General features: G+C 64.5%; 54 protein-coding genes (1 of these 54 cut by a window edge). 20 read left to right on the forward strand and 34 right to left on the reverse strand.

Going from position 1 to position 55,870, the window contains the following annotated elements; translation table 11 throughout:
- Positions 1-93: 93 nt before the first annotated feature.
- The 3 genes from ybeY to SSO01S_RS16260 are packed head-to-tail and all read left to right on the forward strand — an operon-like array spanning position 94 to position 2,939.
- Positions 94-603, forward strand: coding sequence for an rRNA maturation RNase YbeY (gene ybeY, locus SSO01S_RS16250; protein WP_066801198.1), 510 nt, complete (start codon positions 94-96; stop codon positions 601-603).
- A 9-nt stretch (positions 604-612) separates the two neighbouring features.
- Positions 613-1,533, forward strand: coding sequence for a hemolysin family protein (locus SSO01S_RS16255; protein WP_066801200.1), 921 nt, complete (start codon positions 613-615; stop codon positions 1,531-1,533).
- Positions 1,530-2,939, forward strand: a complete 1,410-nt coding sequence (locus SSO01S_RS16260) for a PQQ-dependent sugar dehydrogenase (RefSeq protein WP_066801202.1) — start codon at positions 1,530-1,532, stop codon at positions 2,937-2,939. The genes SSO01S_RS16255 and SSO01S_RS16260 overlap by 4 nt, the downstream gene beginning before the upstream one ends.
- Before the next feature lie 37 nt (positions 2,940-2,976).
- Here the strand turns inward: SSO01S_RS16260 and SSO01S_RS16265 are convergent, their stop codons facing one another.
- Positions 2,977-3,279, reverse strand: a complete 303-nt coding sequence (locus SSO01S_RS16265; protein WP_066801208.1) for a polyhydroxyalkanoic acid system family protein — start codon at positions 3,277-3,279, stop codon at positions 2,977-2,979.
- A complete protein-coding gene (locus tag SSO01S_RS16270; RefSeq protein ID WP_066801210.1) occupies positions 3,279-3,695 on the reverse strand; it encodes a VOC family protein in 417 nt (138 codons plus the stop codon). The genes SSO01S_RS16265 and SSO01S_RS16270 overlap by 1 nt, the downstream gene beginning before the upstream one ends.
- A gap of 55 nt (positions 3,696-3,750) precedes the next feature.
- Between SSO01S_RS16270 and lnt the strand changes: the two genes are divergently transcribed.
- Together lnt and metK are read left to right on the forward strand one after the other, a co-directional pair.
- On the forward strand, positions 3,751-5,292 hold the full coding sequence (gene lnt, locus SSO01S_RS16275) for an apolipoprotein N-acyltransferase (RefSeq protein ID WP_066801212.1): 1,542 nt from the start codon (positions 3,751-3,753) through the stop codon (positions 5,290-5,292).
- A gap of 72 nt (positions 5,293-5,364) precedes the next feature.
- Positions 5,365-6,579 carry a methionine adenosyltransferase gene (gene metK, locus SSO01S_RS16280; protein WP_066801214.1) on the forward strand — a complete coding sequence of 405 codons (1,215 nt, stop codon included), beginning with the start codon at positions 5,365-5,367 and terminating at the stop codon, positions 6,577-6,579.
- Positions 6,580-6,643: 64 nt separating this feature from the next.
- Here the strand turns inward: metK and SSO01S_RS16285 are convergent, their stop codons facing one another.
- The 3 genes from SSO01S_RS16285 to gdhA form a co-directional block, all read right to left on the reverse strand.
- On the reverse strand, positions 6,644-7,231 hold the full coding sequence (locus SSO01S_RS16285) for a hypothetical protein (RefSeq protein ID WP_066801216.1): 588 nt from the start codon (positions 7,229-7,231) through the stop codon (positions 6,644-6,646).
- 4 nt (positions 7,232-7,235) lie between these two features.
- The gene (locus SSO01S_RS18015) at positions 7,236-7,367 is read right to left on the reverse strand and encodes a hypothetical protein (protein WP_281178711.1); all 132 of its coding nucleotides are present in this window, start codon (positions 7,365-7,367) and stop codon (positions 7,236-7,238) included.
- 116 nt (positions 7,368-7,483) lie between these two features.
- Positions 7,484-8,827 carry an NADP-specific glutamate dehydrogenase gene (gene gdhA, locus SSO01S_RS16290; protein WP_066801219.1) on the reverse strand — a complete coding sequence of 448 codons (1,344 nt, stop codon included), beginning with the start codon at positions 8,825-8,827 and terminating at the stop codon, positions 7,484-7,486.
- Positions 8,828-9,000: 173 nt separating this feature from the next.
- Between gdhA and trmB the strand changes: the two genes are divergently transcribed.
- Positions 9,001-9,681, forward strand: a complete 681-nt coding sequence (trmB, locus tag SSO01S_RS16295; protein WP_066801221.1) for a tRNA (guanine(46)-N(7))-methyltransferase TrmB — start codon at positions 9,001-9,003, stop codon at positions 9,679-9,681.
- Between the two features lie 14 nt (positions 9,682-9,695).
- On the opposite strand, the gene SSO01S_RS16300 is transcribed toward trmB, so the two are convergent.
- From SSO01S_RS16300 to SSO01S_RS16325, 6 genes are all read right to left on the reverse strand, one after another.
- Positions 9,696-11,174, reverse strand: a complete 1,479-nt coding sequence (locus SSO01S_RS16300) for a tryptophan halogenase family protein (protein ID WP_066801223.1) — start codon at positions 11,172-11,174, stop codon at positions 9,696-9,698.
- 11 nt (positions 11,175-11,185) lie between these two features.
- Positions 11,186-12,205, reverse strand: coding sequence for a cupin-like domain-containing protein (locus tag SSO01S_RS16305; protein WP_066801231.1), 1,020 nt, complete (start codon positions 12,203-12,205; stop codon positions 11,186-11,188).
- On the reverse strand, positions 12,202-12,909 hold the full coding sequence (locus tag SSO01S_RS16310) for a SapC family protein (protein WP_066801234.1): 708 nt from the start codon (positions 12,907-12,909) through the stop codon (positions 12,202-12,204). The genes SSO01S_RS16305 and SSO01S_RS16310 overlap by 4 nt, the downstream gene beginning before the upstream one ends.
- A gap of 122 nt (positions 12,910-13,031) precedes the next feature.
- Positions 13,032-16,154, reverse strand: coding sequence for a TonB-dependent receptor (locus tag SSO01S_RS16315; protein ID WP_066801236.1), 3,123 nt, complete (start codon positions 16,152-16,154; stop codon positions 13,032-13,034).
- Positions 16,155-16,327: 173 nt separating this feature from the next.
- A complete protein-coding gene (xth, locus tag SSO01S_RS16320; protein ID WP_066801239.1) occupies positions 16,328-17,098 on the reverse strand; it encodes an exodeoxyribonuclease III in 771 nt (256 codons plus the stop codon).
- Positions 17,099-17,131: 33 nt separating this feature from the next.
- On the reverse strand, positions 17,132-18,571 hold the full coding sequence (locus tag SSO01S_RS16325) for a S41 family peptidase (RefSeq protein WP_066801242.1): 1,440 nt from the start codon (positions 18,569-18,571) through the stop codon (positions 17,132-17,134).
- A gap of 163 nt (positions 18,572-18,734) precedes the next feature.
- Here SSO01S_RS16325 and SSO01S_RS16330 point away from each other — a divergent pair, with 163 nt between their 5' ends.
- Positions 18,735-20,300 (forward strand): TadA family conjugal transfer-associated ATPase, encoded by a 1,566-nt coding sequence (locus SSO01S_RS16330; RefSeq protein WP_174520801.1) that lies wholly within the window; start codon positions 18,735-18,737, stop codon positions 20,298-20,300.
- 86 nt (positions 20,301-20,386) lie between these two features.
- On the opposite strand, the gene SSO01S_RS16335 is transcribed toward SSO01S_RS16330, so the two are convergent.
- On the reverse strand, positions 20,387-20,779 hold the full coding sequence (locus SSO01S_RS16335) for a hypothetical protein (RefSeq protein ID WP_157073829.1): 393 nt from the start codon (positions 20,777-20,779) through the stop codon (positions 20,387-20,389).
- Between the two features lie 203 nt (positions 20,780-20,982).
- Here SSO01S_RS16335 and SSO01S_RS16340 point away from each other — a divergent pair, with 203 nt between their 5' ends.
- Complete coding sequence (locus SSO01S_RS16340) at positions 20,983-22,104, forward strand: aspartyl protease family protein (RefSeq protein WP_066801248.1); 1,122 nt, start codon at positions 20,983-20,985, stop codon at positions 22,102-22,104.
- Here the strand turns inward: SSO01S_RS16340 and SSO01S_RS16345 are convergent.
- Positions 22,101-22,289: a hypothetical protein gene (locus tag SSO01S_RS16345; protein WP_066801252.1), complete on the reverse strand. Its 189-nt coding sequence runs from the start codon at positions 22,287-22,289 to the stop codon at positions 22,101-22,103. The two genes, SSO01S_RS16340 and SSO01S_RS16345, sit on opposite strands and share 4 nt — an antisense overlap.
- Positions 22,290-22,342: 53 nt before the next feature.
- Here SSO01S_RS16345 and SSO01S_RS16350 point away from each other — a divergent pair, with 53 nt between their 5' ends.
- Together SSO01S_RS16350 and SSO01S_RS16355 are read left to right on the forward strand one after the other, a co-directional pair.
- Complete coding sequence (locus SSO01S_RS16350; protein ID WP_066801256.1) at positions 22,343-23,158, forward strand: class I SAM-dependent methyltransferase; 816 nt, start codon at positions 22,343-22,345, stop codon at positions 23,156-23,158.
- A 74-nt stretch (positions 23,159-23,232) separates the two neighbouring features.
- Positions 23,233-24,276, forward strand: coding sequence for a methyl-accepting chemotaxis protein (locus tag SSO01S_RS16355; RefSeq protein WP_281178712.1), 1,044 nt, complete (start codon positions 23,233-23,235; stop codon positions 24,274-24,276).
- A gap of 1 nt (position 24,277) precedes the next feature.
- Here SSO01S_RS16355 and phaR read toward each other — a convergent pair whose 3' ends face one another.
- Positions 24,278-24,838: a polyhydroxyalkanoate synthesis repressor PhaR gene (gene phaR, locus SSO01S_RS16360; RefSeq protein ID WP_066801259.1), complete on the reverse strand. Its 561-nt coding sequence runs from the start codon at positions 24,836-24,838 to the stop codon at positions 24,278-24,280.
- Between the two features lie 13 nt (positions 24,839-24,851).
- Here phaR and SSO01S_RS16365 point away from each other — a divergent pair, with 13 nt between their 5' ends.
- On the forward strand, positions 24,852-25,922 hold the full coding sequence (locus SSO01S_RS16365; protein WP_157073830.1) for an alpha/beta hydrolase: 1,071 nt from the start codon (positions 24,852-24,854) through the stop codon (positions 25,920-25,922).
- Positions 25,923-25,951: 29 nt separating this feature from the next.
- Positions 25,952-27,127 (forward strand): acetyl-CoA C-acetyltransferase, encoded by a 1,176-nt coding sequence (locus tag SSO01S_RS16370; RefSeq protein ID WP_066801267.1) that lies wholly within the window; start codon positions 25,952-25,954, stop codon positions 27,125-27,127.
- 89 nt (positions 27,128-27,216) lie between these two features.
- On the opposite strand, the gene alr is transcribed toward SSO01S_RS16370, so the two are convergent.
- Positions 27,217-28,242 (reverse strand): alanine racemase, encoded by a 1,026-nt coding sequence (gene alr, locus SSO01S_RS16375; RefSeq protein WP_066801270.1) that lies wholly within the window; start codon positions 28,240-28,242, stop codon positions 27,217-27,219.
- A 10-nt stretch (positions 28,243-28,252) separates the two neighbouring features.
- Positions 28,253-29,839, reverse strand: coding sequence for an MFS transporter (locus tag SSO01S_RS16380; protein WP_066801273.1), 1,587 nt, complete (start codon positions 29,837-29,839; stop codon positions 28,253-28,255).
- A 140-nt stretch (positions 29,840-29,979) separates the two neighbouring features.
- Between SSO01S_RS16380 and SSO01S_RS16385 the strand changes: the two genes are divergently transcribed.
- A complete protein-coding gene (locus tag SSO01S_RS16385) occupies positions 29,980-32,043 on the forward strand; it encodes a TonB-dependent receptor plug domain-containing protein (RefSeq protein WP_245646866.1) in 2,064 nt (687 codons plus the stop codon).
- Between the two features lie 25 nt (positions 32,044-32,068).
- Here SSO01S_RS16385 and SSO01S_RS16390 read toward each other — a convergent pair whose 3' ends face one another.
- The 3 genes from SSO01S_RS16390 to SSO01S_RS16395 are packed head-to-tail and all read right to left on the reverse strand — an operon-like array spanning position 32,069 to position 33,413.
- A complete protein-coding gene (locus SSO01S_RS16390; protein ID WP_066801276.1) occupies positions 32,069-33,013 on the reverse strand; it encodes an aldo/keto reductase in 945 nt (314 codons plus the stop codon).
- Positions 33,010-33,174, reverse strand: a complete 165-nt coding sequence (locus tag SSO01S_RS17655; RefSeq protein WP_157073831.1) for a hypothetical protein — start codon at positions 33,172-33,174, stop codon at positions 33,010-33,012. The genes SSO01S_RS16390 and SSO01S_RS17655 overlap by 4 nt, the downstream gene beginning before the upstream one ends.
- Positions 33,171-33,413 (reverse strand): hypothetical protein, encoded by a 243-nt coding sequence (locus SSO01S_RS16395; RefSeq protein WP_066801279.1) that lies wholly within the window; start codon positions 33,411-33,413, stop codon positions 33,171-33,173. Before SSO01S_RS16395 ends, SSO01S_RS17655 begins: the two co-directional genes overlap by 4 nt.
- Before the next feature lie 115 nt (positions 33,414-33,528).
- Here SSO01S_RS16395 and SSO01S_RS16400 point away from each other — a divergent pair, with 115 nt between their 5' ends.
- From SSO01S_RS16400 to metH, 4 genes are all read left to right on the forward strand, one after another.
- Complete coding sequence (locus SSO01S_RS16400; RefSeq protein ID WP_066801281.1) at positions 33,529-34,482, forward strand: ArsR/SmtB family transcription factor; 954 nt, start codon at positions 33,529-33,531, stop codon at positions 34,480-34,482.
- Positions 34,479-35,375, forward strand: a complete 897-nt coding sequence (gene metF / locus SSO01S_RS16405) for a methylenetetrahydrofolate reductase (RefSeq protein WP_066801285.1) — start codon at positions 34,479-34,481, stop codon at positions 35,373-35,375. Before SSO01S_RS16400 ends, metF begins: the two co-directional genes overlap by 4 nt.
- Before the next feature lie 103 nt (positions 35,376-35,478).
- Positions 35,479-36,525 carry a homocysteine S-methyltransferase family protein gene (locus SSO01S_RS16410; RefSeq protein WP_066801287.1) on the forward strand — a complete coding sequence of 349 codons (1,047 nt, stop codon included), beginning with the start codon at positions 35,479-35,481 and terminating at the stop codon, positions 36,523-36,525.
- A 76-nt stretch (positions 36,526-36,601) separates the two neighbouring features.
- Positions 36,602-39,220, forward strand: coding sequence for a methionine synthase (metH, locus tag SSO01S_RS16415; protein WP_066801289.1), 2,619 nt, complete (start codon positions 36,602-36,604; stop codon positions 39,218-39,220).
- 13 nt (positions 39,221-39,233) lie between these two features.
- On the opposite strand, the gene SSO01S_RS16420 is transcribed toward metH, so the two are convergent.
- Entirely contained in the window at positions 39,234-39,866 is a 633-nt protein-coding gene (locus SSO01S_RS16420) for a PilZ domain-containing protein (RefSeq protein WP_083943211.1), read from the reverse strand.
- 475 nt (positions 39,867-40,341) lie between these two features.
- Here SSO01S_RS16420 and SSO01S_RS16425 point away from each other — a divergent pair, with 475 nt between their 5' ends.
- Positions 40,342-40,986, forward strand: a complete 645-nt coding sequence (locus SSO01S_RS16425; RefSeq protein WP_066801368.1) for a response regulator — start codon at positions 40,342-40,344, stop codon at positions 40,984-40,986.
- Positions 40,987-41,012: 26 nt separating this feature from the next.
- On the opposite strand, the gene SSO01S_RS16430 is transcribed toward SSO01S_RS16425, so the two are convergent.
- The 6 genes from SSO01S_RS16430 to SSO01S_RS17775 all read right to left on the reverse strand — a co-directional run bounded on the left by SSO01S_RS16430 (position 41,013) and on the right by SSO01S_RS17775 (position 47,870).
- Positions 41,013-42,035 carry a sensor histidine kinase gene (locus SSO01S_RS16430; protein ID WP_169798375.1) on the reverse strand — a complete coding sequence of 341 codons (1,023 nt, stop codon included), beginning with the start codon at positions 42,033-42,035 and terminating at the stop codon, positions 41,013-41,015.
- Positions 42,036-42,328: 293 nt separating this feature from the next.
- Positions 42,329-43,303, reverse strand: coding sequence for a DUF4402 domain-containing protein (locus tag SSO01S_RS16435; protein ID WP_066801296.1), 975 nt, complete (start codon positions 43,301-43,303; stop codon positions 42,329-42,331).
- Positions 43,300-45,981, reverse strand: a complete 2,682-nt coding sequence (locus SSO01S_RS16440) for a hypothetical protein (protein WP_066801299.1) — start codon at positions 45,979-45,981, stop codon at positions 43,300-43,302. Before SSO01S_RS16440 ends, SSO01S_RS16435 begins: the two co-directional genes overlap by 4 nt.
- Positions 45,982-45,983: 2 nt before the next feature.
- On the reverse strand, positions 45,984-46,871 hold the full coding sequence (locus tag SSO01S_RS16445; RefSeq protein WP_157073832.1) for a fimbrial biogenesis chaperone: 888 nt from the start codon (positions 46,869-46,871) through the stop codon (positions 45,984-45,986).
- Between the two features lie 103 nt (positions 46,872-46,974).
- Complete coding sequence (locus tag SSO01S_RS16450) at positions 46,975-47,355, reverse strand: hypothetical protein (RefSeq protein ID WP_169798376.1); 381 nt, start codon at positions 47,353-47,355, stop codon at positions 46,975-46,977.
- Positions 47,352-47,870: a DUF4402 domain-containing protein gene (locus SSO01S_RS17775; RefSeq protein ID WP_169798377.1), complete on the reverse strand. Its 519-nt coding sequence runs from the start codon at positions 47,868-47,870 to the stop codon at positions 47,352-47,354. The genes SSO01S_RS16450 and SSO01S_RS17775 overlap by 4 nt, the downstream gene beginning before the upstream one ends.
- 306 nt (positions 47,871-48,176) lie before the next feature.
- On the opposite strand from SSO01S_RS17775, the gene SSO01S_RS16460 reads away from it, so the two are divergent.
- Positions 48,177-48,530, forward strand: coding sequence for a hypothetical protein (locus SSO01S_RS16460; RefSeq protein ID WP_066801312.1), 354 nt, complete (start codon positions 48,177-48,179; stop codon positions 48,528-48,530).
- Between the two features lie 14 nt (positions 48,531-48,544).
- Here the strand turns inward: SSO01S_RS16460 and SSO01S_RS16465 are convergent, their stop codons facing one another.
- From SSO01S_RS16465 to SSO01S_RS16480, 4 genes are all read right to left on the reverse strand, one after another.
- Positions 48,545-48,910, reverse strand: a complete 366-nt coding sequence (locus tag SSO01S_RS16465; protein ID WP_066801370.1) for a response regulator transcription factor — start codon at positions 48,908-48,910, stop codon at positions 48,545-48,547.
- Between the two features lie 86 nt (positions 48,911-48,996).
- The gene (locus tag SSO01S_RS16470; RefSeq protein WP_066801315.1) at positions 48,997-49,635 is read right to left on the reverse strand and encodes a response regulator transcription factor; all 639 of its coding nucleotides are present in this window, start codon (positions 49,633-49,635) and stop codon (positions 48,997-48,999) included.
- On the reverse strand, positions 49,632-51,146 hold the full coding sequence (locus SSO01S_RS16475) for a sensor histidine kinase (RefSeq protein WP_169798378.1): 1,515 nt from the start codon (positions 51,144-51,146) through the stop codon (positions 49,632-49,634). The genes SSO01S_RS16470 and SSO01S_RS16475 overlap by 4 nt, the downstream gene beginning before the upstream one ends.
- A gap of 112 nt (positions 51,147-51,258) precedes the next feature.
- The gene (locus SSO01S_RS16480; RefSeq protein ID WP_169798379.1) at positions 51,259-51,927 is read right to left on the reverse strand and encodes a sensor histidine kinase; all 669 of its coding nucleotides are present in this window, start codon (positions 51,925-51,927) and stop codon (positions 51,259-51,261) included.
- Positions 51,928-52,124: 197 nt separating this feature from the next.
- Between SSO01S_RS16480 and SSO01S_RS16485 the strand changes: the two genes are divergently transcribed.
- Positions 52,125-52,961 (forward strand): alpha/beta fold hydrolase, encoded by an 837-nt coding sequence (locus SSO01S_RS16485; RefSeq protein WP_066801373.1) that lies wholly within the window; start codon positions 52,125-52,127, stop codon positions 52,959-52,961.
- A 48-nt stretch (positions 52,962-53,009) separates the two neighbouring features.
- Here the strand turns inward: SSO01S_RS16485 and SSO01S_RS16490 are convergent, their stop codons facing one another.
- The 4 genes from SSO01S_RS16490 to SSO01S_RS16505 all read right to left on the reverse strand — a co-directional run.
- Complete coding sequence (locus tag SSO01S_RS16490; RefSeq protein WP_066801324.1) at positions 53,010-53,192, reverse strand: hypothetical protein; 183 nt, start codon at positions 53,190-53,192, stop codon at positions 53,010-53,012.
- Between the two features lie 46 nt (positions 53,193-53,238).
- The gene (locus SSO01S_RS16495; protein WP_066801327.1) at positions 53,239-54,405 is read right to left on the reverse strand and encodes a ligand-binding sensor domain-containing protein; all 1,167 of its coding nucleotides are present in this window, start codon (positions 54,403-54,405) and stop codon (positions 53,239-53,241) included.
- 138 nt (positions 54,406-54,543) lie between these two features.
- Entirely contained in the window at positions 54,544-55,449 is a 906-nt protein-coding gene (locus SSO01S_RS16500) for an amidohydrolase family protein (RefSeq protein ID WP_066801330.1), read from the reverse strand.
- Positions 55,446-55,870: the 3' portion of a 4-oxalomesaconate tautomerase gene (locus SSO01S_RS16505; protein WP_066801333.1), read on the reverse strand. Its footprint extends 631 nt past the window's final position; 425 of the gene's 1,056 nt are visible here — the last part of the coding sequence; its start codon lies off the right edge, out of view — the gene reads right to left on this strand; the stop codon is at positions 55,446-55,448. Before SSO01S_RS16505 ends, SSO01S_RS16500 begins: the two co-directional genes overlap by 4 nt.

A 55,870-nucleotide genomic window follows, 5' to 3' on the forward strand; every position in this document is an offset into this window, starting at 1 on the left:
GGGGGGCCCAGCCCCAGACGGTATCGCTGGAGGCAAGCCCCCTCCGTCAGCCTGCGGCTGCCACCTCCCCCTCCGGGGGAGGATTGTAGTCGCATGCTTGACGTCGCCGCTCTTCCCGAGGCTCCCTGGCCCGATCATGACTGGGAAGACCTTGCCATCCGCGCCGCCGAGGCCGCGGTGCGCGAGACGCCCTATGCCGAGTGGATCGATCACGACGCGACGATCGAGATCGCGGTCCGCCTGACCAGCGACGCGGAAGTCCATACGCTCAACAACCAGTATCGCCACAAGGACAAGCCGACCAACGTGCTGTCCTTCCCGATGATCCAGCCCGATCTGATGGAAGCGGTCACCGCGAACAGCGACGATGGCGAGGTGCTGCTGGGCGATATCGTGCTCGCCCACGGCGTCTGCGTGGCCGAGGCGGCGGAGCGCGGGATCAGCGTGGAGGACCATGCGACACACCTGATTGTCCATGGCGTGCTGCATTTGCTAGGCTATGACCATCTGGGCGACATGGAAGCCGAAGCGATGGAGGATATGGAGCGCGCCGCGCTCGCCTCGCTGGGGCTTCATGACCCCTATTTGATACGCGAGGACTGAACGAAACCCATGCCCGAGGGCCAGAGTAGCACCGCCGACGCCGAGACCAGCGAAGGCTCCAGTAGCGGCGGGATATGGCGATCTCTTCGCGCCCTGTTGTTCGGGGAAGAACAGGGCGAAACGCTGCGCGACAGGCTCGAGGACGCGATCGACGAGCATGAGGAGGATGGCGGCAAGGCGCCCGCGGGCGATCTCGCCCCGATCGAGCGCCAGATGCTGCGCAACCTGCTCCATTTCGGGGAGCGCGACGCCGGCGATGTCGGGGTGCCGCGCGCGGATATCATCGCGGTCGACGAGACGACTCCCTTTGCCGAGCTGCTCCAGATCTTCGCCGAGGCCGGGCATAGCCGCCTGCCGGTTTACAAGGACGCGCTCGATACCGTCACGGGCATGATCCACGTCAAGGACGTGTTCGCGATCCTCGCCAAGGGCGCGCCGCACCCGGAGACGCTGGCCGGGCTGATCCGCCAGCCGCTCTACGTTCCGCAATCGATGGGCGCGCTTGATCTGCTCGCGCAGATGCGCTCGACCCGCACCCATCTCGCCGTCGTGCTCGATGAATATTCGGGCACCGAAGGCCTGATCACCATCGAAGACCTGATCGAGGAAATCGTCGGCGAGATCGAGGACGAGCATGACGAGGCGCCGGCCGCGCTGCTGGTGCCAATCGATGGCGGCGGCTGGGAGGCCGATGCCCGCGCCGAACTCGAGGATGTTGGCGAAACCGTCGACGCACGGCTGGCGGAAGTCGATGAAGACGTCGAGACCATCGGTGGACTCGCCTTCGTGCTGGCGGGGCATGTGCCTCAGAAGGGCGAATGCCTGACGCATGACAGCGGCTGGAAACTCGAGATCCTCGACGCGGATTCGCGCCGTGTCACGCGTTTGCGGCTGCATCCCCCCGAGCAACTGGCGGAAGTCGAAGAATGAAGACCTGGCACAAGATCACCCTGGCATCTCTTGGCGTCGTCGCGGTTGCCGGTGGCGGCGTCGCCTACTGGATGACCCGGCCCGACGTGGCACGCATAGCGGAACTCGATACCACCGGGCGCGCGCCGGTAATGACCGAGACGCGCACCCAGAATTTCCCCACTGTCAACATCGCGCAGGCAACCGGCTGGCCCGCGGGTGCCAAGCCGCAGGCCGCCACCGGCCTTCAGGTCGTTGCCTTTGCCGACAAGCTCGATCATCCGCGCTCGCTCTATCGTCTGCCCAACGGCGATGTGCTGGTGGCGGAGGCCAATTCGCCGCCGCGCGAAGGTGGCGGAATCACCGGCTGGGTGATGGGCAAAATGATGAAGAAGGCCGGTGCGGGCGTGCCGTCGGCAAACCGCATCACCCTGCTGCGCGATACCAATGGCGATGGTGTGGCCGATCAGCGTTCCGTGCTGCTCGATGCCGCTACCGGCCTCAATTCGCCCACCGGAATCGCACTGGTCGGCAACTGGCTTTATGTCGCCAATACCGACGCGCTGGTTCGCTACCCCTTTAAGCCGGGCGAGACGAAGATCAGTGCCAAGCCGGAGAAAATCTTCGCGCTGGCCGGCGGCGGCAATCACTGGGCACGCAACCTCGTCGCCTCGGAAGACGGAAAGAGCCTGTTCGTCGCGGTCGGATCATCGTCCAACATCGCCGAGAACGGACTGGAGGCGGAAGGCGCGATCTACGCCACCAAGGGCAGGCCGTCGCAGATGGCAAGGCTTGGCGACGCGACCAAGGGCGCACGCGCGGCGATCCTGGAGATCAACCCCGAGACCAGGACCGGGCGCGTCTTCGCATGGGGCCTGCGAAACCCCAACGCCATGGCCTTCGAGCCCAAATCGGGCGCGCTGTGGACGGTGGTCAACGAGCGCGACATGCTGGGGTCGGACATGCCTCCGGACTATCTGACTCAGGTGGATATGGGGACATTCTACGGCTGGCCGTGGAATTACTGGGGCGGATATGTCGACAAGCGCGTGACGCCCGAGCGGCCCGATCTGCGCCAATATACCCGCCGGCCCGATTTCGGGCTGGGTGCGCATACGGCACCGCTCGGCCTCGCCTTCGCCGCCGACGCGAAGCTTGGCGGCGCTTACGCCAATGGCGCATTCATCAGCCTCCACGGATCATGGAATCGCGAGCCGGTGACGGGCTACAAGGTCGTCTTCGTGCCCTTCGGCGACAACGGCTTTCCTGCCAAGGATGCCAAGCCGATCGATCTGCTCACCGGATTTCTCGGCAAGGACAACAAGACCGCGATGGGGCGGCCCGTGGGCGTGATCACGGATGCGACCGGCGCGCTGCTGATCGCGGACGATGTCGGCAACACGATCTGGCGGGTGAGCACGAAATAGTCGGTCATCCCGGCAAAAACCGGGATGACGCGTATCGCTATTTCAGCAGCTTGGTGGCCCCGCCCAGCAGCTTTTCGCGGATCTTGCCCGCGAACAGCGCCAGCATCGGCGGCAGATCGACTTCGGCATGGACCTTGTCGTCGAACACCTCGAGCCGGCAGCCCAGCTTCTGCCCCATCACCGCGATGGCGAAATGCAGCGTATCGCCATCCCAGCGCTGGTCCACCGTGGCGGCGCCGGGGATAACCTCGGCGATCTTTCCGATCCCGCCGTCAAGACGCGCGCGCGCCGCCTCGCGGCCCAGCTTGTGCGGGATATCGACCTTGACCGGATCAGCCATCAGCTTGCGAACAACATTGCATCATCGGCAAACGCCTTGAACTCCAGTGCGTTGCCGCTCGGATCGCGGAAGAACATCGTCGCCTGCTCGCCAATCTGCCCTTTGAACCGCACATGCGGCGCGATGCCGAACGGCACGCCCGCCGCTTCTATCCGCGCGGCCAGCGCGTGCCAATCGTCCATCGTCAGCACCACGCCGAAATGCGGGACCGGCACGTCATGCCCGTCCACCGCATTGCTCGTCTCCACCGGCTTCGCGGCGGGATCGAGATGCGCGACGATCTGGTGGCCGAACAGGTCGAAATCGATCCACTGATCGGACGAGCGCCCCTCCGGGCATCCCATGATCCCGCCATAGAATGCCCGCGCGGCGGAAAGATCGTGGACGGGGAATGCGAGGTGGAAGGGGCGGAGCATTGTTGCCGTGTAACTTATCCTCCCCCGGAGGAGGAGGATATTGTAGGCACGCCGCATGCTCGCACGCATTTCCCGCTATCCCCGCACCATCGCCTTCGCTGCCGGACTGGTTTCCGCCACGGGTTTCGCCCCGCTGAGCCTGTGGCCGCTCGCGTTGATCTGCTTCGCGGTGTTGCTCTGGCTTGTCCATCAGGCGCCCAGCCTGAAGGCCGCGCTGCTGCGCGGCTGGCTGTTCGGCGTCGGCCATTTCACGCTGGGCAATAACTGGATCCAGCACGCCTTCGATTATCAGGACAAGATGCCGCCTGCGCTCGGTTACGTCGCGGTGGTGCTGCTCGCGCTGTACCTCGCGGTCTATCCGGCAATGGCCGCGGGCCTCGCGTGGCGGTTCCGCCGCGAGACGCCCGACCTCGCTTATGTCCTCGCCGCCGCCGCCGCATGGATCGCCACCGAATATCTGCGCGGCACGATGTTCACCGGCTATCCGTGGAGCCCGCTCGGCGTCCTCTGGCTGCCGGTGCCCGGCATCGCCCAGCTAGCCGCGTGGCTCGGCACCTATGCGCTGTCGGGCATCACCCTTCTCGTCGCCGGCACGCTCCTGCTCGCCGCGCGCCGCAGCTTCGCCCCCGCCGTAATGGTCACCGCCACCTTCGCTGCCGCCGCGCTGTTCCTTCATCCCGGCGTGCCCGCGTCCGATCCCGGCCGCCCGCTGGTCCGCGTCGTCCAGCCCAATATCGATCAGCAGGTCTGGTCGCAGCCCGATGCCACGCAAAAGGTGCTCGCCAGCCTGATCTCGCTCAGCGGCGTGCCCGGCGCCGTCCCCCGTCTGGTCGTCTGGCCCGAGGGGATGGTGAATTACTATATCGAGGACGGTTATCCCGACCGCCGCTTTTACTATCAGGGCGATCCGCGCTGGGTGCGGGGGCGCATCGCCGCGATGTTGGGCCCCAAGGACATGGCGCTGATCGGCGGCAACGCGCTGTTCTTCGACCAGCAGGGTGAGTTGAGCGGCGCGGGCAATTCGGTCTGGCCGGTCGATCCCTCGGGCATGCTCGGCACGCGCTACGACAAGGCGCATCTGGTGCCGTATGGCGAATATCTGCCGATGCGCACCCTGCTCGGCCCGCTCGGCCTTGCCCGCCTCGTCATGGGCGATGTCGATTACGTCCCTGGCCCCGGCCCCGCCGCGATCCCCGTCCCCGGCTTCGGCAATGTCGGCGTGGCGATCTGCTACGAGATCATCTTTTCCGGATCGATCGTCGATCGCGCAAACCGCCCCGATCTGATCTTCAACCCCTCCAACGATGCGTGGTTCGGCAGATGGGGGCCGCCCCAGCATCTGGCGCAGGCGCGGCTGCGCGCGATCGAGGAGGGGCTGCCGATCCTGCGCGCCACCCCCACCGGCATCTCGGCGGTGATCGACGGCAAGGGCCGTCTGCTCGCCAGCGTGGCCGCCGGCCAGCAGGGCGCCGCCGAAGTGCCGCTGCCCGCTCCGCTCGCGCCCACGCTCTTCGCGCGGCTCGGCAATCTCCTCGCGCTCGCCGCCGCGCTGGTGTTCGTCGTTTCCGCGATTGCACTGCGCCGTCGCACTCGCTAGGGAGCACATATAAGGAAAGCTTTATATGGCATGGCAACGGCCGGCTTTCCTCCCATCCGCTAGAGGAAGATCATGCGTTCCAACTATCTCTTCACGTCCGAATCGGTTTCGGAAGGCCATCCCGACAAGGTTTCCGACCAGATTTCCGACGCCATCGTCGATCTGTTCCTGAGCAAGGACCCCGAGGCGCGCATCGCCTGCGAGACGCTCACCACCACCCAGCTCGTCGTCCTCGCCGGTGAAATCCGCGGGCGCGGCATCATGGACGAGGCCGGCAACTGGGCGCCCGGCGTCAAGGAAGAGGTCGAGAAGACCGTCCGCGATACCGTGAAGCGAATCGGCTATGAGCAGGACGGTTTCCACTGGGAGAGCCTCCGCTTCGAGAACAATCTACATCCCCAGTCCGCGCACATCGCCCAGGGCGTCGACGCGGGCGAGAACAAGGACGAAGGCGCCGGCGACCAGGGCATAATGTTCGGTTTCGCCTGCGACGAGACCCCGGATCTGATGCCGGCGACGCTCGATTACAGCCACAAGATCCTCGAGCAGATGGCGGCGGACCGCCATTCGGGCGCAGCCCCGTTCCTCGAGCCCGACACCAAAAGCCAGGTCACCCTGCGTTTCGAGAATGGCAAGCCGGTCGCCGCGACCGCCATCGTCGTCTCGACCCAGCACGCGCCGGGCTATGACCAGGGCGAGAAGGAAGCCGAGCTCCACGCTTATGTGAAGGGCGTGATCGCCAAGGTCCTCCCGGCCGAGCTGCTTGGTAACGAGACCGTCTATCACATCAACCCGACCGGCAGCTTCGAGATCGGTGGCCCGGACGGCGACGCCGGCCTCACCGGCCGCAAGATCATCGTCGACACCTATGGCGGTGCAGCCCCGCACGGCGGCGGCGCCTTCTCGGGCAAGGACCCGACCAAGGTCGACCGTTCGGCGGCATACATCACCCGCTACCTCGCCAAGAACATCGTCGCCGCCGGCCTCGCCAAGCGCTGCACGATCCAACTCGCCTATGCGATCGGCGTCGCCAAGCCGCTGTCGCTCTATGTCGACACCCACGGCACCGGCACCGTCGGCGACGACAAGATCGAGGAAGCGATCGGGAAGATCGAGAAGCTCGGCGGCATGACCCCGCGCGGCATCCGCACGCATCTCGGCCTGAACAAGCCGATCTATGCGAAGACCGCGGCCTATGGTCACTTCGGCCGCAAGGCAGAGGGCGACTTCTTCCCGTGGGAGCGCACCGATCTGGTCGACGATCTCAAGGCCGCACTCGGCCTCTGACCTGATCGTCAGCGAACACGATAAAGGGCCGGGGAAGCGACTTCCCGGCCCTTTTCGCTGCCCGCTACACCGCCAGCGCCATGATTCCGGGCGCGATCGCGCGCCAGCCTTCGCTCGATATCAGAAAGGGCGTCGCAACGTGGATCGGGACAAGCAAAGCCGCCACCCACCAGGTCGCTGGATGAACGCGCCCCAGCGTGCGCCGGTCGTGCAACAGCAGCGCGATCAGGAATAGGTCCGCACCCAGGTTGGGCAGCAGATCGGTCCACGGCACGGCGGAGGGCAGCACGATCAGCCATCGCGACAGCGCAGGCCCGACAAGGCACAAAGCAGCGCCAAAGGTGAAGCGCCGGTGCCAGTCGGGATGCCGCGTCACCGCCGCGATGCTGGCGGTCATCAGGATCGCGAACGTCGCGATATCGACAATATTGAACAACGTGGAATCAAACGGATGCGCGTCCCCGCGCGCCATCCGCCCGCGCACCGCCGCGATCGAAATCGCCAGGCCCAGCGGCACCATCAGCGCCGACAGCGCAATCCCCGCCAACCCCCATTCGCGATGCCGCGCCGCCCGCCCCAGCGCCACCAGCCGGGTCTGCCACGCATAAAGCAGCATCCATCCGAAATAGGCGGCGGCATGCAGATGCAACATCAGGCTAAAGCTGCGCCCCCGTGGGAGCGGGCTGAAATAGGTAAAAAAAGAAACTCGCCAGCACCAACGCGAGCATCAGCAACGCGCTATTGGCAAAAAATCGCGTCCGCACGCGCAGCGTGCTTTCGTCGCCCATCGCTTCCCCCGGCGCAACAGGTCTCACGCCTGCTACGCAGTTCAGGGTATCGCCATCCTGCGCGCCGGTCGATGCCCAACGCCGGCGCCGGGTCAACCCGAAGCCGGCGCCTTGGCTCAGATCACGCCCTGCGCCAGCATCGCATCGGCGACCTTCACAAAGCCCGCGATGTTCGCACCGTTGACATAACTGATGCTGCCATCAGGCCGCTCGCCGTGGGCCAGGCAGCTATTGTGGATGCCGCGCATGATTTCGAGCAGGCGCGCATCGACCTCCTCGCGGGGCCAGGACAGGCGCATCGCATTCTGGCTCATTTCCAGCCCCGATGTCGCCACGCCACCCGCGTTGCTGGCCTTGCCCGGCCCGAACAGCACGCGCGCGGCCTCGAACGCTTCGACCGCTTCGGTGGTGGAGGGCATATTGGCACCTTCGGCCACGCAGACGGCTCCGTTTCCGATCAACACCTTGGCCGCATCGCCATCCAGTTCATTCTGCGTCGCGCAGGGCAAGGCCACGTCGCACGGCACGACCCAGGGCTTGATCCCGGCTTCGAAGCGCGAGCCAGTGCGCTCGGCATAATCGCTGACGCGCCCATAGAAATTATTCTTCACGTCCTGGAGCACCGCCAGCTTGTCGGGCGTAAAGCCGTCCGGCTCGATGATCGTACCGCTCGAATCAGACGCAGTAACGACAATTGCGCCCAGTTCCATCGCCTTTTCGATCGCATATTGCGCAACGTTGCCCGAGCCCGAGACCGCGACACGCAGCCCTTCCAGCGAGCGGCCCGAATGCAGCAGCATCTCCTGCGCGAAATATACGGTGCCATAGCCGGTCGCCTCCGGCCGGATCAGCGAGCCGCCAAAGCTGAGGCCCTTGCCGGTGAACACGCAGTCCGAGCGATTGGTGAGCTTCTTGATCATGCCGGCCATGAAGCCGACTTCGCGCGCCCCCACGCCGATATCGCCCGCGGGCACATCCGTATCCGATCCGACATGGCGGAAAAGTTCACTGGCAAATGCCTGGCAGAAGCGCATCACTTCGCCCGGGCTCTTGCCCTTGGGATCGAAATCGCTGCCGCCCTTGCCTCCGCCCATTGGCAGCGTGGTGAGCGCGTTCTTGAAGGTCTGCTCAAAGGCCAGGAACTTGAGCACCGAGAGATCGACCGTCGGATGGAAGCGTATCCCGCCCTTGTATGGCCCGATCGCCGAACTGTGCTGGACCCGGTAGCCGCGATTGACATGCGTATCGCCGCGATCATCCACCCAGGAGACGCGGAAGATGATCACACGCTCAGGCTCCACCAGTCGATCGAGCAGCGCATGCTCGGCATAACGCGGATTGCGCTGCACATAGGGCCAGATGCTGTGAAGGACTTCGGTCACGGCCTGCATGAATTCGGCCTGCCCCGGATTGCGGGCAGCGATCGCCTCGAGGTGATCGTTCAAATTGGTATTGGGCAACCGCGTCTCCGTTCCTATTTTTCGCATGCCCCTAGAATGTGAGCAGGCCATCAAGCCAGATAATTTCATTATCGGGCGCGAACGGGATACTTTCCCACTGCGAAGCTCGGGATAAATCGCCCGCAGCCGCCCCCCGCTTGCGCTTCGCGCGGCGAACGCTACGGACCGCGACGATGAACGATCCGACCACCATCCGCCGGCTTTATGGCCGCAGCACGGGACGCAAGCTCCGCATCGGCCAGGCTGCGCTGGTCGAGGAATTGTTGCCCGAAGTCAGCGTGCCCGATGACGGACCGATCGACGCGCAGAGCCTGTTCGGCGACGATCGCCCGCTCGAATTCGAGATCGGCTTTGGCGCCGGCGAGCACCTAGCCGGCCAGGCGGCGGCGCGGCCGGACCATGGCTTTATCGGCTGCGAGCCGTTCCTCAATGGCGTGGTAGGCGCGCTGATGCATATTCGCGACGAGGAACTGGACAATGTTCGCCTGCATATGGGCGACGCGCTGACCGTGCTCGAGCGACTGCCCGACCAGAGCCTCGACCGGCTCTATTTGCTCCACCCGGACCCATGGCGAAAGGCGCGGCACGCCAAGCGGCGCATGGTCAATCACGGCCCGCTCGACATGATCCACGCCAAATTGAAGCCCGGCGCGGAGTTCCGGCTCGGCACCGACGATCCGACCTATTGCCACTGGTCGATGATGGTGATGAGCCAGCGCCGCGACTTTGAATGGCAGGCCCGGACCGCCAATGACTTCCTGACCCGCCCCATCGACTGGCCCGAAACGCGCTATGAGCGCAAGGCGCGCAAGGCGGGCCGCGAAGTCTGGTATTTCAGGTACACCCGGATCTGACGCCCCCCGGGGACTCAGGCCATATAGCGATCGAGGAAATCCTGGTGGGCGGGCATTCCGTCCACTGCGCGGCGGATATTGCCCTTGAGATCGGCCAGCGCCCCACGAAGCTGGGCATCGCCGAGCAATTGACCCATCTGGTGCCACGCCTTGGGCTCGAGCCGCTGGCCAAGCATTACCTGCACCCAGCTGTCGATCCGGAACAGATCGTCGGGGGTCTGCCAGGCATGGGCATTCTCGCGGAACATCTCGATCCGCTCGGCCAGCGAGTCGGGGATCGGCATGTCGCGGCAATGGCGCCAGAAGCTGCTGTCGTCGCGCTCGGTGAGCTTGTAGTGGAGCACGATGAAATCGCGGATGCGCTCCAGCTCGCCGCGCGCCAGTTCGTTGTAGCGGTCGATCAGCGGCTGGTTTAGCCCCGCGAACGGGAAGAGCTGGATCAGCCGCGTCACGCCGATCATGAACAGATGGATGCTTGTCGATTCGAGCGGCTCGACGAAACCACTCGACAGGCCGAACGCGACGCAATTCTTGTCCCAGACCTTGCGGCGCATCCCGGCCTTGAAGCGGATCGGGCGGGGCTGAACGAGGATTTCGCCCTCGATGCTCGCGTGGAGCGTCTGCTGCGCCTCGTCGTCCGACATGAACGCGCTGCACCAGACCAGCCCGTTGCCGACGCGGTGCTGGAGCGGGATGCGCCATTGCCAGCCGGCGGTGTGCGCCATCGCCCGCGTATAGGGTAGCGCGGGGCCGACCGCTGCGGTCTGGATCGGCAATGCGCTGTCCGTGGGAAGCCAGTTGCTCCAATCCTCATGCCCGGCCTTTAACGTCTGCTCGATCAGCAGGCCGCGAAAGCCGGTACAGTCGATGAACAGATCGCCCTCGACGCGCGCGCCGCTCTCCAGCACGATCGCATCGATATGGCCGCTCTCGGCATGTTGCTCGGCCGTGGTGATCTTGCCCTCGATCCGCCGCACGCCGAGCTTCTCGGAAAAACCGCGCAGGAAGCGGGCGTAGCGGCCGGCGTCCAGGTGATAGGCATAGTTGATCTGGGCGTTCTCGCCGGTCGCGAACTTCTCGCCGAGCGCGGCCTGTAGCTCGAAGCAATAATCGCCGAGATCGCCGGCATAGCCCTGTTCGCGGGCGTGGAGCCAAAAATGCTGGAAGTCGCCCATCCAGGTGCCCTTCCCCACCTGGCCGAAGCTGTGGATGTAGCGATCGCCGATCCGCGCCCAGCCCTCGAACGAGATGCCCAGCTTGAAGCTGGAACCCGTCTCGCGCACGAACTCGCGCTCATCGATACCAAGAAACGCGTGGAAGGTCCGTGCGGTGGGGATGGTCGACTCCCCCACCCCGACTGTGCCGATCTCCTCGGATTCGACCAGCACCACATCGAGCAGCGGCCCCAGATGGCGGACGAGCGCGGCGGCGACGACCCAGCCTGCCGTGCCGCCCCCGGCGATCACGACGCGCTTGACGAGTTGTTCGGGCACCGCGCTTCTCCTCAGCGATTCAGTCGGTTGAGCAGGTTGGCGCGCAGCCGTCGCGCCCTGGTTTCGTCGAGCGGCGCCAGATTGCCCTGCGCCGCCTCAGGCAGATGCGCGGCCGGGCGATCTGCGGGGCCGAAGACATAATAGTCGAACAGCGCGCGCCACGCGGCCTTTTCGGGGTCGGGCCGGTCGCGCAGGCTCAGCATCGCGTGGAGCACGGTGTTCTGCGGATTGTCCATGAAGGCGGGACTTGTGTTCCACCAGTAATTGACAAGCACGTTGAACGGCGCAAGCGCCTCGACATGGTGCCACCAGAGCGCGGGATAGAAGAGCAGATCGCCGGGCTCCAGCTCGGCTACCTGCGCCGTCTCCAGCGCGTCGCGAAAGCGCGGATAGCGAGCGAAATCGGGGTCGCGGAAATCTACCATGCTGACCACCTGCCCGCCGGGCGTCGGTTCCAGCGGCCCGGGATAGAGGTTCGCGACCTGATCGGGCGGGAACAGTGTGAAGCGCCGCCGGCCCGCCACGCAGCAAGCCATGTTGTGCGACATGTCGTAATGCGCGCTGGCGATGGTGCGGTTGCCGATCCAGATGCTCACGATCGGCGGGTTGGCGGCGAACATCGGGTCATTCAGCGCGAGATCGTTCTCCCCGCGCAGGCCGGGGAGGAAGAGATTGAGGTCGGTCGATCCCATGTAGAAGCTGGGTCCGGCTTCATCGGCGGCCGCCAGACGATCAAGGAACGCGCCCAGCGGCTCGCGGCTGGCGGCATAGTTCATGCCGGTCACGTCATCATTGTAGAAGAAGCGCCCGCCAATCTCCGGCGCGCCGGCATAGACAGTAACCGGGCGTTCGCCCTCGAAGCGCTTGAGATAGGATATCGCCGCGTCTGGGGATTCCAGGCCTGCCCTTACAAGCGGCCAATCGCGGGCAATGCCGCGCAGGATCACCGGCTGCTGCCGTTCCAGCATTCCGGCATAGGGGATCGCATCCGCCGCGATCCCCTCGATCACCGCGACAGGCGCGAGGCTCATACCCGCCGCCGCTTGCGATCGACGAGCCGGGCTACGTTGCCCAGCGACGCGGCGGCAAACATGGCAAGCCGCAGATAGCCGGCGCGATTGAGCTGTTCGAGCGTTGCGCCATCGAGCGCCGCAAGCCGCCCGGCATCGATCATCCAATAATCGGCGAAGCGATATTTGCGCTCGTCGCTGATTCCGATTTCCAGGTCGATCGGCCGGAGCAGCTTCGCCGTTTCAAACGCCGCGAACATCGGCCCCGCAGCCTCATGCCCTTCATAGAGCGTCCGCAGCGTCTGGGTGACATGCGTCAGATAGGGGGTGTTCCCCCCATGCGGCAGGAACAAGGGCTCCCCCGTCGCTCCTACGCGCGGATCATCGAGATCGATGTGGACCTTCACCTCGGGCTCTTCGCCCTCGCGACGTTGCAACCCGATGGAGAAGGGGCCGCGCCGCTGGATCGCGGGGACGTAGAACGCATCCCACCCCTCTCCATCGAGGAACAGATTTTCGTCTCGCTCAAACCCCAGCAGCACGACCGCCTGGAAAGCGCCGGCGTCGTCGCGATTGAACAGGATCGGATATTCGCGCTGCGCTTCCTCGAACTCGGTGGGGAAGATCAGCATCTGATTGACGCTGTCGCCATGCTCGGCGGCATGGCGCACCGCCACGCGCAAGTGCTGATGGTCCACATTATCGAGCAATACGCGATTGGTCATGCAATTCGGCCCGTCAGCGATGGCGGCATCTTGGGACAAGCTGCGCACCGGCTCAACCTGTTCTAAGGAAAAAGGCCGCTGCGAACAGCGGCCTTCCTCCCCTTTTCCTTTCAGCCTGCGGCTCAGAACTTGAACCGTGCCCCCAGCAGGAACCGGCGATCCAGCTCCTGCGCGTACCACAATTGGGATTCGCTGCGAGCATAGGTGCGCACATTTTCCTTGGTGAGGTTGATGCCTTCCAGCGTCACCGTGATGTTCGGCGTGATGTCATAACCGATGGAAGCATCGACCTGGCCGAACGCCGCAGTGAATTCCGGATTGCGCGAGCCCTGGCGGTTGATGCCCGAAAGGAACTTGTCCCGCCAGTTATACGCCACACGCGCCGACAATCCGTTCTTTTCATAGATTGCCGTCACGCTGAACGTATCGCTGAGGCCCAGCAAGGCGAACTGATCCTGTGCCGGGTTGGAGCCGATATTGAACCCGACATCGCCGCGCACCAGCGTATAGGCCGCCGCGACGCCGAAGCCGGTGTTGCCGAGGAAGTACTGCCCGGCCAGCTCGACGCCGTAAATCTCAGCATCCTTGTTGTTGATCGGCTGCGCCACCAGGAACTGGTAAAGCGGATCCTGCGCATTTGCAGTGACGTCGCGCGTGTTGTTGATCGTCTGGATATAGGCGGGATCCAGACGGCGGTTCACCGGATCATAATTCGCGTTGAACTGCGCAACTGCTGCGGCAACCGAACCGGTTGCATCGATCAGCGCCGTCATCACGAACAGATTCTCGTCGCTGGTATCCACGCCTAGACCGGTAAGCGCAGTCCGCGCCGATCCCGAACGCGAGCCAGCCTGTCCCGAGCTCGGATCACGCAGGCCGAACAGGCTCTGCGTGGTCTGCCCGCGACCGATGAAGTTCTTCACGCGCTTGTCGAAGAACGCGATCGAGAGATAGCTGTCCGGCTTGAAATACCATTCCAGCGACACATCGAAATTGTCCGAAATCAGCGGCTTGAGGCGGGCGTTACCCGAATTTCCGCTGGGCACGCCGCCATTATAGGTCGGCCGCGGCGGACCGCCCACCGTGGTTGCGGTAAACAGATCGCCATAGTTCGGCCGGGCGATCGTCTTGCTGTACGAGACGCGCGCGACAAGGTTCTTGGCCGGCTCGAAACGGAAATCGAACGACGGCAGGATATTGTCGTACCGGCCGACATCGTCGAGCGTCACCAGATTGGTGCCGTTCACACCATAGACGGTGAAGTCATTGTCCGAAACCCAGCGGATGCCAGCTGGCGTATCGTTGACCGAAGTCGAGCGCGACTTGGTCTTCTCGTAGCGTACACCCGCGACCACCTGGGCAGGGATGCTGCCGATATCGCCGTTCCACGTCACCTGGCCATAGACCGACCAGATATCCTCGCGGACCCGGTTGTTCTGGTTGTTGGTGTTGCCAACGGCATTGCCGAGCCCGGCATAATAAGGCGACAGCACCGAATAGATCTTGCTGGCGTTGCCCCGGAAGGCGGTTTTCGAATCCGGATCATTGCCCGGATTGAAATCCTGGAACTTGCACTCGAGACAGAAGGTGGTGAGCGCACCGGGCACGCGCTGATTCACGTCACCCGGAGCAGCGATGCCCCAGTCGCCCAGCGTCTGCTGGGTGGCCGTGAAGGTCTGGCGCATATCGGTCTTGCGATAGTTGGTGCCGAAATCGAACCGGCTGCCGCCCCCGACGTCCCAACCGAAATCGGCCCGCAATTCCTTCACCGTCTGGTCCTGCCGGGAGGTGTAGGTGCGACCCACCTGCGAGCCGACGTCGTTGACCGTCAGCGTGCGGCCCGCCGGCAGGGTGATGTCCTGCTGCGGAATGAGGCCGCTATAATCGACCGAGTGCGAAGCCACGACATTGGCACCCATGCCGACCAGCGTCGAGCTGGCGCCATTGGGGTTGTCCGGACGGCTCGATGCCTTGCTGTAATGGCCGTCGATCTTCGCGGTGAAGGAATCGGTGACTTCCCACTCCATGTTCAGGCCATAGTCCTGAAGCCGGCCGCGCTGCGCGCGCGACTGGGCTTCGAAACCTTCGTCCTTGGTGCCGCCCAACGTCTCATGGAGATAGGTCGCGGTAGCGACCGTCGGGTTCTTGTCGAACCGGACTTCATCGAACGGACGGCTGAACCAGTTGGAAAGATCCGAACGCTCTTCGCTCTGCGAGTTCTGTGCGAACAGCGCATCGGCGGTGAACGTAAGCCCATCCATCGGCCTGAACTGCACCACCGCCTGGCCGTTGATGCGCTCACGCGTACCTTCGGCATAATGGTAGCGGCTGTCGTTCGGGATCGCGACCAGCGTGTTGGGGCTGCTCGGCGCGTTGACGACGACCGTGCAAGTGGGAAGCGCCGCGCCCGCGCAGGCACCGCCCGAACGCGCGAAGCCGCCGGTCAGGAAGGTGCTGTACGGGATGATGTTCCAATCGTTCGACGTTGCCGCGATCGACGTGAAATTGCGCTTCTGATAGCTGCCGAACAGCGAGACGCCGAAGGTTTCCGAAGGATCGGACCAACTGACCACGCCGGAGAATTCGGGCGTGACCTTCGAGCCGCAATCAAGGCACCCTTTGACGCTGGTGTCATAGACCGCCTTGGCGCCGACGCTGCCGGTGAAGCCGGCCTGCCCATCGAGCGGACGCCTCGTGACGACGTTGATCGTGGCGCCGATACCACCCGAGGGGATCGCCGCACGACCGGTCTTATAGACTTCAAGCGTGCGCACACCTTCCGAAGCGAGGTTGGAGAAGTCGAACGAACGGCTGGTTCCCTGCGCCCCGTCCGAATTCTGGTCGCCGCCGACGACGGCGACGTTCGAAGTGGCAAGCTGACGACCGTTCAGCGTGACGAGGTTATAGGTCGGCCCGAAGCCGCGAACCGTGACCAGCGAACCTTCGCCATTGGTGCGGTTGATCGACACACCCGGGATGCGCTGGAGCGACTCGGCCAGATTGGTATCGGGAAACTTGCCGATATCCTCTGCAGAGATCGCATCGACCACGCCGTTCGAACTGCGCTTGATATCGATCTGGCGGCCAAGGCTGGCGCGGAGACCGGTGACGACGATTTCCTGCCCGTCATCGGGCGGCGGCGTCTGATCCTGGGCATAAGCGGCGGCCGGCGCGAGGAAACATGCAGCGAGCGCGATTCCGGATGCCGAACGAACGAGCGATGGCACAACCCGATTGCTTTTCATTACCCTCTCCTCCCGGCGAAAAGACACCGCCAGATCTGCTTATCAGAGCCGCATTCTGTGGCGGCTCGGTGACAACGCTATCATTGCCTGACAACGTTATCAATTATAAATCTTCACGTACTTGCACCAATGCGGTCGTAATATTGTTGCGCGTGTGGCGGCGCGGAACGCCGCTATTTAATCTGGACCCAAACCGGCGCGTGGTCGCTGGCCTTCTCCCAGCCACGCACGAAGCGGTCGACCTCTGCTGCTTTCAGTCGTTTTGCGGCGGCCGGGTTGAGAAGCAAATGGTCAATACGCAGCCCGGCATCGCGGGCGAAGGCGTTCCGGAAATAATCCCAGAAGGTGTAGATCGTCTCGCCGGGGTGCAGGTGGCGGAGCGCGTCGGTCCAGCCCTGATCCACCAGGCGGAAATAGGCTGCCCGTACCTCGGGCGCGAACAGGGCGTCGTCTAGCCAGCGCTCCGGCTTGTACACGTCCAGATCGGTGGGCATCACGTTATAGTCGCCCGCCAGCACCACCGGCGCATCCATCGTCGCCAGCCCGGCGGCATGATCGATCAGCCGCTCCATCCAGCGCAGCTTGTAGTCGAATTTGGGTCCGGGCCTGGGATTGCCATTGGGGAGGTACAGCCCGGCGACGAGCACACCGCCTATCGCTGCCTCGATATAGCGGCTCTGCACATCCTCGGGGTCTCCCGGCAGCCCGCGCCGCGTTTCCACGGGATTGCAACCCCGCGCGAGGATCGCGACGCCGTTCCAGCTCTTCTGCCCCTGCCATATGGCACCATAGCCGGAGTCGCGTATGGCAGCCTCGGGAAACTTTTCGTCCGGGGCCTTGAGTTCCTGCAGGCACACCACATCCGGCTGCGTCTGGGCGAGCCAGCGCAGCAGGACGGGCAGCCTTCCGTTGATTCCATTCACATTATAGGTCACTATGCGCATCTTGCTTGATGCGCATAGCTTGCGATCGGTTCCCTAGAGGCCAGCGATCCACCGGCGTATCGCCTCCGTATCGCCCATATCGCCCGTCCAACGATGCGTCGGCTGGACGGGCTCGTTCGATCCGCGCTTGCGATCGCGATACACCTTCATCGGGATCCAGACCCGCGCGCCGCTAGGCTGGGCCTGTCCGCGTATCTCCATATAGAGCGTGTCTGCCGAGGTCTCCTGGCCGACCTGAACCGCGCCCAGCGCCGTGAGCAGATCAACGGCGTCGAGACATGCGGAGGCGCAGCCGAAATCGGTTAACACGAACGCCTTTGCCGTAACCTTCGGATCCAAAGGATTGGCGGGTGGAGGAACGTCCGCGGCTTGACGCCACAGCTTATCGCCGCGCTCGCGCGCGCTACGAAGCCCGGCTTCGATCGCGACCACCCATTGATAGGCTTGCTCGTTAGACGCGCGCGTGCGGGTGAAGCGCTCCACATAGCCGGTCACCGTATTGTAATTGGCGTCGGACGTCCGCCAGTCCACCGCCGTATCCGGTACCGCGCGATCAGCGGTTGCGGCACCCCATAGCGAGCTCGCCATCGCGTTGGTCCAGGTCGAGGAGCCGCCGCCATTTCCGCGCAGATCGAACACCATCCGCGGCGCGCTGCGGATCTCGGGCGCCCAGCGGTCGACCTCCTTGGTCATCGCCGCCAGAGCGCGGCCCTGTTCGGTTTCGACATTGCCATCAAAGCTCCCCGCGTTGATCCAGACAGTACCGTCGCCAAGCCGCTCGATCCCTATGCCGGTGGTGAAACGGGTGCCGGTTGCCGCGGCCAGCAACTCACTCCGCCGCTCCGCCGTGAGCGGGCGCCAGTTGAGCTTCACCGTGCGCCGCGCGCCTTTCACGGCGAAGCTGCACGTGCGGATCGTGGGCAGCCAAGGATTGTCGGCCGGCAGCAGAAGCGCACCACTGTTCGCCTCGCGCCGGCTTCGCAGCACCCAGCGGCCGGAGAAGCGCCCGATCCGATCGGCTGCAAGCGAATCCGCCGCCTGCCCGTCGCACCGCTCCAGTACTGCGCCTGCGGGCACCGCTGCTTCCTCGCTCGAGACGACGACATGCGCATCGCCGCGCAGCGCAGTGACGATCCCGGCCCAGCGATAGCGCCACGGATAGCTGTTCACCTCCGCTTGCGCGGCCTCGACGCCGACATGGCCGTCATCGAACGCGGCAGTCAGCTCCCGCAGCGCCCACACATAATGCGGAAAAGCGGCGGCAGTGCGCGCGCGATCGAGGGCGCGGGCATAAGCGCGATCGAGCCGAGCAGTGAAACCGGGGTCCTCCGCATTGACCGGCCCGGGATGCGAATCCATCACCGCGTCGCGAAAGGCCGTCGCGTCCTCGCGCAACCGCGCGGCCCAATCGGCGGGCGGCGGCGATACTCCCGGCGCGGATTGAAGCAACAGCAAAGCAGCGAGCAACGACATTCAGTTCCCTCCCTGAAGCTGATGCCGCATATTTGGCCTGCGCCATACCCGCCAGCCCTCTGCGCGCAAGATTCGTCGAAACGGGCGGGTTCGCGATTGGTTAGTCAATTCTCAATCCTCCCCGGCTAACCCTATCCGCCAATAGGGTCATGCAGGGTTTGACGTGAGCGCATTCGGACGACGCAGCGGTTTGGGGGGCGGTACGGGCGGGCGGCCGGCCTTCGGCGTGGCGCGCCCGATGCAGGGCGGCAGCGCGCCTCGCCCCGCGGATCCCCTTCCCATAGGCGGTGAGCAATTCCCGCCGATCAACGTGCCGCTTCCCGGCGCGGGTGCGGCCCCACCGCCCCCGGAATCTGCGCCCGAACGCGATACAGGCGGCAACAGCCTCGCTAATTCCGATGCGCTTCAGCGCCTTGCCGAGCGTCAGGCAGCCTCGGGCGATGCAGGCAACAGCCGCGTCGAAGGCTTTGAAGCATCGATCCACCGGATCAAGGAACAGGTGCTCCCGCGCCTGCTCGAACGCGTCGACCCCGAAGCTGCCGCCACGCTCACCAAAGACGAGCTGGCCGAAGAATTTCGCCCGATCATCGGCGAAGTGCTCGCTGAGCTGAAGCTGACGCTCAACCGCCGCGAGCAATTTGCGCTCGAAAAGGTGCTGGTCGACGAACTTCTTGGGCTGGGGCCGCTCGAAGAACTGCTCGCCGATCCCGCCATTTCGGACATCATGGTCAACGGTCCGGAGCAGACCTATATCGAGCGCAAGGGCAAGCTTGAGCTCGCGAATATCAGCTTCCGCGACGAAGAGCATCTGTTTCAGATTGCCCAGCGAATCTGCAACTCGGTCGGCCGCCGAGTCGACCAAACCACCCCGCTCGCCGACGCCCGCCTGAAGGACGGTTCTCGCGTCAACGTCATCGTTCCGCCGCTCAGCCTGCGCGGCACTGCCATATCGATCCGTAAATTCTCCGCCAAGCCGATCACGCTCGACATGATGGCACAGGGCGGATCCATGTCGACCAAGATGGCGACAATGCTCAAGATCGCCGGCGCCAGCCGCTTCAACATCGTCATCTCGGGCGGCACCGGCTCGGGCAAGACGACGATGCTCAACGCCATCTCGAAGATGATCGATCCGGGCGAGCGCGTGCTGACGATCGAGGACGCGGCCGAACTCCGGCTGCAGCAGCCGCACTGGCTCCCGCTCGAAACGCGCCCGCCAAACCTGGAAGGTCAAGGCGAGATCAGCATCCGCGATCTGGTAAAGAACGCGCTGCGTATGCGCCCCGACCGGATCATCCTGGGCGAAATTCGTGGCAGCGAGTGCTTCGACATGCTCTCTGCCATGAACACCGGCCATGACGGCTCGATGTGTACACTTCACTCCAACAGCCCGCGCGAAGCGCTGGCGCGTATGGAGAACATGGTGATGATGTCGGACATCAAAGTGCCCAAGGAAGCGATCTCGCGCCAGATCGCCGATTCGGTCGACCTGATCATCCAGGTGAAGCGCCTGCGCGACGGTTCGCGCCGCGTGACCAACATCACCGAGGTGATCGGCATGGAAGGCCCCGTCATCGTGACGCAGGAGCTCTTCAAGTTCGAATATCTGGACGAAAGCGCCGACGGCAAGATCATCGGCGAATATCGCTCGATGGGCCTGCGCCCCTATACGCTCGACAAGGCCAAGCAATATGGCTTCGACCAGGCGATGCTGGAGGCGTGCCTCTAGGGCACGACCGACATCGATCCGGTCCAGCAAAAGCTGGGCGATGTCGATGGGAGCCACCTCGCGATGGCTCCCACGACATATGCGGATTACTTGAAGACTTCGGTCACACCGTTTTGCAGCGTGAACGCCCGCAGACAATGGTGGCGTCCACCGGCCAGCGCCCACGCATATTTCGTACCGTCGCCGACACGAACTTTGCGTTCTTCACCCGGCTGCAGATCACCGGTCGAATAAAATTCACCGCTCGCCTTCTTGGCGAGAATCACCATGCGGTATTTGCCTTCGTTCCTGAAAGCGGACCGGAAACTGGAGACGGGGTTGATCGGGTTGGTCTGCTCCCAACCCTTCATCATCGTGACGCAGCTTGCCTGAACATGCTGATTCGGAATGACAACGTCGACCACCTTCGCATTCTGAGCCACGCCCGGCATTGCCGTCATCGCCAGTGCAAACGCGCCCGCTATTATAATCTTACGCAAATTATCCTCCTCCGGAGATGACCCTCATTGCTGAGAAATATCCATTATATTACTATAAAGGCTGTATATTTTCTCCCAGCAAGAAACCTAGTAAGGACCTTAACCTTAATATCAACTGTCAGAATTTTCGTTTCTTATAAGTAATGATATTACAATGCGTTAGGCGCCTCCCCAGCGAGCCGGAACGGCGCTAAACTTCAGCTATGCTGCCATTTCTCCTCGCCCTTCAGGTCCCCGTTCTCGCGCCCGAAAGCGAAGCGCGCTGGGTGCCGTTTGAGCTGACCGCGTCCAACCAGATTCGCTTCACGATGCAGGTGGAAGGCCGCGACGCGCGTGCTGTGCTCGACACCGGCGTCAGCACCAGCCTGGTCACGCGCAGTTTCGCGGGTACGCTCGGGCTAAAGCCCATCAAGAAGGGTCGCGCGGCGGCGATCGGTGGAACTGTCTCGATCGAACTGGCCGAGGCCCCCCGCGTTTCGTTCGGCGGGCTCAGCCGCAGCGGCGGGCGCATCGCGATCGCCGACATGCCCACGCTCACCGGGCTCGCCGCCGACATCTATATCGGTGCCGATCTGCTCGACTGCTGCGCGCTCGACATCGATTATGCCGCGCGCCGATTCCGCATCCTGCCCAGCGGGCGGATGCCGTTCACCGGAGACACCGCACCACTCGCGCGCACGCGCGGCGCCGGCGTATATGTCACCCAAATCTCGATCAACGGGCGGCACCTGCGCCCGATTCTGGTCGATACCGGCGACGGTTCCTCGCTCACGCTCACCCACGAATCCTGGGCAGCGGTGCGCCCCGCCAGCGTCCGCCTCACCACCACGCTCGGCTATGGCGCGGGCGGCGGCGTCGTCAACGACATGGCAATCCTGCCCGGCATCACGCTGGGCGGACGCGAGAGCGGCGAGGCCGAGGTCCGGATCGAAGCCGCCCATGGCTATTCGCAGACGACCGGCATGGCGGGCCGGATCGGCACCGGCCTGCTGCTCGGATATCGCGTCCTGCTCGATCCCCGCGCCGGGCGAATGGTGCTTCGGAGCGATCCGGCAGCGCCGACGGTGGTGCGCTCGACCAGCGGGATGCTGGTCAACTATGCGTCGGGCCGGCTGGAAATCCTCCACGTCATGCGCGGTTCGCCTGCCGAGGCGGCGGGCTGGCGTGCGGGCGAGCGGATCTGCGCCGCCGATAACGTTCCCATCCACACCGATGTCGCGGCCGATGGTCAGGTCGACTGGACGATCGGCCCGCCGGGCAAGCTGGTTCGCCTCAAGGATTGCGACGGCCGCGAACGCCCGATCACCCTCGCCCAATTCTATTAGCGCAGGTGCAACGCCACGCTGGTCAGAATCAGCGCCGCGAGTAGCGCCAGCACCTGGATCAGCGGCCAGGGCATCAGCCCGATCCGATCCATGTCGCTTCGCCGCTTGCGCTGGTGCTCGCCGAACCCTGCGATCACCGCGACCAACAAAGCGATGCCCACGCTCGTCCATAATTCCTGTTGCATCGAGCGCCCGTTTCCCCGCACTTGCCGGAGGGATATCTAGGGAGAGAAGATCGATGCGCCAGCCTTATGCTTTGCTTTCCGCCGGATTAGCGGCTCTCGTCATCGCTGGAGCAACGATCGGCAACGCACCGGCTCCGGCTCCCCAGCAGGACAAGGCTATCGAGGGCGCGGTCGCCTCTGTCGGACGTACGGAAGCCAATCGCGCGCGCGATCCCTATCGCCATCCCGTGGAGACGCTACGCTTCTTTGGCGTGAAGCCCGGCGATACGGTGGTCGAGATATGGCCCGGCGGCGGCTGGTACACCGAGATCCTTGCCCCGCTCACCCGCGAAATGGGCACCCTATATGCCGCTGCGCCGTGGCCGGGCGGGTTCAGAGGAGTCGATGCGCTCCAGGCCAGGGATGCCGGCGCTTATGGGCATATCAAGAAGGCCGCATTCCCAGCAGCGGACGATCAGCCCCGCGTGCCCGATGGCAGCGCCGACATCGTGCTCACCTTCCGAAACGTCCATAACTGGAAGATGGGCGAGCAGGACAAGTCCGCCGAAGCCTTTGCCCAGATGTTTGCCATGCTGAAGCGCGGCGGCATACTGGGCATCGAGGATCACCGCCTGCCGGAGAGCGCGAGCAGCGATCGCGAGCGGAGCAGTGGCTATCTGAAGGTATCGACCGTACGCGCGGCTGCCGAGGCTGCCGGCTTCAAATTCGTCGGCGCGTCGGAAATCAACGCCAATCCCAAGGACAGTGCTGATTGGCCCGATGGCGTCTGGACCCTGCCGCCCACCTATCGACTGAAAGATGTGGATCGCGCGAAATACGCCGCAATCGGCGAAAGCGACCGGATGACGCTCAAGTTCGTGAAACCGTGAGCAAATTGGCGGGAAGAAGGGCGCGTTAACCATTCCGGGCTTAGCTTGCCCTCATGCCTCGCCGTATCCGATCTTTGCTGTCCGTCCTTCGCGAGGAGGTGGATAACTATGCCTCCACAAGTGAGGAGATCGCGACCCGCACCAACCTGCTTGCGCTCAACGCCGCGATAGAAGCCGCGCGCTCGGGCGAGGCGGGGCGCGGCTTCTCGGTGGTGGCGCAGGAAGTGAAGGCGCTAGCCCAACAGGCGCGCGGCGCATCGCACGAATTCCGCTCTGAAGTGGGCGACCGGCTGGCGAAGGGTGCGAGCATCGCCGATGAGATGGTCGCCGAGATCGAGAGCAGCCGCCTGGTCGAACTTGCCCAGGCGCTGATCCAGAACGTTACGCGCCACCTGTACAGCCGAAGCCTCGACCTGCGGCTGATGGCGTCGGACGCCGAGGTGATCGCAGCCACACTGGACCCTTCAGCGCAAACTCTGGCAGCCGGACAGGCGCGGGTGGAGCTGCTGACCGCAACCTCTCCTTATTACGTCACCGCCTTTGTCGCCGATGCCGAAGGTCGCGTGACGATGTGTTCGAACCCGCAAGCGCGCGTGCGCCAGACCAACCTTGCCGATGCAACCCAGTTCCGTAAGGCTATGGAAAGCTGGCGGAGCACCGATTGGTTCACCGATGCAGTGTGGCAAAATCCCTGGTCGGACAATCGCGCCGTTCTGATCTTCGTCAGCGGCATCCGTGCACGCGGGGCCGAAGGCACTCCCGCAGGCGCATTCTACCTCGAATTCGATTGGGAGAGCCATGTTCAGGCGATGATCTCCGATCAATCGCTGTTCGGCGAGCGCGATTGGGCCCGCACGCGGATCAGCATCGTCGACCAGTCGGACCGCGTCGTCGCCGATTCTTCGGGCTCGCGTTACGGCGAGATCGTCCCCCTGCCCGCCAATGCGGTACGCGGCGCAGAGTTGCGCGGCGATTCGACGATCGCCTTTGCAACCGCGCAGGATTATCTGGGCTTCGACGGTCTGGGTCTGCGCTGCGTGATCGAGCAGAAGACGCTGACCATCGACGAGATCGACGCTGCGCTGGGCGGCCTCCGGGCCCGCAACACGCGCCGCTAACTCACTTCGCCAGCTTTTCGATCTTATCCTGAAGCCTGGCCAGTTCCGCCTTGAGCGCAGAGACGTCATCCCCGCCGGCCGCTGGAGCTTCGGGCGTTGCTGCCGACGTATCGGGCTGGCCAGGCTTGAACGCGCTCGCCGCGGCCTCGAACATCGCCATGTTGCGCTTCGCCATTTCCGCGAAGGGCGAATTGGCGAATGCGCCCTCGATAGTCGACTTGAACTGCTCCTGGTTGCGCCGGAAGCTCTCCATCGAGGCTTCGAGATAGCCCGGTACCATCGCCTGCATCGAATCGCCGTAGAGCGAGATGAGCTGGCGCAGGAAATTCACCGGCAGCATCTGTGAACCGCGCGATTCCTCTTCCATGATGATCTGGGTCAGCACATTGTGCGTGATGTCTTCGTCGGACTTTGCGTCAACGACCTTGAAGTCGCGGCCCTCGCGCGTCATCGCCGCCAGATGGTCGAGCGTGATATAAGACGAAGTCTCGGTGTTGTAGAGACGGCGGTTCGCATACTTTTTGATGATGACCGGACCGTTGCCAGCTGCTGCTTTCTTCATGGGAACCCCGCCAATGACTGAAAGCCACCTAACATCGATTCATGCCGCATCGCAACACGGCCCGCGTCCGCTACCGCTGTTTCTTTCGTTGTTGCGCAGCGAAACCGCAACATCGCCAGCGCGCAGGCATGCCGCACTTGCCGGATTGAAGGCATATCAGGAGGCCGAGCGGCCTGCGGAGCGCGTACCGAAGCCCGCCGTGGCCGAATCGGGGCGGGCGCGCCTGCGTGATTATGGCGGTTCCGGCCCGCCGGTGGTTTTCATCCCCTCGCTGATCAACCCTCCCTTCGTGCTCGATCTGGCAGAGGGAAATTCACTGCTTGATTGGCTGGCGACGCAGGGCCTGCGTCCGCTGCTGGTCGATTGGGGCAGCCCAGGGCCTGAAGCGCGCAACGAAGGGCTGGATCACCATATCGAGCGCCTCTTGTTGCCGCTGATCGATTCGCTGGGCGAGCGGCCGCTCATCGCCGGCTATTGCCTCGGCGGAACGCTTGCTTTGACCGCAGCCGCGCTCCGCCCGGTGCGGGGCGTAGCGGCGATTGCCGCACCGTGGCGCTTCTCGCGCTACGGCGATCTCGCACGTGCAGCCATTGCGGCGCAGTGGGAAGCCGCCCAACCTGCCTGCGCAGCGCTGGGTCTTGTCCCCATGGAGGTTCTGCAGTCAGGTTTCTGGCAGCTCGACCCGGCACGCACGATCGCGAAGTATGAGCGATTTGCGGCGATGGCGCCGGGAAGTGCGCAGGCGCGCGCCTTCGTCGCGCTGGAAGACTGGGCAAATGGCGGCGCGCCGCTCACCTATGCCGTGGGCGAGCAGATGTTCGAGCGCTTTTTCGCAGCCGACCGGCCCGGGCGTGGCCGATGGTGGATCGGCGGCACGCGGATTCTGCCGCATCGGCTTTCCTGCCCCGCCACCGAATTCATCTCTGCGACCGATCGCATCGTGCCCGCCGCGAGCGCAATCAGCCTCCCCGGCAGTACAACACTTCGATCGGGGCATGTTGGCATGATCGTCGGCCGCCGAGCACAGGCCGAACTGTGGGAGCCACTCCGCGACTGGCTAATTGCCGCAGTGCACACTAAATAGCGGGCGACCAATTTCCGGAGCCGATTCCCATGTCCGATATCGTCATTACCGCCGCCAAGCGCACTCCCGTGGGCAGCTTCCTCGGCGCTTTCGGCAGCACTCCGGCACATGAGCTGGGTCGCGTCGCGATCGAGGCTGCACTGGCACAGGCGGGCGTGAAGGGCGAGGAAGTCAGCGAAGTGATCCTGGGCCAGGTGCTCACCGCCGCGCAGGGCCAGAACCCCGCGCGACAGGCGTCGATGGCCGCCGGCGTCCCCAAGGAGGTGCCGGCATGGAGCGTCCAGCAGGTTTGCGGCTCGGGGCTTCGTGCGGTCGCGCTGGCCTATCAGGCGGTGAAGACCGGTGACGCCACCATCGTTGTCGCGGGCGGCCAGGAAAGCATGTCGCTCTCCACCCATGCGCAGGCGCTGCGCGCAGGCACCAAGATGGGCGATGTCAGCCTGATCGATACGATGATCAAGGATGGCCTGACCGACGTGTTCAACGGCTATCACATGGGCATCACTGCCGAGAATCTCGCCGAGCAATATCAGGTCAGCCGTGGCGAGCAGGACGCCTTCGCGGTCGCCAGCCAGAACAAGGCCGAAGCGGCCCGGGCCTCCGGCAGGTTCAAGGACGAGATCGCGCCCGTTACGATCAAGGGTCGCAAGGGCGACACGATCGTCGATCAGGACGAATATATCCGCGCCGGTGCGACGATCGCGGGCGTCGAGGGCTTGCGCCCCGCTTTCCAGAAGGACGGCACCGTCACCGCCGCCAACGCTTCGGGGATCAATGACGGCGCCGCAGCCTTGGTCGTGATGACGCGCGAGGAAGCCGAAAAGCGTGGCGCGCCGATCCTAGCCGTGATCAAGAGCTGGGCCTCGGCCGGTGTCGATCCCTCGATCATGGGCATCGGCCCCGTCCCCGCCTCCAAGGCCGCGCTCGAAAAGGCCGGCTGGACTGTAGCCGATCTCGACCTGATCGAAGCCAATGAAGCCTTCGCCGCGCAGGCATTGTCGGTCGGCAAGGAGCTCGGCTGGGACGCTAACAAGGTCAACGTAAACGGCGGCGCCATCGCCATCGGCCACCCGATCGGCGCAAGCGGCGCGCGCGTGCTGACCACCCTCATCTACGAAATGCAGAAGCGCGACGCCAAGAAGGGCCTCGCCACGCTCTGCATCGGCGGGGGCATGGGCATCGCCATGTGTATCGCCCGCGACTGATCCGGGACTGAACCGCCCCCCTCGGGGGCTCCCTTCCGTTTCGCCGTGACCCAGGCCTTGTGTCGGGGTTCACTGCGCCTGCCGGGCGATCAGCTACTCCAAACCCGATCGAACCGGGACCCGAGCCCGGTGATCAGTTCATATTGTGACAAGCCACTCAGCGCCGCAGTCTCGGGAAGGGCGTAATCGAGCGATACCCAATCTCCTTCGCCAAGCCCCGGCATCGCGTCCACATCGATCGCAACCATGTCCATCGAGACGCGCCCGATCACCGGCATCGCAACGCCGTCCACACGCGCGGTGCCGCGTCCCGAAAAGCAGCGCAGATAGCCATCCGCATAGCCGATATTGAGGATCGCAACCTCCATGTCGCGCGGCGCGGTGAAGGTGCCGTTATAGCCTACGATCTCGCCCGCGGGCACGGTGCGACGCTGGATGATCTGCGCCTCGGGCGTGACCACTTGCCGAATTTCCGCATGCTCAGCGCGCGGCCTCCCCCCATAGAGCGCGATCCCCGGGCGCGTGACATCGAACGCATAGTCCGCCCCCAGTGCGATTCCCGCGGAATTGGCGAGGCTCATCCGCGCGCCCGGTCGCATCCCGGCAAGTGCCGCGAACACATCGCGCTGACGGCGATTGAGCGCGACGTCTTCATCCGCCGAGGCGAGGTGGCTCATCACCGTGTCTACCTCCAGCCCGTCCAGCGAGCCGATCTCCCCGGGGGCGATTCCCAGGCGGTTCATGCCGGTATCGACCATCACATCGCACGCGCGCCCCTCTCCGCCCACGCGCCAGAGCCCGATCTGCGCCTGCGAATTAAGCACGGGTCGCACATTGGGCGGTCGCTCAACCGCCATGTCCTCCTTGCGCACCCCGTGCAGCACCGAAACCGATAGGCCCAGATCGGCGATCGCCCGCGCCTCGGCCCAGTTCGCCACGAAGAAATCCCGGCATCCCGCCACCGCCAGTCGCTTGACGACCTCGCGCGCGCCGAGCCCATAGCCATTGGCCTTCACCGCCGCGCCGCAGGCGGCGCTCCCGCTCAGCTTCGTGAGGAGCTTCCAGTTGGATATGAGCGCGTCATGACTCAGGCGGAGGCGAAGGGGAGCGGTCATCCCCAGCCGGTTAGCCCGCCGCGCGCGGCGGCGCTACCGTCTCCTTCAGGCCCCACGCTGTGACCACCAGCGCCAGCGCGACCACCGCCATCGTGTACCAAAGGCCCGAATAGGGATCGCCCGTCTTCACGACGATCGACTGGCTGATGAACGGGAGGAACCCGCCGAAATATCCGGTTCCGATATGGTACGGGATCGACATGGAGGAATAACGGATCCGGGGCGGGAACATCTCGGAGAGCAAAGCCGCGACCGGACCATAGGTAGCGCCGGAAAGCGCCATCAGCACCAGAATCGCTCCCACCATGATTGCGATGCTCCGGGCGGGCGGGATGACCGGCTTCAGGTCATATCCTGCCGCCGCCAGCGCCGCGCCCAACCCTTCCGGGCTGGTGTCGCGAACGGTGGTGCCACCCACCGTCACGTCGATCGCCGATGCCTCCGCCTTAGTGTAAGCAACGCCCTTCTTCGCGAAGAATTCGAGCACGCTGCCGCATTCGTCCCTCTGCTTCGACGCGAAGGGGTCATATGCGCATTCGGGGCCCGACACGACGACGGGCGCCCGCGCCGAGGCAGCCGCGAGCGCAGGGTTGGCCTGGCTGCCGATCACCCAGAACACCGGGAAGAGCAGCACCAGCGTCAGCGCATAACCCCAGACAATCGGTTTCTTGCGCCCGATGCGATCAGACAGCGATCCGAAAAAGATGAAGAATACCAGCCCGCCCAATGCGGACCCGCCGCAGATCAGTTGCGCGGCCGTGGAATCCACATGCATCTGCTGCTGCAGGAAGGAAAGCACGGAGAACATCGCCGTGTACCAGATCACCGTGAGCCCCGCGGCGATGCCGAACAGCGCGACCAGAAGCCGCTTCCAATTGCCCGGATAAGTGAAGCTCTCGACAAAGGGGTTGCGGGCAGTCTCGCCCGCCTCCTTCATCTGCTTGAACACCGGGCTTTCCGACAGTCTCAACCGCATCCACAGCGAAATCGCCAGCAGCACGACCGAAAAGACGAACGGCGCGCGCCAGCCCCATGCATCCCACACATCGGCCAGCGCAAGCTTGAACAGCAGCACGACCATGAGGCTGAGGATGAAGCCTCCGACCACGCTCGCCTGAATGAAACTGGTGTGGAACCCGGCGCGCCCGCCGGGCGAATGCTCGGCCACGTAGATCGCAGCACCCCCATATTCCCCACCCAGCGCAAGTCCCTGTGCAATGCGCAGGAGCAGGATCAGCACCGGCGCGGCGACGCCGATGGCCGCATAGCTCGGCACCAGACCGATTCCCGCCGTCGCCAGACCCATCAGCGTGATCGTCACTAGAAACGTGTATTTGCGACCGAGCCGATCCCCCAGGAACCCGAACAGGATTGCGCCGAGCGGGCGGAACCCAAACCCCACTGCAAAGGTTGCCCACGCCAGAAGATCGCCAAGCACCGGATTGTCTGCGGGAAAGAAAGTACGCCCGAGGATGCCCGTGGTGGTCAGCGTCCCCCAGATGAAGAAATCATACCATTCGAAAATCGTGCCCAGCGAGGACGCGCCGATTACCTGCCGCATCTCCTGTGCGCTCGGCTCCTTGCCCGCAGCAGCCATCCTCGCCTCCCCTCGGCTTTTGGCGAGCTTAGCGCGTCCGAGAGAAGCAGCAAGCTGACAATCTGTTCAGCTTCAGTGCAGCAAAGCAGTAGCACACCGACAAAAGACCGGACATATGCCGGCTGAACGGGAGGCAGGGGATGCATCGCTTGAGCGCACTGGCAGGTACCGCGCTCGCTGCCTGTCCCGGCACTGCACTGGCCCAGGAAGCACCGTCGCAGGCGCCAGCCGGATCCGCTGCGACACCCAGCGATCGCGCGCAGGCCGGCATCATCACCTATCCGCCCGAGTTCTTCGCGGCGTCCAGCCCCAACACCGCTTTCGACATGATCCAGCGCATCCCAGGCTTCGGGCTCGATACCGGCAATTCCGAAGCGCGCGGTCTGGCGGGCGCGCAGGGCAATGTGCTCATCGATGGCGGGCGCCCTTCGTCCAAGACCGATAAACTGTCAGACATACTGCAGCGCATCCCGGCCACCGCCGTCGAAAGGATCGAACTGATCCGGGGCGGCGCGCCCGGCATCGACATGCAGGGACGCTCGGTGATCGCCAATGTGCTGCTCAGGAAGGCAGCGAGCACGCAGATGGTGCTGGAGACCAATATCTATCTCTATCGCGACGGCTATGCAGGCCCGCTGCTCAAGGCCCAATATTCCCGCCGCGAAGGCGACAAGCTCACCGAAGCGGCCTTCTCCGCCACCACCGACCGCACCAGCGGAACCGCGAAGGGCCAACGCACACGCTTCGATGCGGCAGGATTGCCGTTTCAGGAAGCCGATCTTGATCTGTGGGACCGCTATCGCAACGGCAGCCTGCGCGGCTCGATCCATCGCCCGGCCGGCGGCGGCAAGCTCCGCGTCAACGCGCTGATCGACTATACCAGCTTCAGCAACATGCAGGACATCACGATCCGCTCCGGCCCGGGGTTCAACGATCACAATCAGGACGTAAACCATGCATGGAGTGGCGAGCTTGGCGTCAACTGGACGAAGGCGCTTGGCCCTCGCACCGAATTGAATTTGACCGCGCTTCAGCGCGGCTCACGCGAGCGCTACGATTCGTCCAGCCGCAGCGGCAGCGGGTCCACTTCGGAATTCGACAATGATGCGCTCGGCGGCGAGAGTGTCTTGCGCGGCACGCTCAAATATCAGCAGAGCAGCCGCTGGTCGTTCGAAGGCGGCGGCGAGGCGGCGTACAACTTCCTCGATAACGCCAGCAGCTACAGCCAGAATGCCGCCGCCGTGGCATTGCCCAACGCCGAGGTGCTGGTCAGCGAATTGCGCGGCGAGGTCTTTGCGCAGGCCACATTTCGTCCCAGCGCGTCCCTGACGTTCGAAAGTGGCTTGAGGGTCGAGCAATCGACGATCCGCCAGTCGGGCGACACCGACAGATCAAAGTCGTTCGTCTATCCCAAGCCGCGCTTCCAGGCGACATGGGTGCCCGGCACGGGCCACCAGATCCGGCTGCGCGCCGAGCGATCAGTCGGGCAGCTCAATTTCGGCGACTTCTCCGCCTCTACCGAGATCAACCTGGGCACCGTCGCGGGCGGGAATGCCGATCTCGAGCCGCAAAAGCTGACCACCTACGAAGCCGTTTACGAACGCCGCTTCTGGGGCAAGGGTGCCGTGGAATTGACGCTTCAGCACGTGGATATCGAGGACGTGATCGACGTCATCCCGCTGGTTGGCGGCTTCGATGCGGTCGGGAATATCGGCAGCGGCTGGTATAATTACGCCCAAGCCCGGGTGACGCTCCCCTTCGACAAGCTGGGGATGGCCAACGCGTTGCTCTCCGCACGCTTCTCGTATCAGCAATCCCAGGTCACCGATCCGCTCACCGGCGCGCATCGCTCGCTTTCACGGGAAATTCCGTTCGGTTGCGGCATTTCGTTCAACCATGACCTGTCGGGCGGCCGCTTTTCCTATGGCTTCGAGCATGGCTGCAACATCGATCGCTTCACCGCCTACCGCGTCCGCGAGGTCCGGGCGGTCGATAATTCACCATTCGTCTCGATCTACGGGCAGTGGAAACCGAATCCGAAGATGACCGTACGCGTCGATCTGGGGAATGTGTCCAATATGCGGATCGCAAGCAGCCGCGAAGTGCATACGGGGCCGCGCGACACCAGCCCGGTCCAGTTCAGCGAGACTCGCATGTCCCGTATGGGCCAGTATCTTTTCCTGCAATTGCGGCACGTGCTCTAGCCGTACCCGCTTCGGCAGGGCCCCGCTACGCTCCCGCCGCGGTCAACCTGTCGAGTTGATCCGGTGTCAGCACGACATGCCATGCGCCGATGAGTTCGTTGAGCTGCGCCACGCTGGTCGCGCTGGCGATCGGCGCGGTCACGCCCGGCTGCGCCGCCAGCCACGCGAGCGCGATCTGCGCCAGACTCGCGCGGGTCTCTTCCGCAACCGTGTCCATCGCCCGGAGAACCGCTGCGCCGGTCCCTTCCAGCAAACCGCCCATGCGCCCGCCCCGAACGGACTGGCCGAGATCGTCGCGGGAGCGGTATTTCCCGGTCAGGAAACCCGATGCCAGCCCGTAATAGGGCACCACCCCGATATTCTCCGCCACGCATAGATCCTGCAGCACCCCTTCGAACGAGTCGCGGCTGACCAGATTATATTCCGGCTGGAGCACTCCGTAGCGCGGAAGCCCCTCGCGCCCCGCCACCTCGAGCGCCGATTGCAGCCGCCCGACCGAGAAATTCGAAGCGCCGATCGCCCGAACCTTTCCCGCATCGATCAGCCTGGCGAACGCCGCCAGCACATCCTGCTGCGGCACGCTCTCGTCGTCCTGATGCGCGAAATACAGGTCGATCGTCTCGATGCCGAGCCGCTTCAACGACGCCTCGCACGCTGCCGCCATCCGGCTGGGCGCAAGCTTCTCGCCGCCCTCGCCCGGCAGCATCCCCACCTTGGTCGCCACCTGCACTTTTTTGCCCGAGTTCCGCAGCCACTCGCCGATCAGCGTCTCGGATTCGCCGCCTTTGTGGCCCGGCACCCAGGCCGAATAAACGTCGGCTGTATCGACCATCGTTCCGCCTGCATCGGTAAAGGCATCCAGCACGCGAAAGCTCGTCGCCTTGTCCGCAGTCCAGCCGAACACATTCCCGCCCAGCACCAGCGGCGGCGTCGCCAGCCCGCTTCCGCCCAAAGCGCGCGCAGCGCTCATTGCGCCTGCTCTTTATTGTCCATCGCGTTCTGGTCTATCGCCGCCGCCGCCTGATCGAGTTCCCTGTTCTCGCTGCGGCTGAGCCCGCCCGGCGGGGAATCGCTCCCGCCGCACGCGGCCAGCGCGAGCAGCAACAAGAGTGGAGCAGCGCGGATCGTCATTCCATGATCTCGTTTGCGTCGCCACCTTCATCGGCCGGCACGGCGGCATAGCTGTTCTCGGCCGCGCCGAACGCCGCATTCTCGGCTGCGTTCACGTCGGAGACCGCCTCGCCCATCGTGTTGCTGTCGCCGCCCATCGACTCATTGGCTTCGGCTGCTTCGTTCGCGGCCTTCTTTCCGCATGCCGAAAGACCGAGCACCGCCACTGCGGCGAGCGGGAGAAGGAGTGCCTTGCGCATCGATATTCCCTTTCTTGTCCTGTCAGGCCAGCGCTAACCGACCCGCCGCTACACACGCAACCGAAACTGCCGCGTTGACCTGATATAAAGATATCTTTATATCTCTATGCGACCCATGAACCAGGCCCTCGCCATCTTCCGCGCGCTCGCGGACTCGACTCGGCTGCGTATCCTCGCGCTGCTCCGGTCGATGGAGTTGTCGGTAGGTGAGCTGGCACAGGTGCTCGGGCAGAGTCAGCCGCGCGTGAGCCGCCATGTGAAGATCCTGTGCGACGCAGGGGTGGCCGAGCGCCGTAAGGAAGGCAGTTGGGTGTTCGTGGCGCTGGGCGCGGAAGCAAAGGTCAAGCCTATCCTTGCAGCACTGGATAGCTGGGGCGAGGCCGATCACTGGACCGTCGCCGACGAAGCGCGTCTGGCCGCGGTCCGGGCCGATCGCGCCGCCGCGGCCGCCGAATGGTTCGAGGCCAATGCCGGCGAATGGGATGCGATCCGTTCGCTCCACGTGGCTGACAGCGAAGTGGAGGCCGCGATGGCCCGCGCGCTCGGCGATTCCCCGCTCGGCCGCCTGATCGATATCGGCACGGGCACGGGCCGCATGCTCGAATTGTTCGCGCCCCAGGCCAGCCACGCGCTCGGCATCGATCGATCGTCGGAAATGCTCCGCCTCGCCCGCGCCAAACTTTCGGAGCGTGGCCTGCCTAAGACCGAATTGCGCCAGGCCGATCTTTACGCCTTGCCGCTGGACGATAGCGCCGCCGATGTCGCGATCCTCCACCATGTCCTGCATTTCGCGCAGCAGCCCGGCGCCGCGATAGGTGAGGCCGCGCGGGTGCTGGCCCCCGGCGGCCGACTGCTCGTCGCCGATTTCGCCCCACATGAGCGCGAAGAACTGCGCCAGCGCGACGCCCATACCCGTCTCGGCTTCTCCGATGCACAGATGCTCGGCTGGTTCGAGGCGCACGGCCTCGCTCCGGTGCAGGTCGAAACGCTCGAGGGCGGCGAACTTACAGTGAAACTATGGTTGGGCCGGAAAACCGGCGTGCGTGACAAGGAAGTGAAAGCGGCATGAGTGACGTAAACCCGCTGGGCGGACCGCTATTTGCGGATGTGGCCGGCGATATCGATCTGTCGTTCGAGTTCTTTCCGCCCAAGACCGAGAAGATGGAGGAAACGCTCTGGGAATCGATCCAGACGCTCTCGCCGCTCGGCCCACGTTTCGTCTCGGTCACCTATGGCGCAGGCGGTTCGACGCGTGAGCGCACGCACAACACCGTCGCGCGCATCGCGAAGGAAACCGGCATCCCCGCCGCCGCCCACCTTACCTGTGTCGAGGCGACGCGGGAGGAGATCGACGCGGTCGCCAATGCCTATTGGGAAGCGGGCGTACGTCATATCGTGGCGCTGCGCGGCGATCCGCCCCGCGCAGGTGAGAAATATGCGACGCATCCCGGCGGCTATGAAAATGCCGCCGATCTGGTCGCGGGTCTGCTGAAGCTGCACCCGTTCGAAATCTCGGTCGCAGCCTATCCCGAATGCCATCCAGATTCGCCCGACGCGGCGTCTGACCTCGACAATCTCAAGGCCAAGATCGACGCAGGCGCAACCCGCGCGATCACCCAGTTCTTCTTCGAACCGGACACCTTCTTCCGCTTCCGCGATGATGCCGCAAAGGCCGGGATCAGCGCAGAGATCGTTCCCGGCATCATGCCGGTGATGAGCTTTGCCGCGGTCAAGAAGATGTCGGCGATGTGCAACACCGATGTTCCGGCATGGATGGAGCGGCTGTTCGACGGGCTCGACGATCACCCCGCCGCCCGCCAGCTTGTCTCCGCCACCCTCGCCGCCGAATTATGCCGCAAGCTTTATGCCGGCGGCGTGCGCCAGTTCCACTTCTACACGCTGAACCGTGCCGAACTGAGCTACGCCATCGCCCACCTGCTGGGCGTCCGGCCAAAGGCATAACCCCTGCCCGTCATCCCCGCGAAAGCGGGGAGCCAGGGTAGCAAGCGGAGCCGTAAGTGGCTCTGGGTCGCCGCGTTCGCGGGGATGACGATAAGGACTGAATATGACGCCTCGTGAATCTTTGCTGGCTGAAGCCGCCAAGCGCATCCTGATCACCGACGGTGCCTTCGGCACCGAGATCCAGAACTGGAAGCTCACCGAAGAGGCCTATGCCGGCGATTTCGGCCTCAGCCACGATCAGAAGGGCAACAACGATATCCTCGCGCTGACTAAGCCAGAGGTGCCCGCATCGATCCACCGCGCCTATTTCGAGGCGGGGGCAGACATTGCCGAGACCAACACCTTCTCCGCCAATCGGATCAGCCAGGCCGATTATGGCGCCGAGCATCTGGTGCGTGAGATCAACGTCGAAAGCGCGAAGCTCGCCCGTTCGATTGCTGACGAGTTTCAGGCCGAGGATGGCCGCCCCCGCTTCGTCGCGGGCGCGCTGGGCCCGACCAACAAGACGCTGTCGCTCAGCCCCGACGTCAACGATCCCGGCTATCGCGAGATCGATTTCGATTATCTGAAGGACGTGTACCGCGAGCAGATCGACGCTCTGGTCGAAGGCGGCGTGGATTTCATCCTGATCGAAACCGTGTTCGACACGCTCAATGCCAAGGCGGGGATCATGGCCGCGATCGAGGCGGGCAACGATCTCGGCCGCGATCTGCCGATCATGCTGTCGATGACCCTCACCGACCTGTCCGGCCGCAACCTTTCCGGCCACACGGTCGAGGCATTCTGGCACGCCGTCCGCCACGCAAAGCCGGTCACGATCGGGCTCAATTGCTCGTTCGGCGCGGAGCAGCTTCGTCCGCATGTGAAGACGCTCTCCGCGCTCTGCGACACGCTGATCATGGTCTATCCGAATGCCGGCCTGCCGAACGAACTGGGCGCCTATGACGAAGCGCCGTTGACCACCGCCGGTCTCGTCAAGGAATGGGCGGATGCCGGTCAGGTCAACGTACTCGGCGGCTGTTGCGGCTCGACGCCCGCGCATATCAAGGCAATTGCAGACGCCGTAGCGGGCCTCTCGCCCCGCGCCATCCCTACCCCCGAAGTCCGCACGCGCCTCGCGGGCCTCGAACCATTCACCATGGCGGCCTAGCCGTCGTCCCAGCGAAAGCTGGGATCGCGTGCCGCAAGGGCACATCCGGATTTGAAAGATCCCAGCTTCCGCTGGGATGACGGGAATTGAAGTGACCAAGACCGCCTCCTCCACCGCCTTCGTCAATATCGGCGAGCGCACCAACGTCACCGGCTCGGCACGGTTCAAGAAGCTGATCATGGCGGGCGATTATGCCGCCGCGGTCGAAGTCGCGCTTCAGCAGGTGGAAGCCGGCGCGCAGGTGCTCGACGTCAACATGGACGAAGGCCTGCTCGACGCGCATGAGGCGATGACGACCTTCCTCAAGCTCATCCAGGCCGAGCCCGATATTGCGCGCATCCCGGTGATGGTTGATTCATCCAAATGGGACGTGATCGAAGCGGGGCTGAAGTGCGTTTCCGGCAAGCCGATCGTCAATTCGATCAGCATGAAGGAGGGCGAGGCCCAGTTCCTCGAACATGCCCGCAAGTGCATGGCCTATGGCGCCGCCGTGGTCGTCATGGCGTTTGACGAGGTGGGTCAGGCCGATACCAAGGATCGCAAGGTCGAGATTTGCGAGCGCGCGTACAAGCTGCTCACCGGCATCGGCTTCCCCCCCGAAGACATCATCTTCGATCCCAACGTCTTCGCGGTCGCAACCGGCATCGAAGAGCATAACAATTACGGCGTGGATTTCATCGAGGCCTGCCGTGAGATCAAGGCGCGCTGCCCCCACGTCCACATCTCGGGGGGGCTCTCGAACCTTAGCTTCTCCTTCCGCGGCAACGAGCCGGTTCGCCGCGCGATGCATTCGGTGTTCCTCTACCACGCCATTCCGGCGGGGATGGACATGGCGATCGTCAACGCGGGGCAACTCGACGTCTATGACCAGATCGAGCCGGAACTTCGCACTGCGGTCGAAGACGTCATCCTCAATCGCGATCCCGAAGCCGGCGAGCGGCTCGTCGCTCTGGCCGAACGCTATCGCGGCACCGATGCCGTGGCGGAGAAGCAGGCAGCGGAATGGCGCGGCTGGAATGTGACCAAGCGGCTCGAGCATGCCCTGGTAAAGGGAATCGACCAATATGTGGTCGAGGATACCGAGGAAGCCCGCCTCCAATATGACCGCCCGATCGAGGTGATCGAAGGCCCGCTGATGGACGGCATGAACGTCGTCGGCGACCTGTTCGGATCGGGAAAGATGTTCCTGCCCCAGGTCGTGAAGTCCGCCCGGGTGATGAAAAAGGCGGTCGCCCATCTGCTCCCCTTCATCGAGGCCGCCAAGGAGCCCGGCGCGAAGGGCAAGGGCAAGGTCGTGATGGCCACCGTCAAGGGCGACGTCCACGATATCGGCAAGAACATCGTCGGCGTCGTGCTTCAGTGCAACGGCTTCGAAGTCGTCGATCTCGGCGTAATGGTGCCGTGGACCAGGATCCTCGAATCCGCGATCGAGAATGACGCCGACATGATCGGCCTCTCCGGTCTCATCACGCCCTCGCTCGACGAGATGGTGACGGTTGCCGAGGAGATGCAGCGCGCGAACATGACCATGCCGCTGCTCATCGGCGGCGCGACCACGAGCCGCGTCCACACCGCGCTGCGCATCGAGCCCGCTTATGATGGTCCCGTCGTCCATGTCCTCGACGCCAGCCGCGCCGTCGGCGTCGCCACCACGCTCGTCTCCGACACGATCCGCGACGATTACGTCGCCAAGGTTGCCGCCGAATATGAGCAGGTGCGCCAGGCCCGAGCCGGCCGTGGCCAGAGCGAGCTCGTCCCCCTCGACAAAGCCCGCGACAACGCCTTCGAAGCCGATATGTCGCTCAAGCCCGGCAAGCCCCGCATGCCCGGCGTTCACAGCTTCCCCGATTGGGACCTGAAGGACCTGCGCGACTATATCGACTGGACCCCTTTCTTCCGTGCCTGGGAACTGGCTGGCAATTATCCGGCGATCCTTGAGGACAAGATCGTCGGCGAAAGCGCCACTTCGCTGTTCAACGATGCGCAGGCGATGCTCGACAGGATCATTGAGGAGAAATGGCTCACCGCACGCGGCGTCGCCGGGCTCTGGCCGTGCCGGCGCAAGGGCGACGACATTATCGTCCATGTCGAGGACGAAAAGCATGTCACCCTGCCGATGCTGCGCCAGCAGATCCAGAAGCGCGAAGGCCGCGCGAATATGTGCCTCGCCGATTTCATCGATCCGCAGGGCGACTGGATCGGCGGCTTCGCGGTCGGCATCCACGGGATCGAGCCGCACCTTGCGCGCTTCAAGAACGCGATCGATGATTATTCGGACATCCTGCTGAGGGCGCTCGCCGATCGCCTCGCCGAGGCCTTTGCCGAGCGGCTTCACAAGTTCGTTCGCACCGCCTTGTGGGGCTATGCAGAAGGGGAGCAGCTCACCAACGAAGCGCTGATCAAGGAGCAATATCGCGGCATCCGCCCCGCCCCCGGCTATCCCGCCTGTCCCGAGCACAGCCTCAAGCCGCTCCTGTTCAAGATGCTCGACGCGCACCAGCGCACCGGCATCTCGCTGACCGAAAGCTTCGCGATGCTGCCGACCGCGGCAGTCTCCGGCTTTTACTTCGGGCATCCCCAGGCCGAATATTTCGGCGTCGCCCGCATCGGCGAGGATCAGGTAGCGGATTATGCGGCGCGACGCGGGGTCGATCTGGACCTGGCGAAACGCTACCTGCGCCCGAACCTCGACTGAGCAGAGGCTTGATTCAATCCGGGTGCCCGAGGCGGCGCACCGAGCCCAGATCCTCGATGGAGAAGGGCTCGGCCAGAAGAACCCCGGCCAGCCGGCCATTTACCCAGCGCACCGTGCCACGCCGCTCGACGCCCGAGCACATCGTCACCTTCACGCGAAGGCCGGGCACGAACCCGCCGTCATGCTCCAGTTTCATGCCCGCCTGGGAAACGTCGCTGACCGTCGCCGCGCGAAGCCCGATTTCGCTATAGACTGCTGCCGGGATCATCGTCTTCAGCCGTGGCGGCCGCGCCATATGGCCCCGCGCCTCACGCGCGGATTCGGCGAGCACCCGCAGCGAATCGACCGGTTCTTCGAAGCGCAGGCCGCAATCATTGCCGTTGATCCAGACGACCTGGCCCTGCAAGACAACCTCCGGGGAAAGTTCGACGCGCAGCACGTCATTCAGGTCGATGGCCAGGCCGAGCTCAAGCTTCATCCCGCCATCGGATATGTTGCGCACCCGCGCGAGACCTTCATCCCTGCGATCATCCCGGCGGAGCAAGACCCGCGCGATCCGATAGACCACCCGAATCCGCGCCAGACGGCGGCGCTCCTTCCTTACCGGATGGTCATCAGCCTCAGGCTTCGAAGTTGCATCTGCCATGCTCGTCCCTCGCGAACATAATGATGATCGCTTCACGATAAAATAAAAGCTGCTGTAAATACCGATAAGGTTCTCGGCATTTATACGGATAAGAAGACGTTCACTCTAATTTTAGCGACAATCAGACCAAGCCCGAATGCAGAGATCGTCATTTTTATAGGATGACGATATTGCAATCATGCATGGCATCAAATCGATTTGATCCACGTATAAACTATAGGTGAAATCAATATGCTCCCTCCCTCAAGATTTGCGGGTAGAGACGATCTGGCGACGGCCAAAATGCACAAAGGGAAACAACCTGGCTTCCCAGGGGTCTTATCGTCCGAACTAGTTGTTTTTCTCGATGGTCTTATCCTGTAGATTTGCAAAATATTCCGGGGCTGCAACGGTGCGACATCGGCTTGATGTCCAGGCAGTGTTCGGGCGGGGCGCAGCGCATGGACTTGAAGCGCAAGACAGCGGCGGATCGATCGTGACGGCACCCTCGCGACGCGTCATCCTGGCGGACGATCATAATGTCGTGCGGCGCGGGGTAAGGACACTGCTGGAGGCCAGGCCCAATCTATACGTCGTGGCGGAAGCCTCGAACGGGCGCGATGCGCTGGAACTGGCCCGCGTCAACAAGCCCGACATCGCCGTCATCGATTATTCCCTGCCCGAATTGAACGGGCTGGACCTCACCATCGCCCTGAAACGCGAGCTGCCGCGCATCGAAGTGCTGATCTACACGATGTACGACCGGGAGGATTTGGTGCTCAACGTGCTGCGCGCCGGCGCGCGGGGTTATGTGCTGAAATCCGATCCGGAGTCCGATCTGCTCGGTGCGGTGGATGCGCTTTCGGTGCACCGTCCCTATTTCTCGGGTGCCATCTCGGAGACGTTGCTCGAGCGATTCCTGGATGCGTCACCAAATCCTTCGACAACGTTGACACATCGCGAGCGCGAAGTCGTACAGCTCATTGCCGAGGGCAAGATCAACAAGGAAATCAGCCGGGTCCTCAACATCAGCGTGAAGACCGTGGAGACGCACCGCGCATCGGCGATGCACAAGCTGAAATTGCGCACCACCGCCGAACTGGTCCGCTACGCTGTGCGCAACAACATCATCGAAGCCTGATCGGTCAGGGGCACAGGGTCGGCTCCCTACCAGGCTTGCCGCGGAAAGCTGGCCGCAACGATCGTCCCGCGCCTACCCGTGCGATTGTGCACCACGACGCGCGCGCCAAGTTCGTGCGCGCGGGACGTCATGCCGGGGATGCCTAGGCCGGAACCGAGCGGCGGCAGGCTTCCCTTACTCTGCGCCAGATCAAGGCCCACCCCGTCATCCACCACCGCGACGATCACATTGCCGTGCCGCTCGATCAGTCGCACCCGCGCGCGCAAGGCGCTGGCATGCTTCTGGATGTTGCTCAGCGCCTCCTGCACGAGCCGGTATATTGCCGCGTCCGCTGCGCAGGCGCGCTGCGGCACCGTTCCGTAAGCAGCCACCCTGATATCGATTCCCGAGCGCGCCGCGACGGTCGCGCATAATGCATGCAGCGCGCGCTTCAGCCCTAGTTGCTCGAGCAATGGCGGGTAGAGCATGTAGGTGAGGATCCGCAGGTCCCCCTGATACTGGTCCACCAGCCCGGATAGGTCGGCGGCGGTCGCGATCACCGCCGGATCGCGGCTCTTCAGCCGAAGTTGCGCCAACCCCAGCCTGATCCCCACCAGGTATTGGGCGGCACCGTCATGAAGCTCGCGCGCGATACGCTCGCGTTCGTCGTCGCGGATGCTGACCAGCGAAGAGCGCGCGTTGGCCAGCTTGCCCTCCAGCCGCAGCCGGTCGCGGCGCAGCTGGAACAATTCGGTCAGGTCGAGCCGCGAAAACACCGCGAAGCGCTCGCCCCTAGCGGTGAATGCGGTGACGACAAGCTTTCGGCGTTCTTGGCGAACCTTGTATGTCCGCGAGAAATGCTCGGCCCCGCCGTCGATCGCGCGCACCGCCTCCAGCGCAACGACAGCTTCGGGCGCACCCCAGCCTGCGCACAACTCGCAATAGCGCTTGAAGCTCTGTCCCTGGGCAAACTCGAGTTCATTGCCGCGGCGCGCCTGCAGGCCAAACCAGTCGCTATCGCCCTCGATGATCCGCCATTCGCCATCGAGGACAAGCACCGTGGCTTCCATCGCCCCCATCCGGGGCACCAACTCGTCACTCTCATCTCCAGGGACACGGCTGCGGCGATGCGCGCGCACGGGCCTCACCGCCGCATGAACTGGTTGCGCTGCGCGGTGCACGGGAAGATCTATGGCATTTTTCCGATCTGCCCGCGACATAACCGCACTCCCGCCAGCGCCGAACCCGTACGGCACGAAGGCCTGCGCCTTTGCCGAAACGCGCCAGATATTCATCGTTACATCGAAATTACTGCAGCGTCGCAAGATATCTCGGTTAACTTAAGTACAATTAACCAGCATTTCTAATTATAGGCGACAGAAACTTCAAAACTTCCGGCGTACGCCCCTTGCGGCGTAATCGACGATATTGCGAACGATCCTCCGACATTAATGACATTCGACCCGGAATTTCCGATCGAGCCATCCAGTATCGACGGGCCTATTGCGTCGGACTGTAGCACAACTGTCAGCGGCGCGCCCGGTCCGTTCATCTCAAAGCTCTCGGGCATCGATAGCGAAAAGCTCTGCCCGCCCTCGCCGCTCACCACGAAGCGCGCGCGCACCGGGGCCGGGCCGATCGCGCCGACATTCACCAGCGCGCGGTTTCCGGTGATCGCATCGAGCGTGACGGTGCCGCTTCCCACATCGGGCCTGATCAATGCGCCGAAGAACAGATTCACTGTCGCCGCGATCGAAAGCGGGCGAAACACCGTGGCGGTCGCGGTGCCGCCTTGTGTGTCGGCCGCGCCGCCGCCGGAAAAGGCCGCGCTGACCTGAAAGGCGGCGCTGGCCGCACCCGTGGCTTCCGCGCTGTCATTTCCCAGGATCGGAACGTCCATCCCCAGATAGAAGGTCGCGACGCCGCTCAGCCCGATCGGCGCGATCGTGAAGCTCATCGGGCCGGTGCCGCTGGGGCTGCCGGTGATGACCGCCGTGAGCGCGCTCACCGTGAAGTTGTCGAGCTGCCCCATCCGCCCCGATGGCGCACCGAGGCTCGAGACGGTGACGACCACATCGCGCGTAACGCAGTCGGGATTGATGCCGCATGTGAGTGTGACGAGCGGACGGGTGCTCCCGCCGCCGATCCGGGTGCCGCTGCCGCTCAGCCGGGTCACCGTCCCGCTGCTGGCGCTCACCCGGAAGACGGTCTCGACGCTACTCGCCGAGCTGACCGCGCCCAGCGCGGGCGCGGGGCTCTGCACCGATTGCACGCTTACCTGGGCAAGCGCGGGGAGCGGCAGCACTAGGGTCGCCAGCGCGAGCAAGATAGCTTTCATGGCGTTTCTCCAAACAGGATCTCGGCGCTGATCTGCGGGGCGGCGTGTGCGTCGACTGTGACCGTCACCGGCTCCTTCAGGCGCATATGCAGTTGCGTCGCCTGTTCGGGGTCGAGCTCCAGCCGATAGGTTCCCGGGCGGACGCCCGCGAAGACCGCGCTCCCATCGAACTCGCTGGATGCAAGAATGGGCGGCGCGCCTTCGACGACGAGCCGCAGCCGCACCGCCGCCACGCCCACCTGGCGCCCATCGGGCCGCGTGAGCGACAACCGCGCAAGGACTTCGTTTACGGGCCGGAACGGATAGGGGACCGCCGCGATCTTGCCCGGCCGCGCCGAGAGCTCGACATCCTGCGGCGGCGAATCGACAAAAAAGGCGTCGATCGCGCGGCTGTCGGCGTGGATGATCGCGGCAGAGGTATCACCAAGCCCGTTCACAAAGGCCCGGCCCTTCGCATCGGTGGTGGCCGGGCGCTCCCCGCCCGTCAGCACGACGCCGGGAACCGGCACCTCCCCCGCGCCTCGCACCCCGTCCCCGTCGTCGTCGATGAATGCGCTGACCGCGGCGCTTCCCCCAGTGGCGGAACCCGATCGCGTCAGCGTCGGACGGCGGCTCCATGGATCGAAAACCAGGCCGAACGCGATGCGCAGCCCGATCCGCCATTCGCGGCTGCGGGTGGCATAGTCGCCGGTCAACGCCAAATCGCCGAACGGTAGATGGAGGAAGCCCCCGCCCTGCAACTGAACATCGCGTTGCACGCCGAAGCGCTTGCCCAGCCCCAGATGCAGCCCGAACTTCTCGGACACTGTCCGATCGGCAGTGACGCTGAACGTGCGCAACGCGGTCCTGGGCACGATGTCGTAGTCGACAACAGCACGCGATTGCCACGTATAGGCAAGGAAACGCGACGCTGCGAAATTGCCGCTGAGCCGCTCGTCGATAACACCGCCCGGACGCGTATCCCTGCGGTAATCTAGGCCCGTCGAGACCAGCGTGTCCAAGAGGCTCGTCGATGCGCGCCCGGTGCCCAGCCACGTGGTGCCGCCATCCGCATAGGCCGCGCGCTCGGCATGCACCGAAACCGGGATACGCGACCGCCCGATGCCGGGCACGCTGAACAAGGTATCGATGGTGGTCGTCCTGCGAAGCGGTCGAAGCTCGTCGTGCAGGATGTTGGTCTCATCGGAAAAGTGGGCGCGATACTCGGTGTGCCGCAGCGTCGCGAAGATGCCGCCGGCCTGCCACGAGACGCCCAGTTGCCCAGCCGATCCGCCCGCGAAATCGTGCGCCAGCTCGCCGAGAAGCGCGATGCCCAGCAGCGATCCGCGCGCGCCGAACGAAGCCATCTGGCGTTGCCGCCCCAGCCCGTCCGGATATAGCGCGCCCGCGGCGGTGAGCGTTAGGTCGTCGCGCAGGCCATAGGCCATCCGGGCGATCGCGCGCAGTTCGCCGGCCGCCGGCGTCCGGGTGCGCCCGGGGGAGAGGTCGATAACCGGCCGGTCCTGCTGCACGATCCCGAAATCCACCGTGAACCGGCCGGGCTCCAGCTGCCCGCCGCCCACGTTTAGCACACGGGTCTGCTCGTTGCGTTCGCCGTTGGGCCCATAGGTGACGATGCGGATGACGTTCAGCCCACGCGTCAGCGGAACGTCGAGAAACTCATATCGCCCTTCGACCGGGAAGCGCTGGCCGCCACGCAACACATCGTTGACGTAGAGTTCCACCTGATAGCCGATCGGCAATTCGCCGCGAAGCGTGATGCGCTGGAACACGCTGGCCTGGCCCAGCGGCGCGGTGGTGAAGCTGAATCCGCGCCCGCCGATGCTTCGCGGCCCCAAATTGGTCAGCGGCGTGAACACATCGCCCAGCGCGAAATAGGTGGCGCCCAACGGCCCGAGCAAATTGCCCTCCACGGATCGCCGGTCCAGCTTCATCCGCATTTCGGAGGGGCGCCCGCGCTCGTCCGATCCCAGATATCCGGTGAAACCCATCCGCAGCAGATCGGCGGCCGCGCGTACGTCATAGCGGCGCGTGGTCAGGTCGCGTCTGCTGTCATAGCCCGTCTCCAGCGCCACATCGATCGCGGGCGCGGAGATGAGTGCATAGGAGGACGGCACGCGCAGAACCGGATCGGCGCCCGTCGGCCGCTGCTCGAACTGGCGAAGCCGCTGGTCGCGCTCGGCGGCCGCCTGGACGGGCAGCGTCTCGGTGGCGGTCAGTGCCAGCAACAGTTCCTGCCCATTCGCCTCGATGCGGATCGGCAGGATTTTCTGCAGCAGCGATGCACGCAGGAAGATATCAGTGGGCGAACGCCCCGCCTGTTCGGGCGCGATCGGGATGTCGACGCCGTTCACCCGCGCGATGCCGGCACCCAGATCGATCAGGACCGGGCGTCGCGCCTCGCCGAGGCTCCCCGTCGCCCGGCCGGTTTGCGGAGACACGGCGATGTCCAGCCCCAACAAGCGCGCAAGCTCGCCTACAGGGAGCAGCGGATCGCCGAGATCCCCATAACCTGCAAAGGTCTCGCTCAGCGTCCGCCCGTCGAGCGTGACCGAGAACAGCAGCAGATCCTCTTCGCGCAGCGGCTGCTCGGCTTTTGGAATCTGTTGCTGCTGCGCTGCCGACTGGGCAAGCTGCGCGCCCGCAACCTGTCCCAGGAGCAAGGCCATAGCGAGCATGGTCAGGGAACCTTGAGCGCGGTCCTCGCCAGCTCCGTGCCCGGCCGCGCATCATCGTCGGTAAAGACGATCGTGAGCGTCTCGCCAGGCTTCGGCGCGCGGCGAAGCTGCAGGGCGAAATGCCGCCGGTCGATCTCCGGATAGACCCCCAGGCCACGCGCAATCGCCAGCGGTTGCTCGGCCCGGTCGCCCGATCGTACCTCGAGATTGCCGAATAGGGAGTTGCGCCCCTCCCGGGCTATTTCGAACTCGATCGCGGGAACCTGAGTCGGCGGCCCTTCAGGTGTAGCGCGCGCCTGAAGCTGGGTCAGCCGGGGCCCCTCCAGCCGCGCATGCGGTTCAGCCGGGGCCGTGCGGATGATCACCGGAATGCTCAGCCCCAGGACCGAGCGGATCTGAAAGCTGAGTTGGTTCGGCGCCTGGCTCGCCGCGGCCTCCGCAGTCAACCCGGTCTCCGGCGGCGGCACATTGGTTACGGTCAGGTGCGTGCGATATTCTCCCGCCGGCGTGGCAGAGGCGGGGGGCACTGCCCGCAGCCGGATAATCTGCCCCTTCCCCGGAGCGAGCGTCACCCGGCGCGGCGTTGCGAGCACCAGATCGTGCGCGGAGACGAGTTTCGCCACCGCCGCCTCCCCCTCCGGCGACCGCTGCGCCTGCTCCACCGAGCGGATCTGCCCGTCGGGCAGCATCACCCGATCAATCAGCGTGATGTCGAACGTCGCGGCCGCCTGCCCCTGATTGAAGATATAAACGGTAGCCGTCCGGCTGGCGCGGTCGAGAACGACGCGCCGCGGCGTGATGTTCAGGTTCACCCCCGCATTGCCCAGCGTAACCGGCGGGCGGCTGGGGGTGTCCTGGCAATAAGCCGGCGTGGGGATGGCAGCTAACACCGTTCCAGAAGGAATGGCGTGGCCTATTGCCAGGACGAGCGCGTTATGTAGCCTTTTCTGCAAAGCGCGCCCCCTCGAGCGCAACCCCGGGGGAGGGTTGCGTTCAGTTATATTGCACCATGATCAGCATCGGCCCGGCGTCCTGCTCGTTGGCACCGGCCGGACCACCGATACTGACTGACAGGCCCGCCGGGGCGGCGCCGTTTCCGGCATCAAGAAGCGCGGCTGTGGTTGCCAGCGCCACGCTTCCGTCACCCGCGCTATGGGCCTCCACTGCGCCGGGCACGCTGATCGACGATACGTCGCTCCCCACCGTCTGGACCGTAAGCACCAGTGCCGTCTGGGTGAGCAGATCGACGACAACCTTTGCGCCCGCCGGCTCCTCGACGCTCGCACTCCCCGCCGTCCGCACAGCCTGGGCGTGCGCGACGGCGGGGGACGCGATGCTCACCGCCACCGCGGCAAGCCTTGCGGCGCGGCTCACTGGTAGGCGACGGATACGTCGAACGTCCCGCTGTAGAGCCCGGTAACCGTCGTCGAGGGCACCGAGAAAGTGCCGCCGATGTTGAGCGGTTTGGTACCCGCACTGCCCAGCGTGCTGCTGAGCGTCGTGGTGGTTCCCAGGTCCGGGTCCAGCGTCACGGTCAGCGTTTCCGAGCCGCCCGAACGGGTCATGTCGAAGGTCGCCGGAACCGTCAGGGCGACGACCTGCGCGCCTTCGCCGTTGATGGTGAATTTCGCGCGGCTGGTGCCCGAGCCCACGGCCAGGCCGCCATTATCGGCGCTAACGGTGTCGGACGCATCGGTCATGCTCACCGCGCTGGTTCCCGATGGCGGACGCACGATCTTGCCGAATGCCAGGTCAGCGGTCTTGGTGATGGTGACCGGGCGCACGATCGTGGTCGATCCCGTGGCGGTATCCGTGTCCGATTGGGCGAAAGCAGGCGCAGCAAACAGCGTCCCCGCCACGAACACTCCCAACTTCATCATATGTCGCATGATTATCTCTCCGACGGGACGATGTACGGCGCCGGGGGAGACCAGCCTGGCACCTCCCCGGCAATCAGTGCGGAGCGATGGTGAGCCGCGGAATGGACGGTTACAATCGGGGGTTTCCCCGATGCCGCCCGGGCGCGGACCCGTGGAACGGAAACAACTTCTCCCGATCAATGCGTCCGCATCCCCTCCACCAGTGCCAGCACCCGCCCGACCCGCTTCGCGAAGGGCAAACCTTGGTGTGATTGGATCGTCGGTGCGGTTGCGGTTCAATCGCCGTTGCAGCGAAACCATTTACCGGAGCGTGCAATGACAAGATTCCCCATCGTCACCGGGCTCGCGCTGATGCTTGGCGGCTGCGGACATACGCCTTCGCCCGCCGCCTGTCCCGATCCCGGTGCCGTCGCGCCGCCCTCGATCGGCACGGCCTTCGTTAAGGATCTGACTGGCCGCCTCGCCGGTCCCGACCGCGAAAACACCATCGCGGAGGCTGTTGCCGAAATCCATCGCCGCGATCCGTCGCTCGGATCAGCTACGGTCACGAACATTCTCATCGGTGCCGATTGCCCGAATGCGCTGTCGCGCCCGGATCACGACCTGGAAGCCGATCGGGCCCGTATCGCGGGCTTTCGCGCCCAGGTGGACCAATTGCTGGGCGACTGAAGCTTCAGGCTGCATCACATCGCGGCGCTGGCGATCGCCTCCAGCAGCGCGTCGGGATCGATCGGCTTGGTCAGGAACGCCGCCGCCCCGCCGGCCATCGCCTGTTGGCGCGCAGCATCGGTGGGATGCGCAGTCATCAGGATCATCGGCTGGGGCCAACCGCGTCGTACAAGCTCGGCCTGCAGGGCCAGGCCGGTCATGCCGGGCATATGAATGTCGGCAAGGATGCAGCAAAGCCCGGCGGCGGCGGGGTCGCCTAGCAGTTCCTCGGCGCTGGCAAAGCACCGCGGCGTGATCCCGGCAGATCGCATCAGGCTGTCGAGACTCCCGCGAACGCCGGGATCGTCATCTACGATGGCGATGATGGAGGAAGTGCGCATGATACTGAAAACTCCGGGAAACTTGCGGCCTGATTCGGCCCTGTCTGCCTGCAGATGCGTCGCGCGGTGCGCGAACGCCATCATACTCAGATGTTAAACCTTCGGATGCTCTCGTCGCGAACGCCCAGCAATTCGGCCATCCGCACCAGATCGGCCAGCGATTGCGCCTCCATTTTGCGCATCACATTGCCGCGATGAATCTTCACGGTGATCTCGGAGAGATTCATCCGCCCGGCAACCTGCTTGTTCATCAGCCCGGTAACGACAAAGCCCATCACCTCGCGCTCGCGCGGCGTAAGCCGCTCGTAACAGGCGTTGAGCTTCTCGGCGCCAGCGGCCTCGGCACGGCGGGCGCGGTCCGCTTTCAGCGCGGCTGCGATCGACGCAAGCATCTGCTCCTCGGCGAACGGTTTGGGAAGGAAATCCACCGCTCCCGCCTTCATGCCGCGCACGGTCATCGGGATATCGCCATGTCCTGTGATCAGGATCACCGGGATGTGCACGCCCTTTGCCGCCAGTTCCTCCTGGAAATCGAGGCCGCTTCGGCCGCGCAGCCGGATGTCGAGCACCAGGCATGATGCGACCGCGGGCACGCGGGACGCCAGAAACTCCTCCGGCGTCTCGTACAGAGCCACCTCGAACCCGGCCGAACGCAGCAGGCTGCCCAGGCTTCCGCGAACATCCGCATCGTCGTCGATCACGCAGACCAAGCTTTCGTCCGTCATGTCCCTGCCCCCTCTTCCGCTGCCGGCAGGCGAAACCGGAAGGTCGCGCCGCGCCCCTTGTTGTTGGATGCGGTCAGCGTGCCGCCATGCTGTTCGATGATCGAGCGGCAGATCGACAGCCCCATGCCGAGTCCTGCGCTCTTCGTCGTGAAGAACGGCGCGAACAGGCTCTCCGGTTCCCCCGAAATCCCGTTCCCGCAATCGCGAACCTCCACCGCCACGCCGTCGCCGTCGCCGTCGATCAATGCATCGACGCATAGCTCGCGCGGATGCTCGCTCGCGGCCATTGCCTGGTCGGCGTTGAGCATCAGGTTCATCAGCACCTGCTGCAACTGCACCCGGTCTCCGCTTACCCTGGGGAGCTTGTCGGCCCGGGTCGTGTGGATCACCACATCATTGGCCTGCAGATCGCGCCGCAGCAGGGCCACCGTATCGTCGATCAGCTGCGGCAGATCTACCAGCTCTCGCTGCGAATCCGCCTTTCGCACCAGATCGCGGATGCGCGCGATCACGCCTGCCGCGCGGGTTCCGTTCGACGCGATGTGATCGAGGCAATCGGCGACTTCCGGCGCGTCCGGGGCCTCGCGCGCCAGCCAGCGCTTGCCCGATTTGGCATACGTGATGATCGCCGACAGCGGCTGGTTCACTTCATGCGCGATCGACGCGGCAAGCTGCCCCAGCGTCGTCACGCGCGAGACGTGGGTGAGTTCGGCCTGCGACTGGGCCAGCCGCGCCTGGGCGCGGTTGCGGTCGGTCACGTCGAGCGCCATCGCCAGCACGCGTCTCCAGCCATCGCTGCCTTCCGGAACGGTTACGCGCAGCACCACGTCGATAGTCTGGCCCGATGCGGTCAGGAACTGGGTTTCTTCCTCGATTGCCGGATCGCCCCGGAGCAGAGCTTCCAGGATTCGCCCCAGCGCGGCTTCTGCCGCAGGCGTGTGATAACGGACCAGCGACCCGCCGATCAGCGCCTCACGGCCTGGCAGGCCAAACAGCCGCGCGGCGGCATCATTGGCGTCGCGGATCGTCACCCATCCGGCGATACGCTCCACCATTTCGGCGTCGGGCAGTGCTCCGTCCGCGAGCAATGCATACGCCGCGGACCAGTCGCCCTCCCAGATCGGCAGGCCCGCTGCGTTGAAGATCGTGCGATAGCGTTTCTCCGAACGCCCGCGCTCCTCGGAGGCATCATGGTTGCGCACGCTGAGCAGGGTGTTGATGCCGATCGCGATCAGGCTGACCGTCAGCCGCACCGCGGGGGAACCTAGCGGCTCGCCCCAATGCGTCGCGAAATAGGCGATCAGCGCCATCGCGAAGCCGATGGTGCCGGCGGCGATGATCAGCGCGCGATCCTGGCTGCGCGCGGCCATCACCACGACGATGGTATAAAGAACCGCTACCGCGCCTTGCAGCGGGCTGAGCACGTCGAGTGCGAACACCGCGAGCGCCAGCGTCAATGCCGCAATGCTGAAAACGCGCCTCGCCTGCCGCTCGCCCGCCCCGTCGTGCATCATCGGCTCCTGCCGCCGCCGCACCAGCCGAGGCGCGGCAGCATGAGGCTGGACGAGTGCCTAGCGCTTCGCGACCACCAAGTCGCAAGCGGCCGTACGGATCCGCGCGCGCTCAGCACTTGCCGACATACAGCTCGAAGCGGGTGCCGGGGTGCGCATCGCTCCACACCGCGCATCCGCCCAGCCGGTGCGCCATCATCGCGATCACCCGGCTGCCCCGTCCCGTGCCCTGCGGGGCGGCGTCGGGGAATATTCCGCTGCCGCGATCCGAAATCTCGAGCACATAGCCGTCGAACGGCATCGCCCGGAGCGTGACGAACACGTCGCCCGGCGTACCGGCGGGATAGGCATATTTGCACGCGTTGCTGACCAGTTCGGAAACGATCACGCCCACGGCCGTCGCGTCCTCGGCGGAAACCTGGATCTGCCCGGCTGCGACTCGCACCCGCCGGCCAATCGCCTCGTCGGCGCAACCTTGCTGGAGTTCGCTGCACAGGTCGGTCAGGTATGCACCCAGCTCGACCGTCGCCTCTGCATGCGATTGGTAGAGCATGCGCTGCACCCCGGCGATCGCGGTGATCCGCCGCATCGTCATGTCGAGCGCGGCGACGGCGATCGGATCGGCGATCCGCCGCGCCTCCATGGAAACCATCGCGACGAGCAGCTGCAGGCTGTTGGCGATGCGATGATGGGTCTCGTCCGCCCGGCTCGGCTCGGGCAATGCCGGCAGCACCGTCACGGAGCGCGTGTCGTGATTTGCGAGATATTGTGCCGCTGTCATGGGGACCATCCTCTTTCCGCGATTGGCGGTGTTGATGGCCGGTATCCCCCGATGCCCCCCGGCGGGGATATCATACGCAGGTTTAGCGGCCCGGAGCGCGTCCTGAAACTTTCGTATAATGTGGGTCGCACGGGGAGAGCCGATATTGCGGCCTCCGGACGGGCATATTCGCATCGTCCTGCTGAATGGAGGATATCATGGCCTACATCACCACCACCGACGGCGCAGAGATCTTTTACAAAGATTGGGGACCCAGGGATGCCCAGCCGATCGTGTTCCACCATGGCTGGCCGCTATCGTCGGACGATTGGGACACGCAGATGCTGTTCTTTCTCGCCAACGGCTACCGCGTCGTAGCGCATGACCGGCGCGGTCATGGCCGCTCGTCGCAGATCGATACCGGCCATGACATGGATCATTATGCGGCAGATGCCTCAGCCGTCGTTGAGCATCTCGACCTCACCAACGCCGTCCATATCGGCCATTCCACCGGCGGCGGCCAGGTCGCGCGTTACGTGGCGCAGTTCGGCGAGCCGCAGAGCCGCGTTGCAAAGGCAGTTCTCGTCAGCGCCGTCCCGCCGCTGATGCTCAAGAAGGATAGCAATCCCGGCGGTTTGCCGGTCGAGGTGTTCGACGGGCTTCGCAATGCGCTGGCCGCCAATCGCGCCCAATTCTTCCTCGATCTCGCCTCGGGCTCGTTTTACGGCTTCAACCGGCCGGGCTCCACGCCGGTCGAAGGGACCATCCGCAACTGGTGGCGCCAGGGAATGATGGGCAGCGCCCTCGCGCATTATGAAGGTATCAAGGCGTTCTCGGAGACCGACCAGACCGAGGATCTGAAGGCGATTAGCGTGCCGACGCTCGTGCTGCAGGGCGATGACGACCAGATCGTTCCCTATGCCAACGCCTCGGTGCTTCAGGCTAAATTGCTGCAGAACGCGACGTTGAAGATCTATCCCGGTTTCCCCCACGGGATGCTGACCACGCATGCCGATATCATCAACGCGGATCTGCTCGCCTTCGTGCGCAGCTGAAATGGCGGGCGGCGGAGCGCGTCTCCGCCGCACCGGCCTGCACGGCCTTTACGCACCGCTCCAGCTCTTGTCTCGCACGCTGAACAGGCCCGCGGTAGTATGGTTGAGCCACAAGACGCCATCTCGATCGAGCGCACAGCCGGCACGCTTGTCGAAGGCATCGACCGGGAAAGGCCGGGGAAACCTGGAGGTTCGCCCTTCGTAGAATCGGTAATAGTCCTTGCCGGCCATAACCCAGATGCTGTGGTCGCTAGCCTCGCAAATATGGTCAGCCGGCTCACGAATGGCGAAAAGCCGTTCCGGCCTTACCATTTGGGGGAACGCGAACGACCTGATCGGCCATTCCGGCATATACGGTCCCGTCTGACGCTGAGAGGAGGCTGAAGCCACCGCCGAATGACATGTTTCCCGTCAGAACCGGTTCCACTACGACATCGGCGGCGCTGAATTGGTCTAGGCCGAGCGTGGTGCCGAGCCAGATATTTCCCTCCCGATCCTCCAAGAACGCCAACACTGATTCAGGCGTAAGTGGGGTTCGGCCTTTATACGCAGGCTCGACACCGGCCGCACGCGCTGCGGGAGACAGGCTCATTGCTTGCGCGGGGGCTCTCACCCGGAATATGCCGGGGCCGGTCAGCCCCCAGAGGTTGCCGTCCCGATCGAAGCGCGGAAGGAAGGGCCAGCCGGTGAAGGGCGGGGTTGGAAATACGGCAGTGGCGGCACCGGCGGGCTTCGGCCAGATGATCTGGCTTCCCTCGGGTCCGGAACGCCAGATCCGGCCTTCACCATCGGCCATGATAGCAGAGCCTGGGACATGCGGAATATAGCGTTCGAAGCGGCTGGCGCCTGGAGGAAGTCGGTACACATGAAAGGCCGCGAGCAGCCACAGCGAGCCGTCCTTCGCTACGACCATGCTTGCAGCTTCCTCGCGCGGTAGCCCCCAGTCCGGACCGATCGCGGTCCAGCGCCCGTCCGCGTAGCGCTGCAGCGAGCCGCGCGGAGTCTGATAGGTCACCCAGATGGCGCCGTCGGGGGTTTGCACCAGCCGCGAGACCACGGCGGTAGCATTCGGTGGTCGCCGGGCAACGCGAAGGATCCCACCGCGATAAACCGCGACCTCCCCGCTGCGGTACCCAACCCAGATGCTGCCATCTTGCGCCGCCATCAACGCGGTGATGCTCGCCGAATTTGAACGTTGCCTATCGAGGGCGACGGCCTCGAAGGTGACGCCGTCGAAGCGGTGGAGCCCGGCGGAACTGGCGATCCAGATATAGCCGTCGGGTCCCTGCACCAGATTGTTGATGATCGGCGGGGCGCCCTCTTCGGCGGTCCAGCGCCGGTGATGAAACTGGCTGAGCGTGCGTTCGGGATCGAGTGCCTCGGCGGGACTCGCCGCCAGCAGAAACGCAACAAGCTGAAAAACCCGAACGCAGAACCTGATCATCGTTCGTGATCACGGTTCTGCGTTCGCGACGAACCGTCTTGCCTTGCCATCCCGCCCCACCCGCTATGCGCGAACATCGCGACACGCTAAGCGGGCCGACGCGACACCTGCAAGCAAATGCAAGTCGCTTCGGAAGCCTTAGGAACGACCCTCACGCTGCTCGTCCGGCCAATATAGCCGCATCGGATTGGAGATCAGGAGCTTTTGTTGAAGCTCCGCCGTCACGGCGATGCGCGGGATGACGTCGATTAGGGGGCCGTCGTTGGGGATGTTGTTTTCCATGGTGGGATGGGGCCAATCCGTGCCCCAAAGCACCCGATCGGGATAGTTTTCGACGAGCGGGCGCACGGATTTGACGAAATCGTCATAGGGCACCCCCTTCGCGTCCAGGCGATCGGGGCAGGTGACCTTTACCCACACGTCTTCGCGGCTGTCCATGAACGCGCGGAAGGCGCGCATATCGGCCCCGTCCGGCCCCTGCGACACATCGGGGCGGCCCATATGATCGACCACGATCGGCACCGGAATCGCGGCGAAGAAGGGCAGCAGCTCTTCGAGGATATCGGCTTCGAAATAGACGACGATGTGCCAGCCGAGACGCTGGATGCGGTGCGCCACCTGGATGAACTTGTCCTTCGGCGCATCATCGACAAGGCGCTTGAGGAAATTGAAGCGGATCCCGCGAATCCCGCCCGCATGCAGCGCATCGAGCTCCGCATCCGAGATAGCGGGATCGACCACCGCGACGCCCCGCGCCCTGCCCCCGGACTTGGCGATGGCATCGAGCGTGGCGGCGTTATCGGTGCCGTGGCAGCTCGCCTGCACGATGACGTTGCGGGCGAACCCATATTTGTCGCGCAGCGCGAAGAGCTGTTCGTGCCCTGCGTCCTGCGGCAGATATTTTGCCTTGGGGCTGAACGGGAACTCGGCCTGCGGCCCAAAGACGTGGCAATGCGCATCCACCGCGCCGGGCGGCGGCACATAGGCCGAGTCCGAGGGCGACAGCGACCAGCTGCGGATACGGCCGTTTTCGTCAGTGCTCACGCGAAGACCACTCCATCCATCAATTTGCGCGCGGTGCGCAGCATCCCTGCTTCGACCGGCTGACCTTGTTCATCGAGGGTGACGACGCATTCGGTGACACCCGTGGGGTGCTCGACGCCCAGCGTCAGATTGCGCCCTTCCGGCACCCTGGCGACCGCAGCGGCGGGCGACCCCTTGATCAGGCAGGCCGTGGCGACACTCACCGCCGCCAACACGCCGATCGTGGCATGCACGCGGTGCGGGATCAGCGACCGCGTAGAGATCGCGCCACCCTGCTGCGGCGGCGCTACAAGCGTCATCTTGGGCACCGACTTTTCCCTGACGTCGCCAAGGTTCATCAGCGGCCCCGCCTGAAGCCGGATCGCTTCGATCCGCGCTTTCAGCGCAGCATCCGCGTCCAGCGTGTCGCGATCCTCATAGC

Source organism: Sphingomonas soli NBRC 100801, assembly GCF_001591025.1.
Lineage (GTDB): Bacteria > Pseudomonadota > Alphaproteobacteria > Sphingomonadales > Sphingomonadaceae > Sphingomonas > Sphingomonas soli.

Coding starts and splice junctions, on each gene's coding strand:
- ybeY (WP_066801198.1), top strand. CDS start 94: ATGCTTGACGTCGCCGCTCTTCCCGAGGCTCCCTGGCCCGATCATGAC.
- SSO01S_RS16255 (WP_066801200.1), top strand. CDS start 613: ATGCCCGAGGGCCAGAGTAGCACCGCCGACGCCGAGACCAGCGAAGGC.
- SSO01S_RS16260 (WP_066801202.1), top strand. CDS start 1,530: ATGAAGACCTGGCACAAGATCACCCTGGCATCTCTTGGCGTCGTCGCG.
- SSO01S_RS16265 (WP_066801208.1), bottom strand. CDS start 3,279: ATGGCTGATCCGGTCAAGGTCGATATCCCGCACAAGCTGGGCCGCGAG.
- SSO01S_RS16270 (WP_066801210.1), bottom strand. CDS start 3,695: ATGCTCCGCCCCTTCCACCTCGCATTCCCCGTCCACGATCTTTCCGCC.
- lnt (WP_066801212.1), top strand. CDS start 3,751: ATGCTCGCACGCATTTCCCGCTATCCCCGCACCATCGCCTTCGCTGCC.
- metK (WP_066801214.1), top strand. CDS start 5,365: ATGCGTTCCAACTATCTCTTCACGTCCGAATCGGTTTCGGAAGGCCAT.
- SSO01S_RS16285 (WP_066801216.1), bottom strand. CDS start 7,231: ATGTTGCATCTGCATGCCGCCGCCTATTTCGGATGGATGCTGCTTTAT.
- SSO01S_RS18015 (WP_281178711.1), bottom strand. CDS start 7,367: ATGGGCGACGAAAGCACGCTGCGCGTGCGGACGCGATTTTTTGCCAAT.
- trmB (WP_066801221.1), top strand. CDS start 9,001: ATGAACGATCCGACCACCATCCGCCGGCTTTATGGCCGCAGCACGGGA.
- SSO01S_RS16305 (WP_066801231.1), bottom strand. CDS start 12,205: ATGAGCCTCGCGCCTGTCGCGGTGATCGAGGGGATCGCGGCGGATGCG.
- SSO01S_RS16310 (WP_066801234.1), bottom strand. CDS start 12,909: ATGACCAATCGCGTATTGCTCGATAATGTGGACCATCAGCACTTGCGC.
- SSO01S_RS16315 (WP_066801236.1), bottom strand. CDS start 16,154: ATGAAAAGCAATCGGGTTGTGCCATCGCTCGTTCGTTCGGCATCCGGA.
- xth (WP_066801239.1), bottom strand. CDS start 17,098: ATGCGCATAGTGACCTATAATGTGAATGGAATCAACGGAAGGCTGCCC.
- SSO01S_RS16325 (WP_066801242.1), bottom strand. CDS start 18,571: ATGTCGTTGCTCGCTGCTTTGCTGTTGCTTCAATCCGCGCCGGGAGTA.
- SSO01S_RS16340 (WP_066801248.1), top strand. CDS start 20,983: ATGCTGCCATTTCTCCTCGCCCTTCAGGTCCCCGTTCTCGCGCCCGAA.
- SSO01S_RS16345 (WP_066801252.1), bottom strand. CDS start 22,289: ATGCAACAGGAATTATGGACGAGCGTGGGCATCGCTTTGTTGGTCGCG.
- SSO01S_RS16350 (WP_066801256.1), top strand. CDS start 22,343: ATGCGCCAGCCTTATGCTTTGCTTTCCGCCGGATTAGCGGCTCTCGTC.
- phaR (WP_066801259.1), bottom strand. CDS start 24,838: ATGAAGAAAGCAGCAGCTGGCAACGGTCCGGTCATCATCAAAAAGTAT.
- SSO01S_RS16365 (WP_157073830.1), top strand. CDS start 24,852: ATGACTGAAAGCCACCTAACATCGATTCATGCCGCATCGCAACACGGC.
- SSO01S_RS16370 (WP_066801267.1), top strand. CDS start 25,952: ATGTCCGATATCGTCATTACCGCCGCCAAGCGCACTCCCGTGGGCAGC.
- alr (WP_066801270.1), bottom strand. CDS start 28,242: ATGACCGCTCCCCTTCGCCTCCGCCTGAGTCATGACGCGCTCATATCC.
- SSO01S_RS16380 (WP_066801273.1), bottom strand. CDS start 29,839: ATGGCTGCTGCGGGCAAGGAGCCGAGCGCACAGGAGATGCGGCAGGTA.
- SSO01S_RS16385 (WP_245646866.1), top strand. CDS start 29,980: ATGCATCGCTTGAGCGCACTGGCAGGTACCGCGCTCGCTGCCTGTCCC.
- SSO01S_RS16390 (WP_066801276.1), bottom strand. CDS start 33,013: ATGAGCGCTGCGCGCGCTTTGGGCGGAAGCGGGCTGGCGACGCCGCCG.
- SSO01S_RS17655 (WP_157073831.1), bottom strand. CDS start 33,174: ATGACGATCCGCGCTGCTCCACTCTTGTTGCTGCTCGCGCTGGCCGCG.
- SSO01S_RS16395 (WP_066801279.1), bottom strand. CDS start 33,413: ATGCGCAAGGCACTCCTTCTCCCGCTCGCCGCAGTGGCGGTGCTCGGT.
- SSO01S_RS16400 (WP_066801281.1), top strand. CDS start 33,529: ATGAACCAGGCCCTCGCCATCTTCCGCGCGCTCGCGGACTCGACTCGG.
- metF (WP_066801285.1), top strand. CDS start 34,479: ATGAGTGACGTAAACCCGCTGGGCGGACCGCTATTTGCGGATGTGGCC.
- SSO01S_RS16410 (WP_066801287.1), top strand. CDS start 35,479: ATGACGCCTCGTGAATCTTTGCTGGCTGAAGCCGCCAAGCGCATCCTG.
- metH (WP_066801289.1), top strand. CDS start 36,602: ATGACGGGAATTGAAGTGACCAAGACCGCCTCCTCCACCGCCTTCGTC.
- SSO01S_RS16420 (WP_083943211.1), bottom strand. CDS start 39,866: ATGGCAGATGCAACTTCGAAGCCTGAGGCTGATGACCATCCGGTAAGG.
- SSO01S_RS16430 (WP_169798375.1), bottom strand. CDS start 42,035: ATGGAAGCCACGGTGCTTGTCCTCGATGGCGAATGGCGGATCATCGAG.
- SSO01S_RS16435 (WP_066801296.1), bottom strand. CDS start 43,303: ATGAAAGCTATCTTGCTCGCGCTGGCGACCCTAGTGCTGCCGCTCCCC.
- SSO01S_RS16440 (WP_066801299.1), bottom strand. CDS start 45,981: ATGCTCGCTATGGCCTTGCTCCTGGGACAGGTTGCGGGCGCGCAGCTT.
- SSO01S_RS17775 (WP_169798377.1), bottom strand. CDS start 47,870: ATGCGACATATGATGAAGTTGGGAGTGTTCGTGGCGGGGACGCTGTTT.
- SSO01S_RS16460 (WP_066801312.1), top strand. CDS start 48,177: ATGACAAGATTCCCCATCGTCACCGGGCTCGCGCTGATGCTTGGCGGC.
- SSO01S_RS16465 (WP_066801370.1), bottom strand. CDS start 48,910: ATGCGCACTTCCTCCATCATCGCCATCGTAGATGACGATCCCGGCGTT.
- SSO01S_RS16470 (WP_066801315.1), bottom strand. CDS start 49,635: ATGACGGACGAAAGCTTGGTCTGCGTGATCGACGACGATGCGGATGTT.
- SSO01S_RS16475 (WP_169798378.1), bottom strand. CDS start 51,146: ATGCACGACGGGGCGGGCGAGCGGCAGGCGAGGCGCGTTTTCAGCATT.
- SSO01S_RS16480 (WP_169798379.1), bottom strand. CDS start 51,927: ATGACAGCGGCACAATATCTCGCAAATCACGACACGCGCTCCGTGACG.
- SSO01S_RS16485 (WP_066801373.1), top strand. CDS start 52,125: ATGGCCTACATCACCACCACCGACGGCGCAGAGATCTTTTACAAAGAT.
- SSO01S_RS16490 (WP_066801324.1), bottom strand. CDS start 53,192: ATGGCCGGCAAGGACTATTACCGATTCTACGAAGGGCGAACCTCCAGG.
- SSO01S_RS16495 (WP_066801327.1), bottom strand. CDS start 54,405: ATGATCAGGTTCTGCGTTCGGGTTTTTCAGCTTGTTGCGTTTCTGCTG.